Raw genomic sequence first — 57399 nt, 5'->3', positions numbered from 1 at the left:
GCGGCGGGGCTGCCGGAGCCGGCGACCAGGACCGCGTCCGGCCGGGCCGACACCAGCTTCAGGATCTGACCACTCACCGAGGTATCCGCACGCGCATAGCGCTCGGTCGCAACCAGCTTGATCCCGGCCGCTTCGGCCTTGGTGGTCACCGAAGTGAGCCAGTCCTCGCCATATGCATCCGAGAAGCCGATGAAGCCCAGCGTCTTCACCCCGTTCTGCTTCATGTGCCCGACCACCGCGGCGGCCATCACGCTGTTCTGCTGCGGGGTGCGGAACACCCACTTGTTGCGCTCGGCCGGCAGCGACACCGGGCTGATCGTGACCTGCGGCGTGGCGCTCTCGGTGGCCACCTCGGCGATCGCGGCGGTCGCCGGCGTCGTCGAGGAACCGACCAGCACGTCGACCTTGTCCTCGCTCACCAGCTTGCGCGCGTTCTTCGTCGCCATCGTGGGATCGGTCGCATCGTCGAGCACGATGAAATTGACCTTCTCGTTGCCGATCTGGGTCGGCAGCAGTGCGAACACGTTCTTCTCGGGAATCCCGAGCGAGGCGCCCGGCCCCGTGGCCGACAGCGAGATGCCGATCGTGATGTCGGCCAGCGCCGGCGAAACGTACGAGGCGGCGGCCAGCGAGCACAGCACTGCGAGTTTCTTGACCTGCATTTTCACTCACTCCTTTGGTGTCTTGATGCCCGACCGTGTCGGGTCGATTGGGTGGCGGCTAGGACCGCTCTGTCGCCAGACCTCGAAACGGGTCGGCATGGTGTGAAAGTTAGCAGCGCTATTATCACTTGTCAAACACTTGTTCAAGTAGTTTGTCAGCTGCCTTGTGCGCCCCTTGCGAGGTACTCCGGCACATGGGGATCCGCGGCCGGAACACCCGAGCAAGGATCAGAAACTGTGCCGCATGCCGACGCCGAACAAGGTCGTCGCACCGCCGAGCTCGGCCAGGCCGCCGTTGTACACGCTGCGCGCCACCGCGTCGTCGTTGTCGGCGCGGATCACGCGCCCGTACAGCGCCGTGCGCTTCGACAGGTCATGGCTGTAGCCGAGGGCCCAGGAACGCGAATCCGACTGGCTCGCATCCGACCTGTAGCCCGCGTAGGCGAGCTGCACGTTTCCCGCCGCGCCGACGGGAACGCGCGCACCGATGTTCCACAGCCGCGCCTCGGCCACAACGTCGCCGTCCAGCGTCTGGTAGCTGCCAATGACTTTCACGAGCTTGAAATCGTACGACGCGCCGAGCATGTGTTCGCGCTGCCGGCGGTCGACGACGGGCGCGGCGACGGTGCTCGTGTCGAGGCGATGGAACACGTAGCCGACCGACAGCGGGCCGTTCGCGTAGTTGAGGCTCACGCCCGCGAACTCGCCCGCATTGCGGTTCACCGTGCTCTCCTGCCCGAAGCCATACATCGCGCTGACCGTCAGCCCGCCCCAGTTCGGCGAGTTCCAGTTGATCGAGTTGTTCATCCGCCCCGGACCGGTCGACACGATGCTCATGCTCCCCTGCGCCGCGAGCGCGGTCACGGGCGAGAACGGCCCGCCCATCAGCGCGTCGTAGCGCAACAGCGACATCCAGTAACCCGGCGAATGCTGGCGCCCGGCCGTGACGGTCCCGAAACCGCCCTGCAGGCCGACCAGCGACTGTCGGCTGAACAGCACGCCCGGCGGCACGGTGCCGCCCGTATCGGCCGCGATGCCGCTTTCCAGACGGAACAGCGCCTTCAGGCCGTTGCCGAGATCCTCGGTGCCGTGGAAACCGATGCGGCTCGGCTCGAGGCCGCCGCTGTCGAGCACCGTGAGGCTCTTGTGCTCCCCGCGCGCATGGCCGACGAACATGTCCATCGCGCCGTAGATCGTGACGTTCGACTGCGCCTGCGCCGGGCCGGCGAATGCGCCCAGCGCAGCAAACCCTGCAGCGATCCGAATCCCTTTCATGCCTCCTCCTTTTCCCGTATCGATGTTTTCGCGTGCGGACGACGGGCACAACAAAGCCCCGCCCGCGTCGTCCGGCGCAGGCGGGCGTAAGCCAAGAAGGGATCAGGCCGCGAGCCTGTCCTGGTGCTTCCCGCCCAGCCCCAAATAGGACTCGATCACGCGCGGATCGTCAGCGAGCTGCCTGGCCGGGCCTTCCATCGAGATCTCGCCCGTCTCCAGCACGTAGGCGTAGTCCGCCACCTGCAGCGCGGCGCGCGCGTTCTGCTCGACGAGCAGGATCGACACCCCGCGCCGGCGCAGCTCGCCGATGATGCGGAAGATCTCGCGCACGATCAGCGGGGCGAGGCCCAGGCTCGGCTCGTCGAGCATCAGCAGCTTCGGCTTGGCCATCAGCGCGCGGCCCACCGCCAGCATCTGGCGCTCGCCGCCCGACAAGGTGCCCGCGAGCTGCGCCTTGCGCTCCTCGAGGCGCGGGAAGAGGTGGTACACCTCCTTCATCGTCTCGGCGTGGTCGCGCTTGCCCATGCGGTAGCGCTGGAAGGCGCCCAGCAGCAGGTTGTCCTCGACGCTCATCTCGGCGAAGAGTTCGCGCTTTTCCGGCACGAGGTTCATGCCGCGCGCGACCATGCGCTCGACCCGCGGCACGTATTCGGCCTCGCCGTCGAAGATGACCTGCCCGCGCGACTCCAGCAGGCCCATGATCGCCGACAGCATCGTCGTCTTGCCCGCGCCGTTGGGGCCGATCACGGTGACGATCTGGCCTTCGCCGACGCGGATGTTGGCGTTCGACAGGGCTTCCACCTTGCCGTAGGCGACGCACAGGTCGCGCACCTCGAGCACCGCGCGCGGGGTGCCGGGGGCGCTTTTGCCAGCCTCGTCGATCGTCTGCTCGATCACATTCATCTCCACGCTCATGCCGTTCATTCCACACCTCCGAGATAGGCTTCGAGCACCGCGGGGTTCTGCTGCACTTCCTCGGGCAGGCCTTCGGCGATCTTCTGGCCGAACTCCATCACCACCACGCGATCCACGAGCCCCATGACGAAGTCCATGTCGTGCTCGACGAGGAGAATCCCCATGCCTTCGCCCCTGAGCTTCCTGAGGAGCTCGGCGAGCGCCTGCTTCTCCTTGAAGCGCAGGCCCGCGGCCGGCTCGTCGAGCAGCAGCAGGCAGGGGTCGGCGGCGAGCGCGCGGGCGATCTCGAGGATGCGCTGCTGGCCCAGCGCGAGGCTGCCGGCAGCGTCGAACATGTGCTCGGCGAGGCCCACGCGCTCGATCTGGCGCGCCGCTTCGTTCAGGAGGCGCGCCTCTTCGGCGCGGTCGAGGCGCCAGGCGGCGGGGAACACGCCCTTGTCGCCGCGCATGTGGGCGCCGATGGCGACGTTCTCCAGCACGCTCATGGTCGGCAGCAGCTTCACGTGCTGGAAGGTGCGGCTCATGCCCATCCTGGCGATCTCGCGCGAGCCGCGCCCGGCGACCGGCTTGCCGAGGAACAGCACCTCGCCCGAGGTCGGGGTGTCGACGCCCGAGATCTGGTTGAACATGGTGCTCTTGCCCGCGCCGTTGGGGCCGATCAGAGCGAGGATCTCGCCCGCCTTCACGCTGAGGCTCATGGCGTTGTTGGCCACCAGGCCGCCGAACTTCCTCGTGACCTCCTTCGCTTCGAGGATCACCTCCCCGCGCGCGGGCAGCGGTTTCTTCGGCAGCGGCTCGGCCGCGGCGTCGAGCGTGCGCCGGGTCACCTTCACCGGCACGAGGCGGGCGAAGATCGGCCACAGGCCTTCGCGCGCACGCTGCAGGATCACAATCATCATCAGGCCGAAGACGATCACCTCGAAGTTGCCGCTCTGGCCGAAGAGCTGCGGCAGGATGTCCTGCAGCCACTGCTTGACGATGGTGATGACGCCCGCCCCCAGCAGCGCGCCCCATACCTGGCCGGCGCCGCCCACCACGGCCATAAAGAGGTACTCGATGCCGATGTGCAGACCGAAGGGGGTGGGGTTCACGAAGCGCTGCAGGTGCGCGTAGAGCCAGCCCGAGGCACAGGCGTGCAGCGCGGCGATGACGAAGATGACCATGCGCGAACGCGCGGTATCCACGCCCATCGCCTCGGCCATCACCATGCCGCCCTTCAAGGCGCGGATGGCGCGGCCTTCGCGCGAGTCGAGCAGGTTCTGGGTGGTGAACACCGCCGCGAGCAGGAAGACCCAGATGAGGTAGAAGATGTGGCGGCCTTCGGTGAGCTCGAAGCCGAAGAGCGCGATGGGCGGGATGCCGGTCAGCCCCGTGTGGCCGCCCAGGGTCTCGAGGGTGCCGAAGAGGAAGTACAGGCTGATGCCCCAGGCGATGGTGCCCAGCGGCAGGTAGTGGCCGGAGAGCTTCAGCGTGAGCGAGCCGAGGACGAAGGCGACGGTGGCAGTGAACACCAGGCCCACGCCGAGCGCGAGCCAGGGCGAGCCGCCCGCCCAGGCGAGCCAGGCGGGCAGTTCGGTCGCGGTGGTGAGCACCGCGGTGGTGTAGGCGCCCAGGCCCACGAAGGCAGCCTGGCCGAAGCTGGTGAGGCCACCCACGCCGGTGAGCAGCACGAGGCCGAGGGCCACCAGCGCGTACAGGCCGATGTAGTTCAGGAGCGTGACGTAGAAGGGCGGCATCACGAGCGGCGCCACCAGCAGCACGAGCATGAAGGCGCCGAGCACGACGCGCGGGGAGAGTGCGGGCTTCATTCCTCTTCCTCCACGTGGTGGCTGGTGAGCGAGCGCCACAGCAGCACCGGGATGATGAGCGTGAACACGATGACTTCCTTGTAGGCGCTGGCCCAGAAGGAGCTGAAGGCTTCGAGCAGGCCGACCAGCACGGCGCCGGCGGCGGCGATCGGGTAGCTCGCGAGCCCGCCGACGATGGCGGCGACAAACCCCTTCAGGCCGATGAGGAAGCCGGTGTCGTAGTAGATGGTGGTGATGGGGGCGATCAGCACGCCCGAGAGCGCGCCGATGAGGGCCGCGAGCAGGAAGGTGAGCCGCCCGGCGAGCGCGGGCGAGATGCCCATCAGGCGCGCGCCGTTGCGGTTCATCGCGGTCGCGCGCAGCGCCTTGCCGTAGATGGTGCGGCCGAAGAACTGGTACAGGGCGACGATGAGCACGATGGAGGCGGCGACGACCCAGATGGTCTGGCCGGTGACCATCATCGGGCCGAGCTCGAAGCGCGCTTCCGAGAAGGCCGGGGTGCGCGAGCCTTCGGCGCCGAAGAAGAGTAAGCCGAGGCCCACCATGCCCACGTGCACGGCGACCGAGACGATCAGCAGGATCAGCACCGGGGCGGCGGCGATCGGCTGGTAGATGAGGCGGTACATCAGCGGCCCCATCGGCACGATCACGAGCAGCGCGAGCAGCACCTGCACGGCGAGCGGGAGTGTGGCGAGCGGCAGCAGGTAGAGCAGCGCCGCGAGCACCAGCGGGTAGCCGGCGTTCCACGCCAGCACGCCCGCGAGCCGCCCCTTCTGGCCGCTGGCGAGTGCGCCGCGGGCATCGACCACGGCCGCGAGCACCCCGGCGCCGACGAGCAGCCACAGCGTCGCCGGCACGTGGCCGGCCTGGATCATGACCAGGGTCAGCGCGCCATAGGCGACGAACTCCCCCTGCGGAATGAAGATCACCCGCGTCACGGCAAACACCAGCACCAGCGCGAGCGCGAGCAGCGCATAGATCGCACCGTTGGTGATGCCGTCCTGTGCGAGCAACAGCGCTATCTGAATATCCATGGGCAAACCCCGGCCGTCCGCGTCGAGGCGCGGAAACGCATGAGATGAAAGGAAGGAAGCGCGCCGGCGGCGGCTAGGCGGACGTCGGCGACGTCCGGGCAAGCGGATCGCGCGCGGGATGGGGATGAGGCAAGGGCGAGGGTTCGCCGGCACGGGGCGCGGCGGCAGGGGTGGTGGTCATTGCGTGTTGTCTCCGTCTTTTGGCCGCCCCCAAGCGGGTGCGGCGGATGGCGGTCTCTGTGGCCGCTCTCGAGTCTTGCTCCCGCAGGCGCAGATCCTGACGGTGCCCGATCAAGCTACAGACATCGCACAGACTTGTCAAACACTTGTTCAAGTAGTCTAATTACCGCCGAGGAATACGCGGAGCCGCCGCTCGCGCCCCGCACTCCACCCCGGGACATGCAGCCCGGCGCCCTGCGCGCTATGATTTCCGCCCGACAACCGCTTCCAGCCCGCCCCTGATGACATCCGCTTCAGCCGCCGCCCACGACGATTCGCCTCCTTCCTCGACCGAGGCCGAGATCCTGCGGCTGTCGCGCGAGGAACCCGAACTCGGGCAGGCCGCCGTCGCGGAACGCCTGCGCCGCACCGGGCTGACGATCTCCGCGTCCGGCGTACGCTACATCTGGCAGAAGCACGGCCTGGAGACCACCGCCAAGCGCCTGCAGGCACTCGTGGATGCCACCCCGGAAGGCCTCGCGACGCTCACCGACAACCAGCGCGAACTCCTCGAACGCGGCACGCTCAGCGCGCAACTCGCCAGCTCCGCCGGCGACGGCGCGGGCGACAAGGACGAACCGCTCGACCGCCGCCAGATCATCCTCAACGCCGCCGCCGAACTCTTCTCCGAGCAGGGCTACGACCGCAGCTCGATCCGCGACATCGCGCGCAAGGTCGGCCTGCTGCCCGGCTCCGTCTACCACCACTTCGCCTCCAAGGACGAGCTCTACCTCGCGGTGCACCGCGAAGGCTTCCAGCGCGTGATGAGCACGATCACAAGGGAGATCGCAGCGCTTTCCGATCCCTGGGAGCGCCTGCGCCGCGCCTGCGAGGTGCACGTCGCGCAGATGATCGAAGGCCCGGCGGTCGAACGCATCACCGGGCACAACCTCGCGCTCGTCGGCAACCAGGAGCTCCTCGCCAAGATCCAGCCCGCGCGCGAAGCCTACGAGCAACTGTTCCGCGATCTGGTCAACGCCCTGCCCGTCGCCGCCGGCACCGACCGCTCGCTGCTGCGCCTGTTCCTGCTCGGCGGCATGAACTGGGTGTACCTGTGGTACCGCGAAGGCCGCCGCACCCCGCAGCAGATCGCCGATGAGATGGTCGAGATGGTCCGCCGCGGCGTCGAGCCGTCCTGAACGCCAACTCGCGGGGTAGAAACCCCGTTTCCTTGCCTTTCCGCCGCGATCCTCCATAACTGAAATGGATGATCGGAGACGGCCATGTTCAAGGACAGGGAAGACGCCGCGCGCCAGCTCGCGGCGAAGCTCAAGGGACGCCCGCTGAAGGATCCGCTCGTGCTGGCGATTCCGCGCGGTGGCGTCGTCACAGGCGCCGTGCTCGCGCGCGAACTCGGCGCAGAACTGGACGTGGTGCTCGCCCGCAAGCTGCGCGCCCGCTACGACCCTGAACTCGCGGTCGGCGCGATCGGCGAGGACGGCGAGGAGTACCTCGCCGACTATGCGCGCTCGGTCGTCGGAATCGATGACGATTACCTCGAGCGCGAACGCGCACACCAGATCGCCGAGATCGACCGGCGCAAGGAACGCTTCCGCGCCGTGCGCCCCGCAGCGGAAATCGCGGGCCGCTCGGTCATCGTCACCGACGACGGCGTGGCGACCGGCGCGACCATGCTCGCGGCCCTGCACGTGATCCGCGCGAAGCAACCGCACGAGCTGATCGTCGCCGTCCCGGTGGCCCCGCCCGACACGCTGGACACCCTCGCCCGCCACTGCGACAGCGTCGAATGCGTGCTCAAGCCGACTTGGCTGGGTGGCATCAGCGGCTTCTACGGCGATTTCACGCAGGTCGAGGACGAGGAGGCCTTGCGCCTGCTGCGCGACTACCGCCGGCCTGCGCCCCGCCCGTAACCGCAAGCGCACCGATCCCCGCGACGCGATTACAAACCGGCAATCCGATACCACCGTTCGCCCTGAGCCTGTCGAAGGGCGCTGCCAGGGCTTCGACAGGCTCAGCCCGGACGGTACTCAGTTTTCGGGTTGACCACGCTGCGCCCCACGCCGCAGCCACGCCTTGCGCCCCTCCTCGAGCGCCACCATCGCGAGCGCCAGCGGCAGCATCCATATCCAGGTCGTGGCATCCAGCGGCGCGGTGCCGAAGATGGCGTTGCCGACGGGGAGGTACACGATCGCAGCGATCAGCACGAGCTCGAACCCCAGTCCCCACAGCAGCAGCCGATTCGCCCCCAGCCCCAGGGGCCAGGCAGCCTGCCGCGCATTGCGGCACAGGAACAGGTTCGCGACCTGCATCACGACGATCGTCGCCAGGCAGGCCGTGGTCGCCTCGAGGTACAGCGGGTCCAGCCTGCCCAGCCCCTCGCCGCGCACCCAGCCGCCCGCCGCGAGCACGCCGAAGAACACGGCGAGCGACGCCGCCGACTCCAGTACACCGAGGAACAGGTAGGCCCGCGCGACCAGCGCCCCGTCCACCAGGCGCGCGCTGCGCGGGCGCGGCGGCCGCTGCATCAGCCCCGGCGACGGCGGTTCGGCGCCGAGCGCGAGCGCCGGCAGCATGTCGGTGCCGAGGTCGACCGCCAGGATCTGGATCACCGTCAGCGGCAGGGGCACGCGCAGCAACACGAACACCAGGCACGGGACCAGTTCGGGAATGTTGGACGTCAGGATGTAAGTAAGGAACTTGCGCAGGTTATCAAACACCGCACGCCCTTCCTCGATCGCGCTGACGATGGTCGCGAAGTGGTCGTCCAGCAGCACCATGTCCGCCGCCTCCTTCGCCACATCGGTGCCGCCGCGCCCCATTGCGATGCCGATGTCCGCCGCCCGCAGCGCCGGCGCATCATTCACGCCGTCGCCCGTCACCGCGACCACGTCTCCGCGCCGTTGCAGGGCCTGCACGACGCGCAGCTTGTGCTCCGCCGTGACACGCGCGCAGATCACCTCGGGACTGTCGAGCGCCAGCGCGAGCTGCGCCGCATTCATGCGCGCGACGTCCTCGCCGCGCAAAACCCGTGGCGCCTCTCCGGTGAGACCGATCTCGCGCCCGATCGCGACGGCCGTTGCGGGGTAATCCCCGGTCACCATGATCACGCGGATGCCCGCCTCGCGGCAGCGGGCCACCGCCTCGCGCACGTCCGGCCGCGGCGGATCCTCGATGCCGGCGAGGCCTTCAAGGATCAGGTCCCGCTCGGCCTCGTCTTTGGCCCTATCGTCGGCGACCGTCTCACCGATATCGAGCCGGCGCCGCGCCAGCGCGATCACCCGCAGGCCGCGTCGCGCCATCGCATCGAGCGCGCTGCGCACGGCGTCCGCGTCCACCGCAACGGTCCCGCCATCGGATGCGCGCTGCAGCACGCAGCGCGGCACGACGACCTCCGGCGCCCCCTTGCACAGCAACCAGACCTCGCCATCACCCTCCACGGCCACCGACATGCGGTTGCGCCCCGTCTCGAACGGCAGTTCGCCCACCCGCCTGCCCGACTCCCGCACACCCCATGCCGTGGCGCACTCGACCAGCGCAACCTCCATCGGATCGCCCGCGTAGCCGCCCTCCACGTCTGCATCGGGCCGCAGGCTGTGGCACCCCGCCGCAACCGCCAGCCATCCCGCCAGCTCCGCCGTCACGCCCGCCCCGTTTGCCCCCTCCGCCCCCGCCGGGCGCGGCGTCCGCTCCCGCCCCCCGGCCAGCAGACTCACGACGCGCATGCGGTTCTCGGTCAGCGTCCCGGTCTTGTCCGTGCAGATCACCGTCGTCGCGCCGAGCGCCTCGACCGCCGGCAGGTGGCGCACCAGCGCATTGCGCCGCGCCATGCGCTGCGTCGCCATCGCGAGGGACAGCGTCACGGTCGGCATCAGCCCCTCGGGCACGTTGGCGACGATGATCGCGATCGCGAACAGCGCGCTGTCCCAGAAAGGCACGCCGATCGCGCGCCCGACGAAGAAGAACACCGCACCCAGCGCCGTCGCCGCCAGAGCGACCAGCCGCGACAGGCGCGCGATCTCCAGCGCCAGCGGTGACGGCCGTTCCTCCGTGTGCTGGCTGAGGTGCGCAATGCGGCCGAACTCCGTGTGCATGCCGGTCGCGAATACCACCGCCCGCGCGTGTCCGGCCACGACGGAGGTCCCCGCGAGCAAGAGGTTGCGCGCGTCCTCGGCGCGCGCGGCCTCCACCGGTTCGGCCCCCCGTCCCACCGGCCGCGACTCGCCCGTCACCGTCGCGGCATTCACGCGCAGGCCCTGTGCTTCGATCACGCGGCAGTCGGCCGGCACGTTGTCGCCCGCTTCCAGCACGATCACGTCGCCCGGCACGAGATCCTGCGCCAGCACCGTCTCCAGCGCCCCGTCGCGGCAGACCAGCGCGCGCTGCGGCAGCAGCGCCGCCAGCGCCTCGATCGCCCGCTCGGCGCGGTACTCCTGCCAGAACGAAAAACATCCGTTCACGAAGATCACACCGACGATCGCGGCGGCCAGCGCACCCATGCCCTGCCCCGGATCGAACCGGTGGGCGATCAGGGCAAGCGCCGCGGCAAGCCACAGGATGATCGCGAAGAAATGGGTGAATTCGCGCGCGAAGCGCAGCGCAAGCAGCTGCCGCGGACGGGCCTCGACGCGATTGCGGCCGAAGGTTGCAAGACGACGCGCGGCCTCGGCGACGCCCAGGCCATCGCGCCCCGTTCCGAGCCCCGCCAGCACGTCCTCGACCTGTCCGCGCCAGATGTCCATCCTTGTCCCCGGTCCGTCTCCTGCCGCAGGCGCCGCCTGCCCGCGACCGCCCCTTTCGGCCCTGCGACCTGTTTCCAGCATGGATCGCGATCGCCGTTGCGCAATGCCAGAGGGGGCCGAATCCGCGTGAAAATTGCACACTTCAACAAAACAAGCGCCATCAGGCCCGGTTCACGCCCGCGCAGACGCCGCCTCTTCCGTTACTATCACTTACAGGCTACTGTCGACATGTCGTAACAATGCGGCCTCGGCCCCGGCGAAGCGGGTAGTCGGCAGCCCCCATAACGGACAGTGGTCATCGACGATCGGATAATCCGGCCAATGCGCGATCTTCAACTTCCGCAAACCGTCACGGCTGCAATCGAAGGCGCGAACGTTCCTCCGTTGCCGCAGGTCTTGTTGCGCCTGATACAGCTGCTGGACGACGAATCGTCGACCATCGATTCACTCGCCGCCGTCGTAAGCCAGGATCCCGCCCTGAGCGCCCGCATCCTGACCGCCGCCAATTCGGCAGCGCACTACCGCAGCACGCCGGCGAGCGACATCAAGTCCTGCGTCTCGCTGCTCGGAATCCGCATGGTGCGCGCGATGGCCACCTGCCTCGTGGTCAAGCGCCTGTTCGACACCGACCCCGGCACAGTCGCTGCCGATCTCACCGATTTCTGGCATCACTCGCTGCTGGTGGCCGAAACCAGCCGCGCCCTGGCGGCCGCAACCGGTTATCCGCATCCCGGAGAGGCCTATCTCGCCGGACTCCTGCACGACGTGGGACAGCTCGTGCTCATCTCCGCGCTGGGGGAACAGTACGCCTGGCTGCTGTCGCAGACGGGAGATGAAGACAAGCTGACCGAGCTCGAACGCACCAGCCTGTCCACGGAACACTGCGAGGTGGGCGCCTGGCTCGCCGACCAATGGCAGCTGGACAGCGGACTCGCCGACGCAATCCTGTTCCATCACGCGAGCGCCGAGGAAATCGCCACCGCATCGAACCTGCCCCGCCTCGTGTGGTTCGCCGACGTGCTCGCGCGCGGCGTGCGCGGCCTTGAGCCCTTCGAGGAACTCGCCACGACGCTCTTCGGCACCGATTCGAGTTTCGACCCCGGGCGCATCCTGACCCGTGCCCTCGACCACGTGCAGGTTATCGCCACCGCCATGGGGATCACGGCGCGGCCCGAACCCGACGACGCCCCGGCGCAGCGCACGCTCCCAAAAGTGACGGTCCTCGCACCTGCGCATGCGCCGCATGAAGCGGACCGCGCCCTGGCCGAGCGCGTCCGCGACATGGCAGTAATGCACCCACTGCAGCAGGACCTGCACGAACTGACGAGTGAAACCGAACTACTGAACGCCCTGCGCGAATCCGCGCGCATCCTGTTCGAACTGCCGCGCATGGGCTTCCTGCTCATCGACCGGGAATCGGGCGACCTCAGCGGCAGGGAAATCACGGGCCAGGCCGCCATCTTCCGCCAGACGCACGTCCCGCGGGGGACCGATGCGGGGCTCGCCACGCGCGCGATCGCCGAGCGTGAAGTGCGCAGCAGCTTCGACGATGCGCGGCCGGCACGCGAGTCCCTGCTCGACCGCCAGCTCGCGCGCGCCTTCGACAGCGAAGGCGTACTCGCCGTGCCGATGGTCGGCAAGCGCCGCACCGTCGGCGTGATGCTGTTCGCCCTCGGCCACGCGGCCGACGCGCGACTCAGGCGCCGCACCCCCTGGCTGCTCAACTTCGGCCGTATTGGCGGCGTGTGTGTCGAGGCATGGCAGGACGCCACCGCCTCGCGCAGGCAAGCCGAGGACGAAGCGGCAGCCGCCTTCCGCCGCCAGGCGCGGCGCATCGTGCACGAGGCCGGCAATCCGCTCGGGATCATCAAGAGCTACCTGCGCATCCTCGACCAGAAACTGCCGGAAAACAGCGAGGTGCGGCACGAGCTCGATGTGCTGCGCGAAGAGATCGACCGCGTCGCCGGCATCGTGCGGCGCATGAACGAGGTGCCGACGGCGACTGGCGCCGCGACCTCCGTGGCGGTCAATGCGCTCATCCGCGAACTCCTCGCCCTGTATGGCGCGCCCCTTTTCGGCGACAGGGGGATCACCGTCACCAGCCGGCTCGGCGAAGACACCGAGAATGCCGCCTGCGACCCCGACAGCCTGAAACAAATCCTCGTTAACCTGTGGAAGAACGCCGCCGAGGCGACGCCCCGAGGTGGGCGCTTTGACATCTCGGTGCTCGACGGAGTCGTTCAGAATGGACGGCGACACGTCGAGATCCGCATTGAGGACAGCGGCGCGGGGATGCCCGAGGAGGCAATCCTCAACCTGTCTTTCCCGGATCAGGCGCACAGCAATGCCGATCGCGGCCATGGCCTGTCCATCGTGGGCAGCATCGCCGCCAGGATCGGCTGCAGAATTTCATGCCGCAGCAAGGCGGGCGTGGGCACGACGCTCTCGCTCCTGCTGCCGTGCATCCCGGTTTCATGATGCTTGCGAGCCAGCGCGATGCGTGACGCTCGCTCCGGAGAACTTCGATGGAGATTGGCAAGAGCCTGTTCCTGGCAGGCAAGCCCGGCCCTGCGGCGCAAACCGTTGCGCGGGTGCTGATCGTCGACGACGAGCCGCGCATACGTGAAGCCTACGGTGCGCTCCTCGCTGCGGAAGGACGCGAGATCCTCACCTGCGCCAACGGCGCCGACGCAATCGCCCAGCTCGGCAGCACCGAGATCGACGTCATGGTGCTGGACCTGCACCTGCCCGACATGCACGGCACCGAGATCATGGCGTGGATGGGCGAGGCCGGCATCGACACCGCCGTGGTGGTGTTCAGCGGCGACGACGCGATCGATTCGGCCATCCTCGCCCTGCGGCGCGGCGCCTGCGAATTCATCCGCAAGCACGCCGACCCGGAAGACCTGATCCGGACGGTCGACAAGGCCATCAGCCGGCGCCGCCTCGAGCGCGAGAACGCGCGCATGACCGCGCGCCTCGAAGAGTCCGAGCGGCTGCATCGCTTCCTCGTCGAATACTCGCCCGACATCATCTACACGCTCGACCCGGAAGGCCGCTTCGTCTTCCTCAACCGCCGCATCGAATCCCTGCTCGGCTACAACCGCGGCGAGCTCGTGGGCAAGCACTACTCGGTGATTGTCCACCCCATGGACCTGGAGCAGGCTCGCAGCGCCTTTGCCGAGCGCCGGGTCGGCCTGCGCGCGACGACCAACCAGGAAATCCGCCTGCGCTGCCGCAACCTCGACGTCCGCAGCTTCGAAAACCGCACCATCGTCGCGATGCTGAGCTCGCAAGGCATCTACCAGCAGGAAGTCGAGGACGGCGACGCGAAGCGCTTCATCGGCACTGCCGGCGTGCTGCGCGACATCACCGAACGCAAGCACGCCGAGGAGACGATCAGCTACCAGACCTACCACGACCTCCTCACCGGCCTGCCCAACCGCGTGCTGTTCCGCGACCGCCTCAACCTCGCGATCAGCCAGGCGCGCCGCCGCGGCGAAGTGGTCGGGCTGATGTACATCGACCTCGACCGCTTCAAGCTCGTGAACGACACCCACGGCCAGCTCGAAGGCGACGAGCTGCTGAAGGGCTTTGCGCGTCGCGTGCGCGAATGCCTGCGCGCCGGCGACACGATGTCGCGCCAGAGCGGCGACGAATTCACCATCCTGCTGCCCGACATCGCCGACGCCGAGGCCGTGCGCACGATCGCGGAGAAGATCACCACGGCGCTGAAAACGCCCTTCACCGTTGGCGGGCGCGACTTTCGCTGCACGGCGAGCATCGGCATCGCGGTGTTCCCCGACGACGCCGAAACGCCGGACCACCTGTTGCGCGACGCCGACATCGCGATGTGCCAGGTCAAGGCCCAGGGCAAGAACGGCTTCCTGCGCTACACGCCGGAAATGAGCCGCAACCACAGCGAGCGCGTAGACCTCGACAACGAGCTGCGCATCGCGATCGAAAGCGGCCAGCTCACGCTGCACTACCAGCCGCAGATCGACATCCGCCGCGGCCGCGTCACCGGCGTCGAGGCGCTGGTACGCTGGGAACACCCCGAACGCGGCATGCTGGGCCCCAACACCTTCATCCCGCTCGCCGAGGAAGGCGGCCTGATCTTCGCCATCAGCGACTGGGTGCTCAACGAAGCCTGCCGCCAACAGGCGAGCTGGATCAAGCAGGGCATCACCGACCTGAAGGTCGCCGTGAACATTTCGCCGCTCGAATTCACCCGCGCCGACATCGTCGAGCGCATCCTGCAGCCGATCCGCACGCACCAGCTGGCGCCCGAATGCATCGAGATCGAAATCACCGAAAACATGCTGATGGATGACGCCGAAACCGTCATCGCCAAGGTGCAGGAGCTGCGCACGCACGGCCTGCGTATCTCGATCGACGACTTCGGCACGCGCTTCTCGTCGCTGAATTACCTGCGCCGCTTCCCCGTCAATACCATCAAGATCGACCAGTCCTTCGTCCGCGACCTCGAGACCTCGGGTTGCCAGTCGCCGGTGATCAGCGCGATCGTCGGCATTGCGCGCGGCTTCGGGCTCAGCGTGCTGGCCGAAGGCGTGGAGACTGAAAGCCAGATCGACGCATTGCGGCTGCACGGCTGCGACGTGATGCAGGGCTTCCGCTTCAGCCGGCCGGTGCCGCCCGAGGACATCGTGCGCTACATCGCGGCGCACCAGGCGATGGAAACGACCTGAAGGGTCGCCCCCGCCCCTTCAAGGGGGTGAGGCAGGGGTTTCGGCGAGCACTGCTCGCCGCCTGCCGAACGACGGAGCGAAGCGCAGGCTCCCGGGCTGGGGTGGGGATGGGTCAGGCAGACGCCGCCGAAACCCATCCCCTCCTAACCTCCCCCTTGAAGGGGGAGGAAGACGATGCCCCATCAACGCGCGGACACTCCGTCGACCTGCACGACGCCACCTTCCACACGCACCGCGAAGCACGCGACCGGCTCGCACGCAGGCGGCGTGAGTGCCGCGCCCGTCACCAGCGAAAAACGCGCGCCGTGGCGCGGGCAGATCACCTCGTCGCCCTCGACGACGCCCCAGGACAAGGCCTCCTCCTCGTGGCTGCAGCGATCCGCTATCGCGTAGAAACGGCCTCCGACGTTGAACACCGCCACCTCGCGGCCATCGTCGAGCGCGACGACACGCACCGTTCCGTCGCCGAATTCGTCGCGCTTCGCGACATCGACCCAGTCCGCCATCACAGCAACCCCAGTTCCAGGCGCGCGGCCTCGCTCATCTGATCTGCCGACCATGGCGGATCCCACACCAGCTCGACGCTCGCCTCGCTGACGCCCGACACCTCCTCGACCACGCACTGCACGGTACCCGGAAAAGTCTCTGCGACGGGACAGCCCGGCGCCGTGAGGGTCATGCGCACGGAAACCTTGCCCGACTCCTCGTCGACGTCGAGTCCGTAGATCAGGCCCAGATCGTAGATATTGACCGGGATTTCCGGGTCGTACACGGTGCGCAGCGCCGCGATCACCTCGGCCCGCAGGCCGGTTACCGGCGGTGCCTGTTGCACTTCGGCCTTCAGCTTCTCGGCGCGATGCAGCCAATCGAAGATGCCCATTACCCTTCCCTCACTCTCCCCTTGCGCCCCGAGATTCCCGTGGGAGCGGCTTCAGCCGCGAATGGGTCGCGCCACACGCGATACCGCCGATTCGCGGCTGAAGCCGCTCCCACCGAATCATCTCGATTCCTCACCCTCCGTCGTCACCGGTACGGACTGGTCCCGCAGCGCCGCGAGCAGCGTGTGCCATGCGAGCGTCGCGCACTTCACGCGTGCCGGGAATTCCGCCACGCCGGCGAGCACTTCCAGCTTCCCGAGCGGCGGCGGCTCCGCGCCCCCCTGGCCGGTGACCAGCGCATGGAAGCCGTCGAACAGCGCCAGCGCCTCGGCCTCGGTCCTGCCCTTCAGCGCCTCGCTCATCAGCGACGCAGACGCCGTCGAGATCGCGCAGCCCGTGCCCTCGAAGCGCACGTCCTCGATCACGCCCTCGCGCGTTTTCACGAACAGCGTGATGCGGTCGCCGCACAGCGGATTGAAGCCCTCGGCCCTGTGGTTGGCATCGGCGAGCGCACCGAAATTGCGCGGCCGACGGCCGTGATCGATGATGAGTTCCTGGTACAGGTCGCGCAGCTCAGGCATCGCCGAACACCTCCCGCACCTTCTCCAGCGCCGCGAACAGGGCCGCGACATCCTCGTGCGTGTTGTACAGCGCGAACGACGCCCGCACCGTCGCCGCGACGCCGAAGCGCTCCATCAGCGGCATCGCGCAGTGGTGCCCGGTGCGCACGGCCACGCCCTCGTGGTCGAGGATGGAGCCGACGTCGTGCGCATGCACGTCCTGCAGCACGAAGGACAGGATCGCCGCCTTCTCCCGCGCCGTGCCGATCAGCCGCAACCCCGGAAACGCCCGCGCGCGTTCGGTCGCATCGCGCAGCAATGCACTTTCATGGGCCGCGATCGCATCGAGGCCGAGGTCGCGCACGTAGCGCATCGCCTCGCCCAACGCGATCGCCCCGGCGATGTTCGGGGTTCCGGCCTCGAACCTGTACGGCAAGTCGTTGTAGGTCGTGCGCGCGAAGCTCACCTGGCGGATCATGTCGCCGCCGCCCTGCCACGGCGGCATCGCCTCCAGCAGCGCGCGCCGTCCGTACAGCACGCCGGTGCCGGTCGGCCCGTACAGCTTGTGGCCCGAGAAGGCGTAGAAGTCGCAATCCAGCGCCTGCACGTCGATCGCCAGATGCGGCACCGCCTGCGCGCCGTCGAGCAGCACCGGCACGCCGCGCGCATGCGCCAGCGCGATCAGTTCGCGTACCGGATTGATCGTGCCCAGCGCGTTCGACACATGCGTCAGCCCGACGATGCGCGTGCGCGGCGACAGCAGCGACTCGAAGGCTGCCGCATCGAGTTCGCCGCTGTCGTCCACGGGCACCACCTTCAGCACCGCCCCGCTGCGCTCGCACGCGAGCTGCCACGGCACGATGTTGGAGTGGTGCTCCATGCCGGTGATCAGGATCTCGTCGCCGGCGCGGAAACGCGCCCCGAAGCTGTTGGCGACGAGATTGATCGCCTCCGTGGTGCCGCGCACGAACACGATCTCCTCGCGCTGCGCGGCGTTGATGAAGTCCCGTGCAATGTCGCGGGCGGCCTCGTACGCATCGGTCGCCTCCTGGCTCAGACGATGCACGCCGCGGTGCACGTTGGCGTTGAGATGCGCGTAGTAATGCGCCTCGGCGTCGATCACGCACTGCGGCTTCTGGCTCGTCGCCCCGTTGTCGAGATACACCAGCGGGCGGTCGTTCACCGTGCGCGCAAGGATGGGAAAATCGGCCCGCCGGCGCGCGATGCCGTCCGCCGGAGCGATCGCATTCGCCGCCCTGCCCAGCGCCGCACGTTCCTTCGGGTCGTCACGCATCATCGTCCTCCTCACGCCGCCTCGGGCAGCGCACCCGGCAACAGCGATTCGAGCCGCACCCGCAGCGGCCCGTGCTCGATGCCCGCGAGCGCGTCCGCCGCAAAGGCCCGGATCAGCAGCGCCCGCGCGTCGCCTTCGCCGATGCCGCGCGCGCGCAGGTAATGCAACTGATCCGCGTCGAGTTGGCCGACGGTCGCGCCGTGCGCACATTTCACGTCGTCCGCCCAGATCTCGAGCTGCGGCTTGGTGTCGACTTCGGCGTCCTCCGACAATAGCAGGTTGCGGTTCGACTGCAGCGCGTCGCTGCGCTGCGCATCCGGCCGTACGATCACGCGGCCGTTGAACACCGCCCGCGCCGCCTCGTCGAGCACGCCCTTGTACAGCTCGCGGCTGGTGCCGCGCGGGCTGGCGTGGTCGATGCAGGTGTGGTGGTCGATGTGCTGCCGCCCGCTTCCCACGTACAGGCCGGAAAGCCGCGCATCGCAGCCTTCCGCACCCAATCGCGTCGCGATCGCGGCGCGCGCGAGCTGTCCGCCGAAGGCGAACGCGTGCGATACGAAGCTGCTGTCCTGCCCCTGCTCGGCGGCGACCGCCGCAACGTGGAACCCCTTCCTGCCCTCCTGCTGCAGCTTCGTGTGCGCGACGCGCGCGCCACGCCCGAGCACGATGCGCGTCACCGTGTCGCCGAGGTAGGCGACGCCCTCCGGGCCGACGTGGTGTTCGATCACCGTCGCGCTGGCGCCTGCTCCGACCCGGATCAGGTTGCGCGGGAAGACCGCGAGATCGCTTCGCGTCGTGACGAACAGCAGGTGCACCGGCACTTCGAGCGCGACGCCCGCGGCCAGATCCATCCACGCGCCGTCGCTCCAGAACGCGGCGTTCAAAGCCGCGAAACCGTCCGTCGCCTTGTCGGCAGCAGCGAAGAAGGCTTCCGCATCCACCGCCCGCGTATCGAGCGCCTGCGCCAGACTGCCTACCCACGCGCCAGCCGGCAAGGGCATCGCTTGCGACAATCCCGGCACGAAATGACCATCGACGAACACCATTCGGTGCGTCCCCACCATCGCATGGCGCGACACCATCGCGTGCAGTTCGTCCGACAAGTCGACCGCCGCCGCCACCCTGAACGCCCGCCGCGCGATCGCCGCGACGCTGGTGTATTTCCAGTCCTCGTCGCGAGACGTCGGCAAGCCGAGCGCGGCGAAGCGTTCCATCGCCTCGTCACGGCACCGGCGCAGCCACGGCACGGCCGCCCCGGGAAGCCGCGGCGCGAGGGCCGGATACGCCGACAGGAATCCCGGCACGCAGGGTTCTGCGGGTGCGACTCTCATCGCTGCCCTCCCGCCGCACCGGCCTGCTGACCGCGCGCCTCCGCCTCGACCCAGGCATAACCGCGCCGCTCCAGCTCCTGCGCGAGGTCCGGCCCGCCCGACAGCGCGATCCGCCCCTGCGCGAGCACATGCACGCGATCGGGCCGGATGTAGTCGAGCAGGCGCTGGTAGTGCGTCACGAGGATCATCGCGCGCTCGCGGCCGCGCATCGCATTCACGCCATTCGCGACGACCTTCAGCGCATCGATGTCGAGGCCCGAATCGGTCTCGTCGAGGATCGCCAGGCGCGGCTCCAGCACGGCCATCTGCAGAATCTCGTTGCGCTTCTTCTCGCCACCCGAGAAGCCCTCGTTCACCGCCCGGTACAGCAGGGTCTCGTCCATGTCCATGAGCCTGAGCTTGCCCTTCACCAGCGCGAGGAAGTCCACCGCATCGAGCTCGGCCTCGCCGCGGTGCCGCCGCATCGCGTTGAGCGCCGCCTTCAGCAGATAGATGTTCGCGACCCCCGGGATCTCCACCGGATACTGGAATGCGAGGAAGATGCCTTCGCGCGCGCGTTCCTCCGGCGCCAGCGCGAGGAGGTCGCGCCCCATGTAGCGGACCTCCCCCTGCGTCACGACATAGCCTTCGCGCCCCGCCAGCACGTGCGCGAGCGTGCTCTTGCCCGAACCGTTCGGCCCCATGATCGCGTGCACCTCGCCCGCATGCACCTCGAGCTCCAGTCCTCGCAGGATGGGCTTGTCGTCGACCGTGACGTGCAGGTTGCGGATCTCCAGCATGGCGGTCTCCCTCATCCGATACTCCCCTCCAGACTCACGCCGAGCAGCTTCTGCGCCTCGACCGCGAACTCCATCGGCAACTGCTTGAACACCTCCTTGCAGAAGCCGGACACGATCAGCGACACCGCGTCCTCGGCCGAAATCCCGCGGCTCTGGCAGTAGAAGAGCTGGTCCTCACCGATGCGCGAGGTCGAGGCCTCGTGCTCGACGCGCGCCGTCGGGTTCTTCACCTCGATGTAGGGGAAGGTGTGCGCCGCGCAACGGTCGCCGAGCAGCAGCGAGTCGCACTGGGTGTAGTTGCGCGCCCCCGCCGCACTCTTCGCGACCTTCACGAGACCGCGGTAGGCGTTGCTGCCATGCCCCGCCGAGATGCCCTTGGAGAGGATCGTGCTCCGCGTGTTGCGCCCCAGGTGGATCATCTTCGTACCGGTGTCCGCCTGCTGCCAGTGATTCGTCAGCGCCACCGAATGGAACTCGCCCACCGAGTTGTCGCCGCGCAGGATTACGCTCGGATACTTCCACGTGATCGCCGAACCGGTCTCCACCTGGGTCCACGAAATCTTCGAGTTCGCCTCGCGGCAGTCGCCGCGCTTGGTGACGAAGTTGTAGATGCCGCCCTTGCCCTCCTTGTCGCCCGGATACCAGTTCTGCACCGTCGAATACTTGATCTCTGCGCCTTCGCGCGCGATCAGCTCGACGACCGCGGCATGCAGCTGGTTCTCGTCGCGCATCGGCGCCGTGCAGCCTTCGAGGTAACTCACGTAGGCGCCGCGGTCGGCGATGATCAAGGTGCGCTCGAACTGCCCGGTGTTCTTTGCGTTGATGCGGAAGTAGGTCGACAGCTCCATCGGACAACGCACCCCCGGCGGGATGTAGCAGAACGACCCGTCGGAAAACACCGCCGAATTGAGCGTTGCAAAGAAGTTGTCCGTGTAGGGCACGACCGAGCCGAGATATTCCTGCACGAGGTCCGGATGATCGCGCACGGCCTCGGAAAACGAGCAGAACACGATGCCTAGCGAGGCGAGCTTGTCCTTGAAGGTCGTCGCCACCGACACGCTGTCGAACACCGCATCCACTGCGACGCCGGCCAGCAGCTCGCGCTCCTGCAACGGCACGCCGAGCTTCTCGTAGGTACGCAGCAGTTCCGGATCGACCTCGGCGAGGCTCTTCGGTCCGTCCCCCTTTCCGCGCGGCGCCGAATAATAGACGATGTCCTGGTAGTCGATCGGCGGATGATGCACTGTCGCCCAGTGCGGCTCGCTCATCGTGAGCCAGTGGCGGAACGCCTTCAGCCGCCACTCGAGCATGAAGGCCGGCTCCTGCTTCTTTGCCGAGATCAGGCGGATCACGTCCTCGGACAGGCCGCGCGGCACGGCGTCGGCGTCCAGCGGCGTGTAGAAGCCGTGGCGGTATTCCTGGCTGATCAGCTCGTCGAGCTGCACGGAGCCCTTGCCCATTCCGCGATCCTCCATGTCCGAAACACATGGCCATCCTCGGTTGGTGGACCCGGTCACCGGCGTTTCGTTCCGGGCCATTCCCACGCGATTGGCATGGTCTCTGCAACCCATGAACAAATAGCTCGCAATCTATCGCCCCATCCAGTCTAATTACGAGCGCAGCACCGGGAATCCGGAACGAATATCTGGATGCAGGAGAACCATTGCGATGCCCGCCATTCCTCCGCTCGAGCCGCAACAGCTGAGCACCCGCTGTCCCCCCGAGCTCCTGGACTTCGAAACCACCGAGAACCTGCCCGAACCCGACGAGATCTTCGGCCAGGAGCGCGCCGTTGACGCCGTGCGTCTCGCGCTGGAGATCGACGCTCCCGGCTACAACCTCTTCGTTCTCGGCGAACCCGGCGGCGGGCGCCACGCCGCGGTGCGCCGCCTGCTGGAAGCCCATGCCGCCACCCGGCCCTCGCCCGGCGACTGGATCTACATCAACAACTTCGCCGAACCGAACTATCCCCACGCGCTGCAGCTGCCGCCCGGACGCGGCGCCCAGTTCCGCGACGACATGCAGCAATTCGTCTCCGAACTCGGCCAGGCCATCGCTGCCGGCTTCGACAGCGACGAATACCGCGCGCGCATCGAATCGATCCAGGACGAATTCAAGCAGCGCGAGGAAAGCGCCCTGCGCGCGCTCGGCGACGAGGCAAGCGACAAAGGCGTCGCCTTCCTGCGCACCCCGCAGGGTTTCGCCTTCGTGCCGATGAAGGGTGAAGAGAGCCTGGACCCGGAAGCCTTCAACGCGCTGCCCGAGGAAGAGCGCGAACGCATCGGCAAGCTCATCGAAGGCCTGCGCGAAAAGCTGCACAAGTTGCTGCAGCAGTTCCCGCGCCAGCGCCGCGAAATGCAGGCGCGGATCCGCGACGCCAGCCGCGAGACGCTGGAGCTCGCGGTCGGCCACCTCATCGAGGAACTGAAGGAGCGCCACGCGGACCTGCCCGCGATCCAGACCTTCCTCGACAAGGTGCTGCGCGACGTCGTCGAAGTCGGCCAGGAATTGCGCGAACAGGCGGCGAAGAGCGATTCGTCCGGCCCGTCCGAGGGCGGCATCTCGGCACAGCGCTACCAGGTCAACCTGGTCGTCGATCAGGATGGACGGAAGACTGCACCGATCGTGTTCGAGGACCACCCGACCTTCCCCAACCTCGTCGGCCGCGTCGACCAGATCGCCCACATGGGCACCCTGGTTACCAATTTCACGCTGATCCGCGCCGGCGCCCTGCATCGCGCCAACGGCGGCTACCTGATCCTCGACGCCGAAAAAGTGCTGACCCAGGCCTACGCGTGGGAAGGCCTCAAGCGCTCGCTGAAGTCCGGCCAGGTGCGCATCGAGTCGCTCGCCCAGGTGTTCGGCTGGGTCGGCTCGCTGCCGCTCGAACCCGACCCCATCACGCTCTCCGTCAAGGTCGTCCTCGTCGGGCTGCGCCGCCACTACTACCTGCTGAAGGCCCTCGACCCGGAGTTCGACGAGCTCTTCAAGATCGGCGCCGACTTCGAGGACGTCGTCGAACGCACGCCCGACAACACCCGCCACTACCTGCGCAAGGCGGCTGCGCTCGCTCGCCAGCAGGGTCTGCTGCCGCTCGACCGCGACGCCGCCGGCCGCCTCGTCGAATACGCCTCGCGCCTCGCCGAAGACGCCGGCAAGCTGAGCACGCGCACACGCGAACTCGCCGACCTGCTGCGCGAATCCGACCACGTTGCACGCGCCGCCGGCCGACCTGCCATGCAGCGCCGCGACATCGAAGCCGCCCTGGCGGCCCGCATCGAACGCGCCGACCGCCTGCGCGACGCGGTGCACGACGCGGTCCTGCGCGACACTTTGCTGATCTCCACGACCGGCGCCGAAGTGGGCCAGATCAACGGCCTCGCGGTCATCGACCTCGGCGACTTCATGTTCGGCCGCCCCACGCGCATCACCGCGACGGCCCGCCTCGGAGATGGCGATGTCGTCGACATCGAGCGCAAGGCCGAGCTCGGCCGGGCCATCCACACCAAGGGCGTGATGATCCTGTCGGCCTGTCTCGCGTCGCGCTACGCGCAGAACCGGCCCCTGTCGCTGTCGGCCAGCCTCGTGTTCGAACAGTCCTACGGCCCGGTCGAAGGCGACAGCGCCTCGCTCGCCGAACTATGTGCGCTGCTCTCCGCATTGTCGGGCGTACCCATCCGCCAATCGCTCGCGATCACTGGCTCCATCAACCAGCACGGCAAAGTGCAGGCGATCGGCGGCGTGAACGAAAAGATCGAGGGCTTCTTCGATATCTGCAAGGCACGCGGACTCACCGGCGATCAGGGCGTCATCATCCCCGCATCCAACGTCAAGCACCTGATGCTGCGCGATGACGTCGTGCAGGCCGCCACCGAAGGACGCTTCCACGTCCATCCCGTCTCCACCGTCGACGAGGCGATCACCCTCCTCACCGGCATCACGGCCGGCGAAGCCGACGTCAAGGGCGCGTACCCCGAAGGCAGCGTGAACCAGCGCATCGAGGCCCGCATCACCGAACTCATCGCCCTGCGCAAGGAATTCGGCTCCGGCAAGCGCAGCGCGAAGGGCAACGGCAAGAGCACACGGATGCAGGAGCCCGATGGAGGTCTAAAGTAATAAGGCAAGAAGGAATCGGCCCGACAATGAACGACCGTTGGGGCGGAGCCCGTCGAAGCCCCGCGACTGCCCTGCGACGAGCTCCGGGCAAACGGGGGTGAATTGGACGCCGGCTTGATGATCGAAAGACCGGAGACGCACGATGGCACGCCCCGCCTCACCGATCACCCTGCAGCCCGGCGATGCGCTGATCATCGTCGACGTGCAGAACGATTTCCTCCCGGGCGGCAGCCTCGCCGTGCCTCGGGGAGATGAAGTGGTCGCGCCGCTCAACACCCTGATCGCACGCTGCACGCGGCTCCGACTGCCCGTCATCGCCACACGCGACTGGCACCCGCAGGACCACTGCTCATTCCATGCCCGCAGCGGTCCGTGGCCGCCACACTGCATCGCCGGCACCCCCGGCGCGGCCTTCGCGCCCGCGCTGGCCCTTCCGGAATCAGCCACCATCGTATCCAAGGCCGTCACGGCCGATGTCGACGCCTACTCGGGCTTCGGCGGCACCGACCTTCATGACAGGCTGCAGGCCGCAGGCGTGCGCCGCCTGTTCGTCGGCGGTCTCGCCACCGACTACTGCGTCCTCAACACCGTGCGCGACGGCCTCGCCAACGGCTACGCAGTGATCCTGCTCACCGACGCGATCCGCGCCGTCGACGTCACGCCCGGTGATGGCCAGCGCGCGATCGACGAAATGGCGCGGCTCGGCGCGCACCCGATCGCGTCCGTCGACATCAGGAATCCCGCATGACCCCGTCCGCCTCCGCGCTGCTCACCGACCTCTACCAGCTCACCATGCTGCAGGCCTATTTCGACGGCGGCATGACCCGGACCGCCTCGTTCGAGTTCTTTGTGCGGCGGCTTCCCGAACACCGCAACTTCCTCGTCGCGGCCGGCCTCGAGCAGGTACTCGACTACCTAGAGACCCTGCGCTTCACCGACGAGGAACTCGCCTGGCTGGCCGACTGCGGGCGCTTCCACCGCCGCTTCATCGACTGGCTCGGAAGCCTGCGCTTCACCGGCGATGTCGAAGCGATGCCCGAAGGCACGGTGTTCTTCGCCGACGAGCCCATCCTGCGCGTCACCGCACCGCTGCCGCAGGCCCAGCTCGTCGAGACGCGCATCATCAACCTGCTGCAGTTCCAGACCATGGTCGCCTCCAAGGCCGCGCGCTGCACCCTCGCCGCGCAAGGCCGGCTGCTGGTCGACTTCGGCCTGCGCCGCGCCCACGGCGCCGAAGCCGGCCTCCTCTCCGCGCGCGCCAGCCACCTCGCCGGCTTCGACGGCACCGCGACGGTCGCAGCCGGCATGAGATGGGGCATCCCGCTGTACGGCACGATGGCCCACTCCTTCATCCAGGCCCACGACGACGAAGCCGCCGCCTTCGAGCATTTCGCCCGCTCGCAACCCGCGGCGAACACGATGCTCATCGACACCTACGACACCGAATCGGCCGCACGCAAGCTCGCGGATCTCGCCACCCGCCTCGCCCCCGACGGCATCGCGATCCAGGCCGTGCGCATCGACAGCGGCGACCTCGCCGAGCATGCGCGCCGCGTGCGCGCGATCCTCGACGGCGAAGGCCTACCCGGCGTGCGCATCTTCGTCAGCGGCAACCTCGACGAGTTCGCCGTTCGCGACCTGCTCGCCAGCGGCGCGCCGATCGACGGCTTCGGTGTCGGCACGCGAATGAACACGTCAGCGGACCAGCCCTGGCTCGATTGCGCCTACAAACTGCAGGAATATGACGGCCAGCCGCGCCGCAAGCGCTCCGAAGGCAAGGCGACGTGGCCCGGCCGCAAGCAGGTTTACCGCCATCGCGACGCCGACGGCCGTATCTCCGACGACCTGCTCACGACAACGGACGATGGCGCGGACGGCGAACCCCTGCTCGTCCCCGTGATGCGCGGCGGCCGGCGCCTCTCGCCTTCCCCGCCGCTTGCCGCGGTGCGTGCCCACGCCGCCGCCAATCTTGCGGCGCTCCCGCCGCGCCTGCGCCAGATCGGCCCCGCCGAGGCACCGCGGGTCACCGTCTCCCCTGCACTGCACGAGCTTGCAGAAACCGTAGACCGCCGAGTGGACGCCGGCGCCCCCGCGCCGCGCTGACACCGGCATGCGACAGGAGAACGCCGACATGAGCCTGAAACTCGGATCCAGCGCATTCGCGCACGGCAACGCGATGCCCGCGACCTACACCTGCGAGGGCCGCAACGTGTCGCCCCCGCTCGCGTGGAGCGGAGTCCCTCCCGGCACGCAAAGCCTCGTGCTGATCGTCGACGACCCCGACGCCCCCGATCCCGCCGCGCCCAGGATGACCTGGGTGCATTGGGTGCTGTACAACATCCCCGCGACCGCCGAAGGCCTGCCCGAAGCCGTTACCGCGACGGCCCTGCCGCCCGGCACCCTCGAAGGCCTCAACGACTGGAAGCGCACCGGCTACGGCGGCCCCTGCCCGCCGATCGGGCGCCACCGCTACCTCCACAAGCTGTATGCGCTGGATACCGTCCTTCCCGACCTGGGACAACCGACCAAGGCACAACTGGAAACACAAATGCGCGGCCACGTGATCGCGCAGGCCGAACTCATTGGCACCTTCGCGCGTCACTAATGCATGAAGCCGTCCGCCCGCGCGGCCGGTCCCTGCAAACGAAGGAGGTGATTAGCATGAACCGAGGAAAGATCATCGCCATACTCCTGGCCCTTGCCGCCACCGTGCCGGCGACGACTGCGCTCGCGCAGGACTCCGCCCTGCACCAGGGCGAATTCGAGGGCGTGCCCTACCTCTCCGGCGGCGTGAGCCTTGAGGAACGCGAACAGCTGTTCTTCACGGCGGCCGACTACAACCTCAAGCTCGTCTTCGCGGAAAAAGGCGGTTCCTACCTGTCCGACACCGAAGTCGTCGTGACCCGGCGCGACGGGCGCAAGGTGCTCGAACTCATCGCGCAGGGGCCGTTCGTGTTCGCCCGCCTGCCCGCAGGCGATTACCGCGTCGCGGTCACCAACGCCGGGAAGCAGCAACTGCGCGACGCGAAACTTCCCGCCAAGGGGCAGCGGGAAGTCGCCTTCTACTGGTGAGGACGAACGCCCCCCGGCCGCCGGAAGTGCTCAGGAGGCGCGGCAGACCTCTTCGAGGACGCGGCGCACCCGCACCATCGCCTCCTGCAGCACCACCTCGATGCTGCTGAACTGGATCCCGGTCTCGCTCGCACCGCGGCCTGCAGCGAAGTTGGCGACCACGTTGATCGCCGCGTAAGGCAGGTTCAGCTCGCGCGCCAGCGCCGCCTCGGGCATGCCGGTCATGCCAACGAGATCGGCCCCGTCGCGCTCCATGCGATTGATCTCCGCCGCCGTCTCGAGGCGCGGCCCCTGGGTCGCGGCATACACGCCGCCGTCGTACATCGCCTCGCCCACCGCCGCGGCGGCCGCGAGGATGCGCTGGCGCAGCGGCTCGTCGTAGGGATGCGTGAAGTCGATGTGATGCACCGCCGACTCGCCGCCCTCGAAGAACGTGCTCTTGCGTCCCCATGTGTAGTCGATGATCTGGTTCGGCACCACCATCGCAGCCGGCCCGAACTCGGCGCGGATGCCGCCCACCGACGCGACCGACACGATCGCCGACACCTTCGCCTGCTTCAGCGCCCAGATATTCGCACGGTAGTTCACCTGGTGCGGCGGGATCGTGTGGCCGTATCCGTGACGCGCCAGGAACACCACCGGCTTTTCCGCCAGCTTGCCGAAGGTCAGCGCACCGGACGGCTCGCCGTAGGGCGTGCGCGCGACCTCGCGCCGGGTGATTTCGAGAGTGGAAAGCTGGGTGAGTCCGGTCCCGCCGATGATCGCGAGCATGAAGCCTGTCTCCTTGAAAAACGGCGCCGATTCTAGCATGCGGCCACGGCGCGCCCCGGCCCGCACGGCGACGACGGCACAGCCGCTACCCGCACGACATCGGCCCGGCCGCGGGCACGCCTCCGATCGCTCGACGACCCATGCTGCGATGCCACACCGCGTGCTAAAATTAAAAACTTTTCAAAGACTTCCGGTCCCACATGTCCCGCGCCATCCGCAACATCGCCATCATCGCCCACGTCGACCACGGCAAGACGACCCTCGTCGACCAGCTCCTGCGCCAATCCGGCACCTTCCGCGAGAACCAGCAGGTTTCCGAGCGGGTGATGGACTCCAACGATCTCGAGAAGGAGCGCGGGATCACCATTCTCGCCAAGAACTGCGCGATCCAGTACGGTGACACCCACATCAACATCGTCGACACCCCGGGACACGCCGACTTCGGCGGCGAAGTCGAGCGCGTCCTGTCGATGGTCGACGGCGTGCTGCTGCTCGTTGACGCCGTCGAAGGCCCGATGCCGCAGACCCGCTTCGTCACGCGCAAGGCACTCGCCCTGGGCCTCAAGCCCATCGTCGTGATCAACAAGATCGACCGTCCGGGCAGCCGTCCGGACTGGGTCATCAACCACACCTTCGATCTCTTCGACAAGCTCGGCGCCACCGAAGAGCAGCTCGACTTCCCGGTCGTGTACGCCTCGGCGCTGAACGGCTTCGCGATGCTCGACCCCGCCACGCCGGGCACGGACATGAAGCCGCTGTACGAAGCGATCCTGGAACATGTTCCGCAGCCCGAAGTCGACGCCGACGGCCCCCTGCAGCTGCAGATCTGCTCGCTCGACTACTCGACCTACATCGGCCAGCTCGGCATCGGCCGTATCAAGCGCGGCCGCATCCGTCCGAACCAGGAAGTCGTCGTCATGTACGGCGACGAGAACCGCGGCAAGGCCAAGATCGGCCAGGTGCTGACCTTCAAGGGCCTCGAGCGCAGCCAGGCCGAATCGGCCGAAGCCGGCGACATCGTGCTGGTCTCCGGCATCGATCAGGTCAACATCGGCGTCACGATCTGTGACCCGGACAGCCTCGACGGCCTGAAGCCGATCGCCGTCGACGAACCGACGCTGACGATGAACTTCATGGTCAACTCCTCGCCCCTCGCCGGGCGCGAAGGCAAGTTCGTCACCAGCCGCCAGATCCGCGAGCGCCTGGAGAAGGAACTGCTCAAGAACGTCGCGCTGCGCGTGAACTACACCAACGACTCCGACGTCTTCGAAGTCTCCGGCCGCGGCGAACTGCACCTCACCATCCTGCTGGAGAACATGCGCCGCGAAGGCTTCGAGATGGCCGTCGGTCGTCCGCGCGTCGTGTTCCGCGAGATCGACGGCGTGAAGTGCGAGCCGTACGAAATGCTGACCGTCGACGTCGAGGAAGAGCATCAGGGCGGCGTCATGGAAGAGCTCGGCCGCCGCCGCGGCGAACTGCAGGACATGCAGTCCGACGGCAAGGGCCGCACCCGTCTCGAATACCGTATCCCCGCCCGCGGCCTGATCGGTTTCCAGGGCGAGTTCCTGACGCTGACGCGCGGCACCGGCCTCGCCAGCCACGTGTTCGACGACTACGGCCCGATGGCCGGTGCGATGGGCGAGCGCCGCAACGGCGTGCTGATCTCGCAGGACGATGGCCAGGCCGTCGCCTACGCGCTGTGGAAGCTGCAGGACCGCGGCCGCATGTTCGTCACGCACAATGACCCGGTGTACGAAGGCATGATCATCGGTATCCACTCGCGCGACAACGACCTCGTCGTGAACCCGATCAAGGGCAAGCAGCTCACCAACGTGCGCGCCTCCGGCACCGACGAAGCCGTTCGCCTCGTCCCCGCGATCCAGCTCACGCTGGAATCCGCGATCGAGTTCATCGCCGACGACGAACTGGTCGAGATCACGCCGAAGTCGATCCGCCTGCGCAAGCGCTACCTCACCGAGAACGAGCGCAAGCGCGCCGCGAAGGCGGAAGCGATGTAACACGCGATCTCCCGGTCCTGGCCGGGAGGCAAAAAAAGGGCGCTGCGATGCAGCGCCTTTTTTGTTTCCGGGAGCCGGGGAAGCTCAGCCCCCCGCGCTCCCTCATTCGCGCTTACTTGCGCTCAGCCAGGTAGGCCGCGAAATCCGCACCGATCTCCGGATGGCGCAGGCCGAGCTCAACGGTCGCTTTCAGGTAGCCCAGCTTCGAGCCGCAGTCGTAGCGCACGCCCTGGAACTGGTAGGACAGCACCGCCTCTTCCTTCAACAGCGAGGCAATCGCGTCCGTGAGCTGCAGCTCGCCGCCCGCACCCGGCTTGATCGAGCGCAGGTGGTCGAAGATGTGCGGGGTGAGGATGTAACGGCCAACCACCGCCTGGGTCGTCGGCGCGTCCTCAGGCTTCGGCTTCTCGACGATGCCGGTCACGCGCTGCACGTTGCCCTGCTGGCTGTCGGTGCTGACGATACCGTACTGGCGCGTGTCCTCGCGCGGCACGTTCATCGTGCCCAGCACCGAGCAGCGGTGGTAGTTATACACCCCCACCATCTGCTGCATGATCGGCTCGGCCCCGTGATTGTCCAGCAGATCGTCCGCAAGGATCACGGCGAAAGCCTCGTCGCCGACCACCGGCGCCGCGCACAGCACCGCATGGCCGAGGCCGAGCGCCTCGGACTGGCGGATGTACACGCAGTTCACCCCCTTCGGCACCGTCTTCTTGACGATCTCCAGCAGCTCCTTCTTGCCGCGCGCCTCGAGTTCGGTTTCGAGCTCGTAGGCCTTGTCGAAGTGGTCCTCGATGGAGCGCTTGGTACGGCCGGTGATGAAGATCATGTCGGTGATGCCCGCCGCAACCGCTTCCTCGACCGCGTACTGGATCAGCGGTTTGTCCACGATCGGCAGCATTTCCTTCGGACTGGCCTTGGTAGCCGGCAGGAAGCGCGTGCCCATGCCGGCGACCGGGAATACCGCCTTGGTGACCTTTTTCATTGGATGACTCTCCCTCGTTTCGTCTTTTGCATCAGCCCGGCGTCTGGTCCGTGCCATATCTTCAACCTTGTTCCAGCAGGTGCCGCAATCCGTCCTCGTCGAGGATCGCCACGCCCAGCTCTTCCGCCTTCGCGAGCTTGGATCCGGCTTCCGCACCCGCGACCACGTAATCCGTCTTCTTCGATACCGAGCCGCTGACCTTGCCGCCGTGCGCCTCGATCAGGGCCTTGGCCTCGTCGCGGCTCATCGTCGGCAGCGTGCCGGTCAGCACGAACACCTTGCCGCTCGCGCTGCCCGCGACCGGAGCCGCCGGCTCGCCCTCTTCCCACTTCACGCCCGCCGCACGCAACTGCTCGATCACCTCGCGGTTGTGCGCCTCGGCAAAGAAACCCGCGATGCTCTGCGCGACCACCGGCCCCACATCGGGCACCGCCAGCAGGCTCTCCGGCGTCGCATCCATCAGCGCGTCGAGCGAGCCGAAATGTCGCGCCAGATCCTTCGCCGTCGCCTCGCCGACATTGCGGATGCCGAGCGCGAAGATGAACCGCGCGAGCGTCGTGTGCCGGCTCTTCTCGATCGCCGCAAGCAGGTTGGCCGCCGACTTCTCGGCCATGCGCTGCAGGTTCGCCAAGGCCAGCACGCCCAGCTTGTACAGGTCGGCCGGCGTCTTGACGATGCCCGCCTCGACGAGCTGGTCGACCAGCTTGTCGCCCAGCCCCTCGATGTCCATCGCGCGCCGCCCGGCGAAATGCAGCAGGGCCTGCTTGCGCTGCGCGGGACAGAACAGCCCGCCCGTGCAGCGCGCCACCACCTCGTCCTCGGCCTTCTCGACATGCGACGCGCACACCGGGCAGCGCGTCGGCATCACGAAAGGCCGCTCGCTGCCGGTACGCCGCTCGACCACCGGCCCGACGACCTCCGGTATAACGTCGCCGGCCCGCCGCACGATGACGTGATCGCCGATCAGCACGCCCTTGCGCAGGATTTCCTCTTCGTTGTGCAGGGTCGCGTTGGTCACCGTGACCCCGCCGACGAACACCGGCTTGAGCCGCGCGACCGGCGTCAGCGCGCCGGTACGGCCGACCTGCACCTCGATGCCGAGGAGCTCGGTGATCTCTTCCTGCGCCGGGTACTTGTGCGCCACCGCCCAGCGCGGCTCGCGCGTGACGAAGCCCAGTTCGCGCTGCAGCTCGAAGCGGTTGACCTTGTACACGACCCCGTCGATGTCGTAAGGCAGGCTGTCGCGCAGCGCCGCGATGCGGTCGTGGAATTCGCACAGCCCCTCGACGCCTGCGGCGACGACGCGGTGCTCGCACACCGGCAGGCCGAATCCCGCGAAGGCGTCGAGCAGTTCCGCCTGCGTGGCCGGCAGCGTCCAGTCGCCGGTCTCGCCCAGCCCATAGGCGTAGAAGGACAAGGGGCGCTTCGCGGCGATGCGCGGGTCGAGCTGACGCACGGCGCCGGCCGCGGTATTGCGCGGATTGATGAACAGCTTGTCGCCGGCCTGTTCCTGACGCGCATTCAACCGTTCGAAATCGTCGCGGCGCATGTAGATCTCGCCGCGCACCTCCAGCAGCGCGGGCGGCTTGCCCGACAGGCGCAGGGGAATCTGGCGGATCGTGCGCACATTGTGCGTCACGTCCTCGCCCGTCTCGCCGTCGCCGCGCGTCGCCGCACGCACCAGAACGCCCTGTTCATAGCGCAGGCTGATCGCCAGCCCGTCGAACTTCAGTTCGCCGAGGTACTCCACCGGCCCGTCGGCAGGACCGAGTCCCAGCGCGTTGCGCACACGGGAGTCGAAGGCGATCACGCCGCCGTTCGTGGTATCGGTTTCGGTGCGGATCGACAGCATCGGCACCGCATGCCGCACCGGCGCAAGCTCCGGCATCGGTGCGCCCCCGACCCGCTGCGTCGGTGAATCGGGCGTGGCCAGTTCGGGAAACTCGCGCTCGAGCGCTTCTAGTTCGCGGAACAGGCGATCGTATTCCGCGTCCGGAACGGTCGGCGCGTCGAGGACGTAGTACGCGTAATTGTGGGCTTCGAGTTCGCGCCGCAACTGCGCGGCGCGCTCGAACTCCTGGGCCGAAGCGATCATCAGGCCGAGAACAGGCGCTGCGCCAGCGGGCCGCCCGCCGGCACGTCCCCGCTCGCCATCTGTGCCTGGAAATGCTGGATCTGGCCGCGGATCAGCGTCGCCGCCTCGGCACCGAACGGGGCACGATTGTCGTCCACGACGGTCCCCTGCAGGGCGTCGGCCATCTGCATGGCCTGGCGCATCATGCGCTCGAACGCGAACACGCCATTCGGCACGCGCGGGACGTCGATCACCAGCGTGAGGCCGTTGGTGGCAAGGTCGCGCATCTCTTCGGCTGCAAACAGCGCCGGCTCCATGTTGCTCAGCGTGTACAGGGTATTGCCCTCCTCGTCACGCGCATGGAAGGAGCCGTCCGGACCCAGCGTCATGCCGTGCGACTCCGCCAGCGCCCGGATCTTGGTGCCGACAAAGGGCTGCCCGTTGCTCACCACGTTGATGCCGATCTGCACATCCACGTTGGCACAGAACTTGTCCAGCTCGGCTGCATTGCGCAGCGCCTCGCCACGCGCCGGCAAGTCGGCCGGCACCGCCAGGAACTGTTCGGCCACGCGCTGCATGCCGCCGGAGAAATGCAGGAAATCGTTTTCGCTGATCGGCCCGCTGCGGTCGACCGTCTGCATTGCCGCGCAGAACCAATGGAAGGCTCCTGCCGTATGCGCGTCGAGCGATCGCCACAGATTCGCCGCATCATCGAAGGCGAACCAGCGCACGGGCTTGGAGATGCCCATCAGCTGCTCGCTCTGTGCGGCCCACAGGCGCGGCGCGTCCAAGGGCTCGATCGCCTCGATGCGGATCACGCAGTCGATGCGCTGATCGACCGCATCCGGAACGCCCGGCGTCACCTTGCGCACAGCGGGGTCGCGCACGGCCGCAGCCGCACGGCGGGTCTCCGGTTCCGCCTCGCCCATTGAGGGCTCCAGGCGCTCGGCGGGAACCTCGTCCGCGGCGCCGTCGCCGGGCTCCAGCAGCACGTCGCGATGATCCGACCGGAAGGCCTGCTCGGCCTCGCGTCGATGCTTGCGTTCCTGCCACTTGTTGTACGCGACGATCCCGACGACCGAAGCCACCCCCAGCGCCGCCAACCCGATCTGCAATTCGTTATCCATCTTCCTTCCCGTTGTCGGTCCCGCCGCTGCGCGCGCCGGACCTCGCAATTCCCTGGGCTTCGCAATGAAACCTTGCCGCCGCGTCCCCGTTGCGGGCCCCGGCGCTACTCATCTTCAGGCTGCTGCCGGCTCCGCCAGGCGCAGCGCCTCTTCCATATCCACTTCCACCACGCGCGAGACACCTTGTTCCTGCATCGTCACGCCCACGAGCTGCTGCGCGATCTCCATCGTGATCTTGCTGTGGCTGATGAAGACGAACTGCGTCTGCGATGACATGCGCTTCACCATCTGGCAATAGCGCTCGGTATTCGTATCGTCCAGCGGCGCATCGACCTCGTCAAGCATGCAGAAGGGCGCGGGATTCAACTGGAACATCGAGAACACCAGCGCGATCGCCGTCAGCGCCTTCTCGCCACCCGACAACAGGTGAATGGAACTGTTCTTCTTCCCGGGCGGCTGGGCGACGATCTGGATGCCCGCATCGAGGATCTCGTCGCCCGTCAGCACCAGCCGCGCCTGTCCGCCGCCAAAGAGCTGCGGGAACAGCGTGCCGAAATGCTGCGTCACGGTATTGTAGGTGTCCTGCAGCTGTTCGCGCGTCTCGCGGTCGATGCGCCGGATCGCGTCCTCCAGCGTTCCGATCGCCTGCATCAGGTCATCGAACTGCGCGTCGAGATACCCCTTGCGCTCCTGCGCGCTGCGCAGCTCGTCCAGCGCCGCGAGGTTCACCTGGCCCAGCTCCGCGATCTCGCGCGCAAGCCGTCCGACTTCCCGCACCAGCGAGCCCTCGCGCAGATCCGGTACGAGCAGCGGCTGCAGCGCCGCCTCGTCGGCCTGGGCCTCCACGAGCCGCTCGTCGAACTGCGCCGCCGCGAGCTCCGCCGCCTGCACGGCGAGGCGCAGTTCGGCCACCCGTCCGCGCGCCGGCGCTGCCTCCTGCTCGGTGCGCAGGCGCAGCTCCTCGGTCTGCTTCAGCCGCATCGCCGCCATCTCCAGCGCATCGCGGCGCGCCGCCAGCGCCGCCTCGCGCCGCGCCCGCAGTTCGAGCGCCTCCTGCAGCGCATCTCGGCTGCGGCCGCTGTCGGTCGCCTCGAGCTCGTGTCGGCGTGCCTCGACCTCCACGGCGATCCGTCCGAGCTGCTCGCCGGCCAGTTGCAGGTTGCGCGCGATATCCTCGAGCTTGCCCGCGCACTCGCGCTCGGAGAAGCGCGCCTCCTGCAGTTCGCGTGCAAGCGCCTGCTCGAGTGAGCGTGTTTCGCGCAATACGTTGTCGCGCTCGGTCAGCACCTCCAGCGCGCCGTCAAGGCGCTCGCGCTGCAGCTCGGCCAACTCCTCTGCGCGTGCCTGCTCCATCTCCGCTCGGGCGAGGTGCTCGCGTTCGGTGGACTCGAGATGGACGATGTCCTCGAGGTCGCGCGCGAGCTGCGCCCGCCGCTCCTCGGCACGCTGCCGTGCCTGCGTGAGCTTCAGGAGCTCGACCTGCTCGGCATGCACCTGCTGCTGCGCCGCCTGCAGCTCGCGCCGCAAGGCGTTGCCGCGTTCCTGCAGCTCGGCCGCGACGCCCTCCGCCGCGGTCAACGCGTCGTGGGCGACATGGGCCTCCGTCTCCAACGCCAGCTGCTGCTCCGCAAGACCGTCGATCTCGCGCTGGCGCTCCATCACGCCATGCGTGCGACTGTCGGGCGCGTAATGCACTAGCGCATGCCGCGTGAGGATCTGGCCGCGCGGCCCGACGAGGCACTGGTCGGCGGCGAGCTCGCCGCGCCGCTCGACCCAGGGCTCCAGCACGTCGGTCGCCAGGCAGCTGCGCAGCCAGTCGGCGACGATCGGCCGCAGCCCCGCGTCGACGAAGGATATCCTGTCCATCAGCGCGAACGTTCCGGGCAACGGCGTCCCCTCGGCAGCCTGCTCCACCCCGTCGCCGAAGGCCAGCGCGAAGGATCCCGGCGGCGCATCGTCGAACATCGCGCGCGCCGCGTCGCTCACGTCGCCGGTCAGCGCCGCCAGGCGCTCGCGCAGCACGGCCTCGACGGCCATCTCCCAGCCCGGCTCGACCCGCAGGTCACGCCACAGCGGCGGCAGCTCGCTCAGCTTGTGGCGCTTCAACCAGTCGCCGAGCTGCCCCTGCGACTGCACCTTGGCCTGCAGCTGCACCAGCGCATCGCGCCGCGCCCGCAGTTCGGTAAGACGCCGCTGCACCTGCCGCTCATGCTCGAGCGCGGCCTTCAGCGCGGCCTGCGCCTCCGGAAGCCGCATCTGCACCGCGCCGAGCTCTTCCTGCTGGCGTTCCAGTTCCTCACGCAGACCTTCGAGACGCGCCTCCTGTCGCTCGACCACGGCCTCGTCCGGCCCCTCGATGCCGCCCGATTCGCCCGCGAGACGCCCGCGGCGCAGGTTAAGCGCGTCGAGCGCACGCACGGCGCTCGCGCGCTTGGCCTCCTCGACGCGCAGCTGCTGCTCAGTCTGCGCGAGCTCGCGCCGCGCCGCCGCGACGGTCGTATCGGCAGCCTGGCGCGCGGCCTCCGCCTCGGGCAGGCGCTCGGCGAGCTCGGCATGTCGCGCCTCGGCCTGCTCGGCGCGCATCGCCGCGTTGTCGATCAGCCCGGTCCAGCGCTCGCGCTCGGCCGTCAGCGCCGCCTGGCGTTCGTGCCAGTGCATCTCGTCGGTGGAGAGCTGGGCGAGGCGCGCCTCGAGCCGCTTGCGCGCATCGTCGAGATGGCGCAGTTCAGCCTCCAGCCGCGTCACCTCCGCCGACACGGCAAAGAGGTCCGTCTGAGCGGCATGGGTGGCTTCCGACGCCTCGAAGTGCCCCGCACGCGCCTCCTCGACGGCGTTCTCGAGTTCCTGCAGACGGGCGCTATCCGCCTCCATCTTGGACGACAGCTGGTTGAGCTCGCCCTCCAGCCGCGCCTGCTCGGCGCGCGCCTCGTTGCGCTTGAGCAGCCACAGCAGTTGCTGGCGCTGCGTGTGCGCCGCGCTCAGGTCGCGGTAGCGTGCGGCGATCTCCGCCTGCACTTCCAGGTGGCCGATACGCTCGCCCAGCTCCATGCGGATGTCTTCGAGACGGGCGAGGTTGTCGCGCGCGTCGGACAGACGTCCTTCGGTCTCGCGACGACGCTCACGGTACTTCGTGACCCCCGCGGCCTCCTCGAGGAAGCCGCGCACCTCCTCGGGGCGTGCCTCGATGATGCGCGAGATCATGCCCTGTTCGATGATCGCGTAGGCGCGCGGACCGAGCCCGGTGCCGAGGAAGAGGTCGATGACGTCCTTGCGCCGGACCTGGACGTTGTTGAGGAAGTAGGTCGACTCGCCGCTACGGTCGAGCACGCGCTTGACCGAGATTTCCGCATAGCGCGACCACTGCCCCGCCGCGCGCCCTTCTGCATTGTCGAACACCAGCTCGACGCTCGCGCGCGAGACCGGCTTGCGCGTCGTCGAGCCGTTGAAGATCACGTCCTGCATCGACTCGCCGCGCAGCGCGCTGGCGCGCGTCTCGCCCAGCACCCAGCGCACCGCATCGATGATGTTCGACTTGCCGCAACCATTCGGCCCCACCACGCCGACGAGATTGCCGGGGGTAAGCACGGTGGTCGGATCGACAAAGGTCTTGAAACCGGCGAGTTTGAGCTTGGAGAGACGCACTTCGGGACGGAGCCGGATCGAATCGGGACTGGAGTTGTGGCGCTAGCGGGCCGGCCGGGGCCGGCGAAAGCGCGTCATGATACCATCGCGCGCTCGATGCCCTTGCGTTCAAGCACAGGCGCATGCCCCTCGAAACAAGCCGAAACAGTCCGCCGTGAATCCGAATCTCGACCGTCTCCAGCCCTATCCCTTCGAAAAACTGCGCGCGCTGATGGACGGCGTCGTTCCCCCGGCCGACCTGAAGCTGATCCGCCTGTCGATCGGCGAACCGCAGCACCCGACTCCGCCCTTCATCATGCAGGCCCTCACGGACAACCTGCAGGGGCTCGCGAACTACCCCGCGACGATAGGCGGCGACCCGCTGCGCGTAGCGATCGCCGGCTGGCTGGAGCGCCGCTTCGGCCTGCCGAAAGTCGATCCGGCGACCCAGGTGCTGCCGGTCAACGGCTCACGCGAGGCGCTGTTCGCCTTCGCCCAGGCGGTGATCGACGGCAGGCGCCCCGGCGCCAAGGTGCTGAGCCCGAACCCCTTCTACCAGATCTACGAAGGCGCGGCCCTGCTCGCGGGTGCCGAACCGGTGTTCCTCAACAACCTGCCCGAGAACGGCTTCGGCTCGGATTTCGACAGCGTTCCCGAATCGGTCTGGCGCGACATCCAGCTCGTATTCGTCTGCTCGCCAGGTAATCCGACCGGGCGCATGCTCTCGCAGGCCGAATGGGCGCGCCTGTTCGAGCTGTCGGACCGCTACGGTTTCGTGATTGCGGCCGACGAGTGTTATTCGGAAATCTACTTCGACGACGATGCGCCGCCGGTCGGTGCGCTGCAGGCCGCGCATGCGCTCGGACGCACGGACTTCCGCAACCTCGTGATGTTCTCCAGCCTGTCGAAACGCTCCAACGTGCCGGGCATGCGCTCGGGCTTCGTCGCGGGCGATGCGAAGGTGCTGAAAGGCTTCCTGCGCTACCGCACCTACCACGGCTGCGCGATGAGCCTGCCCATCCAGGCCGCGTCGGTCGCCGCGTGGAACGACGAGGCACACGTGGTCGAGAACCGCCGCCTGTACCGCGAGAAGTTCGACCGCGCGATGCCGATCATCGCGAAACACCTCAAGGTGCAGAAGCCCGATGCCGGCTTCTACCTGTGGGCGCAGACGCCCATCCCCGACACCGAGTTCGCCCGCCGCCTGCAGGCTGCATATAATGTGACGGTTCTGCCGGGCAGCTTCCTTGCCCGGGAATCGAACGGCGTCAATCCGGGCGCCGGGTTCGTGCGCATCGCCCTCGTGGCCGAAACGGCCGAATGTGTCGAGGCTGCGGAGCGCATCGCCGCCTTCTGCCAAACTCTTTGAAATACAAACGGAAACCCCCCATGCAAGACCTGCAAAAAGTCATCGACGAAGCCTTCGAGAACCGCGCCAGCCTCTCGCCCTCCTCGGCCCCCGCCACCGTCCGCGACGCCGTTGCCACCGTCATCGACGGGCTGGACAGCGGCAAGCTGCGCGTCGCCGAGAAGATCGACGGCAACTGGACCGTCAACCAGTGGATCAAGAAGGCCGTACTGATCTCCTTCCGCCTGCGCGACAACGAGCTGCAGTCGGCCGGCGCGCTGAATTTCTTCGACAAGGTCCCGACCAAGTTCGGCGACTACACCCCCGAGCAGTTCCGCGAAGGCGGCTTCCGCGTCGTGCCGCCCGCCGTCGCGCGCAAGGGCAGCTACATCGGCAAGAACGTGGTGCTGATGCCTTCCTACGTGAACATCGGCGCCTACGTGGATGAAGGCACGATGGTCGATACCTGGGCCACCGTCGGCTCCTGCGCCCAGATCGGCAAGAACGTGCACCTGTCGGGCGGCGTAGGCATCGGCGGCGTGCTCGAGCCCGTGCAGGCCGGCCCCGTCATCATCGAGGACAACGTCTTCGTCGGCGCCCGCTCGGAAGTGGTCGAAGGCGTGATCATCGAGGAAAACGCCGTGCTGTCGATGGGCGTGTACATCGGCCAGAGCACCAAGATCTACGACCGCCAGACCGGCGAGGTCACCTACGGCCGCGTGCCGTCCGGCGCCGTCGTCGTGCCGGGCAGCCTGCCCTCGGCCGACGGCAAGTACAGCCTGTACTGCGCCGTGATCGTCAAGCGCGTCGACGCCCAGACCCGCGCCAAGACCGGCATCAACGAACTGCTGCGCGGCGCCTGATCGCGCTTTCCGGGGCGGCCGTGCGAGGCCGCCCCGACACCGAAGTCCGCCCAACCTTGCCCAGGAGAATCTCCGGATGATTTTCGACAAGCTGTTCCAACTGATGGCGGAAAAGCTCGCTTCGGACATCTTCATCTCGGCCGGAGCCCCGATCCACATCAAGATCCAGGGCATCACGATGCCGATCAACCAGCAGGTCATGGACCCCTCCATGATCAAGCGGATGATCTACGAGATGATGACCCCGGAGCAGATCGAGACCTTCGAGCGCGAGAAGGAGCTCAACCTCTCCTTTGGGCGGCGCGACTTCGGCAACTTCCGGGTCAACGTATTCTGGCAGCGCCACAGCATCGGCATCGTGGTGCGCTACATCCAGGGCGAGATCCCCTCGCTGGAGTCACTGGGCCTTCCGCCCGTGCTGTCCGAGGTCGTCACCGAGAAGCGCGGCCTGATCCTCGTCGTCGGCGCGACCGGCTCCGGCAAATCGACCACGCTCGCGTCGATGATCGACCACCGCAACCGCAACCGCTCGGGCCACATCCTCACGGTCGAGGATCCGATCGAGTACCTCTTCAAGCACCGAAAGTCGATCGTCAACCAGCGCGAAGTCGGCATCGACACCCTCGGCTGGCACGAGGCGCTACGCAACGCCATGCGCCAGGCGCCCGACTGCATCCTGATCGGCGAGATCCGCGACCGCGAAACCATGCAGGCGGCGCTCGCGTACTCGCAGACCGGCCACCTGTGCCTGGCGACACTGCACGCGAACAACGCCTACCATGCGCTAAACCGCATCGTTAACTTCTTCCCGCTCGAAAACCGCTCGCTGCTGTACCTCGACCTCGCGGTCGCGCTGAAGTGCATCATCTCCCAGCGTCTCGTGCGCAAGCCCGACGGCATGCGCATTCCGGCGGTCGAAATCCTCATGAACACGCGCCACGTCGCAGAACTGGTGGAGCGTGGCGAGCTCAACGAAGTCAAGGAAGCGATGCAGCAGAGCCTCGCGCCGGGGTCGCAGACCTTCGAACAGGACCTGCACCGGCTCTACCGCGACGGCATCATCAGCTTCGAGGAGGCGCTCGCGAACGCCGACTCCCCGACCAACCTCGCATGGCTGATCAACAACGCACAGATCAATGCCGCGCCGGCTGCGGACGGCGCCGAAGCGCCGCCTTCGGTCGACTTCGAACCGCAGAACAAGAATGCCGACGGCGCCTCGTTCAGCGAATTCGCGCTGCACCTGGACGACGGTCCGGCACACTGAGCGCCCCTGGCGCCCCCAACCCCGAACCCGGGGCGGCCCCGCCGCCCGATGGCTATGACGAACTCTTCCCCGAACGCCACGTTCGCGCTCACCTGCGAACTCATTTCCCGTCCATCGGTGACGCCCGAAGACAGCGGCTGCCTGGACCTCATCGCCACACGGCTCGCCCCGCTCGGCTTCCGCTGCGAGCGCATCGACACCGGTGGCGTGTCCAACCTGTGGGCGCGCCGCGGCGACACCGGCCCGGTGCTGTGCCTCGCCGGCCACACCGACGTCGTTCCTACCGGTCCGCTCGAGTCCTGGACTTCGCATCCCTTCCAGCCGACCGTGCGTGACGGCCACCTCTACGGCCGCGGCGCCGCCGACATGAAGACCTCGCTGGCCGCCTTCGTGACCGCCATCGAACGCTTCGTCGCCGCCCACCCCGACCACCAGGGCTCGATCGCGCTGCTGCTGACCTCGGACGAGGAAGGCATCGCCACTCACGGCACCGTCAAGGTCGTCGAGGCCCTCGCGGCCCGCGGCGAGACTCTCGACTACTGCATCGTCGGCGAGCCCACCTCGGTGAAGACACTCGGCGACATGATCAAGAACGGCCGCCGCGGCTCACTCTCCGGCACGCTGCGCGTCAAGGGCGTGCAAGGCCACGTCGCCTACCCGCAGCTCGCGCGCAACCCGATCCACGAGTTCGCGCCGGCGCTCGCCGAGCTCGCTGCGACACGCTGGGACGAGGGCAACGAATTCTTCCCGCCGACGACTTGGCAGGTGTCCAACATCCATGCCGGCACGGGCGCGAACAACGTGATTCCGGGCGAGTGCGAAGTGCTGTTCAACTTCCGCTTCGCCTCCGTCAGCACCGCCGACGAGCTCAAGCAGCGCACCCACGCCGTGCTCGACCGCCACGGCCTCGACTACACGCTGGACTGGCACCTCTCCGGCAAGCCCTTCCTGACCGGCCGCGGCAAACTCGTCGAGGCCATCGGCGGCGCGATCCGCGAAACCGTGGGCGTAGACACCGAACTATCCACCAGCGGCGGCACCTCCGACGGGCGTTTCATCGCCGACATCTGCAAGGAAGTCGTCGAGTTCGGCCCTGTCAACGCCACCATCCACAAGCTCGACGAGCGCGTCGCCGTCGACGCGATCGAACCGCTTTCCCTGATCTACGAACGTACCCTGCGCGCCCTCCTCGCGCGCTGACGAGACCGAGCATGAGCGAACACTGCGAACACTGTGACAATGGCGAAGAACACGTGCACGAACACGAGAGCGGCCCGCTCGCCGAACTCGTGACCCTGCGCGACTGGCTGCGCTACGCCGTCACCCGCTTCAACCGGGCCGGCCTGTTCTTCGGCCACGGCTGCAACGACGCCTACGACGAGGCCGTGTGGCTGCTGCTGCACACCCTGTCGCTGCCGCTCGACCGGCTGGAACCCTTCCTCGACGCCTGCATCACCGCCGAGGAACGCGAAGCCCTGTTCGCGGTCATCGAACGCCGCGCCGAGGAGCGCGTCCCCGCGGCCTACCTCACCGGCGAGGCATGGCTGGGCGATTTCCGCTTCCATGTCGACGAGCGCGTGATCGTGCCTCGTTCCTTCTTCGCCGAGATGCTTGAAAACGGCTTCGCGCCCTGGGTGGAGGATGCCGAGCAGGTCACCAGCGCGCTCGACCTATGCACCGGCTCGGGCTGCCTGGCGATCCTGATGGCACACGCCTTCCCGAATGCCGAGGTGGTCGGCGCCGACCTGTCCGACGACGCCCTCGAGGTCGCCCACCTCAACGTCGCCGAATACGGCCTCGAAGAGCAGGTCGAGCTCGTGAAGAGCGACGTCTTCGACGGGCTTGCGGGACGCCGTTTCGATCTAATCATCAGCAATCCGCCGTATGTGACCGCCGATTCGATGGAGACGCTGCCGGCCGAATACCTGCACGAGCCGCGCATGGCACTGGCGGCGGGCGAGGACGGGCTCGACGTGGTACGCCGCATCCTCGCCGAAGGCCGCACTCACCTCAATCCGGGTGGCGTGCTCGCCGTCGAAGTGGGGCATAATCGTCATATCGTGGAAGCGGCATTCCCCGACCTGCCCTTCGTGTGGCTGTCGTCCAGCGGCGGTGACGACATGGTCTTCCTGCTGCGCGCGGAGGAACTGCCGGAAACCCCGGCGTAACACCTGCGGGCGGCGGCCCGCTGTGCCGCTGCCACGACTCGTCCGGACTGCGGAGGTGGCGGCATGGCTGGCAGCAGTTACGTCCTGCTGGTTGAAGGAGACCCGGCGCACGAAGCCCGGATCCTCGCTGCGCTGCGCGAAGGTGGATTCGGCAACCGCGTCGTCGTCGCGCGCGACGGCATCGAGGCCCTCGCCTTCCTCTCCGCCGCAGACGACTACCCGGCACCCAGGCCGGCGAGCCAGCCGGCGGTCGTGCTGCTCGATCCCGACCTTCCCCGGATCGACGGCCTGGAGGTGCTGCGCCGCATCCGCGCCGAGGTCAGGACCTCGCTCCTGCCCGTCGTGATGTTCGCAAGCGCCTGCACGCCGGAAGACATCCGCGAAGCCTACCGCCTCGGCGCCAACAGCTACGTGAGGAAGCCCCGCGACGAACGGGAATTCGAGCGCGCCAGCGCGCTCATCGCCCGTTACTGGCTGGGCCTGAACGAGCAGCCGGACGAGGCGATCCGCTTCTGAGGCAGCCCAGCGGCGCGCGGCAGAATCCTTGCGCCCGTCAGGCGACCTCGTCGATCCAGGCCTGCTGGATGGCTTCCAGCACGCGCTCGCCGCAGTGCTTGGGATCGTCGTCGAATTCGGGAAGGGCCATCACCCAGTTCATCAGGTCGACAAAATTGACGCGCGTAGGATCCGTCTCGGGAAACTTGTCCGCGAGCTGGATCGCGATCTCCTGAACCTCGGTCCACTTCATCAGTGCTTGCCCTCCCGGGCCATGTTGATGGTGTAGCGGGGAATCTCGACCACCAGCGGCGTCTCGGCGACAACCGCCTGGCAGGAAAGGCGCGACTGCGGCTCCAGGCCCCAGGCCTTGTCGAGGAGATCCTCCTCCTCCTCCTCAGCCTCGTTGAGCGAGGCGAAGCCTTCGCGCACGATCACGTGGCAGGTCGTGCACGCACAGGACTGCTCGCACGCGTGCTCGATCTCCACGCCGTTGCGCAGCAGCGCGTCGCAGATCGAGGTGCCAGGCTCCGCCTCGATCACCGTCCCGTCCGGACAGAGCTCCACGTGCGGCAATACGATGATCTGCGTCATACCTGAATCTCATCCACCTTGTGACCCGCCAGCGCCGAACGGATGCTCTTGTCCATGCGACGGGCGGCAAATTCGTTGGTAGCACGGGAGAGCGCTTCCGTACTGCGCTTGATGGCACGCGGGTCGTGCCCGGCGGCCGTTTCGCGGGTTGCGGCAACGGCCGCGTCGATCGCCGCGCGCTCCTCGTCGCTGAGCAGTTCGCCGTCCTGTTCCAGCGCCACGAGCGTCGCCTCGATCACTCGATCGGCCTCGACCTGCTGCTCGCGCAAGGCCCGGGCGTCGATATCCTCGGACGCCCGCTCGACGCCGTCGCGCAGCATGCCGGCGATCTCGTCGTCGGTCAGGCCGTAGGACGGTTTCACCAACACGCTGGCCTCGACGCCGGACGACATTTCGCGCGCCGACACCGACAACAAGCCGTCTGCATCGACCTGGAAGGTCACGCGGATGCGCGCCGCGCCGGCGGCCATCGGCGGGATGCCGCGCAGCTCGAAGCGCGCTAGCGAGCGACAGTCGGCGACGAGTTCACGCTCGCCCTGGACGACGTGGAAGGCCATGGCGGTCTGACCGTCCTTGTAGGTCGTGAACTCCTGCGCCCGCGCGATCGGCAGCGTCGAGTTGCGCGGCACGACCTTCTCGGTGAGCCCCCCCATCATCTCGAGACCGAGCGACAGCGGGATCACGTCGAGCAGCAGCCAGTCATCCTCATCCTTGCGGTTGCCCGCCAGCACGTTGGCCTGGATCGCCGCGCCGAGCGCGACGACCTTGTCCGGATCAAGGTTGGTCAGCGGCTCCTGGCCGAAGAATTCGGCCACGGCGCGCTGGATGTGCGGCATGCGCGTCGCACCGCCGACCATCACGACACCCTTGATGTCCTCGGGAGCCAGCCCCGCATCGCGCAGCACCTTGCGCATCGGCGCAACGGTCTTCTGCACGAGATGCTTCGTCATGTCGGCGAACTGGTCGCGCGTGACCACGAGGTCGACCTTTTCGCCGCTGCCGAGCGTCGCCTTGATCGGCACTTCCTCGCACGCGGTCAGCAATTCCTTCGCCTCGCGCGCCTTCAGCAGCAGACGGCGCGCGTCCTCGCTCGAAGGCGGGTCGATCTCGCTCTGGTCCAGTGCCCAGCAGAACAGGCGATGATCGAAGTCGTCACCGCCCAGCGCCGCGTCGCCGTTGGTCGCCAGCACCTCGAAGATGCCGCGCGAGAGCTTGAGGATGGACAGGTCGAAGGTGCCGCCACCGAGGTCGTAGACCGCATAGACGCCCTCGGCCGCGTTGTCGAGGCCGTACGCGACCGCCGCTGCCGTCGGTTCGTTGAGCAGCCGCAGCACGTTGATGCCGGCGAGCTTTGCCGCATCCTTCGTCGCCTGGCGCTGCGCGTCGTCGAAATAGGCGGGCACGGTGATCACCGCCCCGGTGAGTTCGCCGCCGAGGCTTGCCTGCGCACGCGCCGCCAGCACCTTGAGGATCTCCGCCGACACCTCGACCGGCGACTTGACGCCCTGCACGGTACGCAGGCGCAGCATTCCATCCGCATCGACGAAGTCGTAGGGCATCGACTCGATGTAGGCGACGTCCTTGACGCCGCGCCCCATGAAGCGCTTCACCGAGATGATCGTGTTCTTCGGATCGGTCGCATGCGCCACGCCGGCGCTGCGGCCGACCTCCACCTTGCCGTCTGCGTGGTAGCGCACGATCGACGGCACCATCGCACGGCCGTCCTCATCGACCAGGCACACCGCGATCCCGTTGCGAACGGTCGCGACGAGCGAGTTGGTGGTGCCGAGGTCGATGCCCACGGCGAGGCGGTGCTTGTGCGGTTCGGTCGACAGACCGGGTTCGGCGATTTGCAGAAGTGCCATCAGCTCTCCAGCGCCTCGAGGGCGTCGTCGATCTCGTGTTGTAGTTTTTCCATGAACATCAGCCGGCGGACGGTTTCAGCGGCACCGGCATAGTCCTGCTCGTCGTCGCACTGCCGCGCGAGATCGTCGAACACCTCGCGGGAATGCTGGCGCAGGCGCGTGTGCAGCTGCGCGAGTTCATCGGCTTCACCCGCCGCCCGCGCCTCCTCGACCGCCTCGCGCCACTCCATCTGCTCCATCAGGAAGGTCGGCGACATCGCGGTGTTCGTATGCAGTCCGGCGTCGACGCCCATCAGCTCGAGGAGGTAGGTCGCGCGCGACAGCGGCTTGCGCAAAGTGCGAAAACCTTCGTTCACCTGCGTTGCCCACTGCATCGACAGACGCTTGTCGCTGTCGGGCAAATGCGCGAAACGGTCAGGATGCACGCGCCCCTGCAGGTCATGGTAGGCGAGTTCCAGCGCCGCCTCGTCGATGCGAAACCGGCGGGGCAGCCCGAACAGCCTGAAGAAGTCCTGCTGGAGGTCGATGCTCATCGGATCCGGATCGCCGGGCTCAGACGTTGAAGCTCTCGCCGCAGCCGCACGAGTCCTTGACGTTCGGGTTGTTGAACTTGAACCCCTCGTTCAGGCCCTCGCGAACGAAATCGAGTTCGGTGCCATCGAGATAGGCCAGGCTCTTCTGGTCGACGATCACCTTCACGCCGTTGCTCTCGAACACCACGTCGTCCTCATGCGTCTCGTCGACGAATTCGAGGCGGTAAGCCATGCCCGAACAACCCGACGTGCGAACCCCGAGACGGATCCCCAGCCCCTTGCCGCGCTTGGCGATGAAGTTCGAAACGTGCCTGGCTGCGCTCGTGCTAACAGTGACGCTCATGATTCCGCCTCCCGGTTTCAGCCTTCGTGCTTCTTCTTGTAATCCGCCACGGCCGCCTTGATGGCGTCCTCGGCGAGAATCGAACAGTGGATCTTGACCGGCGGCAGCGCAAGCTCCTCGGCAATCTGCGTGTTCTTGATCTCGAGCGCCTGCTCGACCGTCTTGCCCTTGACCCACTCGGTCACCAGCGAGCTCGATGCAATCGCCGAGCCACAGCCGTAGGTCTTGAACTTGGCATCCTCGATGACGCCATCCTTGCCCACCTTGATCTGCAGCTTCATCACGTCGCCACAGGCCGGGGCACCGACCATGCCCGTACCCACGCCATCATCATCCTTCGAGAAGGCGCCGACGTTGCGGGGGTTCTCGTAGTGGTCGAGCACTTTTTCACTATATGCCATTGTCGTTTCTCCTGTCTCGAATGCTCAGTGGGCTGCCCACTGCACGGTATTCAAATCGACGCCTTCCTGCACCATTTCCCACAGCGGCGACAGCTCGCGCAGCTTGCCGATCTTCTTGTGCATGAGGTCGATCGTGTAGTCGATTTCCTCTTCCGTCGTGAAGCGGCCGATCGAGAAACGGATCGAACTGTGCGCCAGTTCGTCGTTGCGCCCGAGCGCACGCAGGACATACGAAGGCTCCAGGCTCGCCGACGTACAGGCCGAACCGCTCGACACGGCGATGTCCTTCACCGCCATGATCATCGACTCGCCTTCGACATACGCGAAGGAAATATTCAGGTTGTGCGGCACGCGCTGCTCGAGGTCGCCATTCACATAGGTCGCCTCGATGTCCTGCAAGCCCTTCAGCAGGCGGTCGCGCAGCATGCGGACGCGCTCGTTCTCGACCGCCATCTCCTCGCGGGCGATGCGGAAGGCTTCACCCATGCCGACGATCTGGTGCGTCGCGAGCGTACCCGAGCGCAGGCCGCGCTCATGGCCGCCACCGTGCATTTGCGCCTCGAGGCGCGCACGCGGCTTGCGCCGCACGTACAGAGCGCCGATACCCTTGGGGCCATAGGTCTTGTGCGCGGAGAAGGACATCAGGTCGACCTTCAGCTTCTGCAGGTCGATCTCGACCTTGCCCGTCGCCTGGGCCGCATCGACGTGGAAGGTGATCCCCTTTTCACGGCAGATCTCGCCGATCTCGGCGATCGGCTGGATCACGCCGATCTCGTTATTCACGAACATCACCGAAACGAGGATCGTGTCCGGGCGCAGCGCGTCCTTGAACGCCGCCAGATCGATCAGGCCGTTCTCCTGCACGTCGAGATAGGTCGCCTCGAAGCCCTGGCGCTCGAGTTCGCGGAAGGTGTCGAGCACGGCCTTGTGCTCGGTCTTCACCGTGATGATGTGCTTGCCCTTGCCCTTGTAGAACTGCGCGGCCCCCTTGATCGCGAGGTTGTTCGATTCGGTCGCGCCTGAAGTCCACACGATTTCCTTCGGATCGGCATTCACCAGGGCCGCAACCTGCTCGCGCGCATCCTCGACGGCCTTTTCGGCTTCCCAGCCGTAGGCGTGCGAACGGCTCGCGGGGTTGCCGAAATGCTCGGTGAGCCAAGGGATCATCGCCTGCGCGACGCGCGGATCGACCGGCGTGGTAGCGGAATAGTCCAGGTAAATCGGAAACTTCAGCATTGGTACTCCTCCGTCGATCATTGAACCGCCACGGCGGTCAGATTATTCAGTTCGCTCATCTGCTGCCCCAGGCAGGCCAGAAAATCGACTACATGCCTTTCCTGCGTATCGCGCCCCAGGCTGACGCGCACCGCGCCGCGCGCCACCTCGCGCTCGACGCCCATCGCCAGCAGGGTGTGCGACGGTTCGGGATTCGCGCTCGAACACGCAGACCCGCTCGCACACGCAAAGCCAGCCCGATCCAGCCGCGCCACCAGGGTCTCGCCATCGACGCCTTCCGTGGCGAAGAACACCGTATTCGGCAATCGCGCCGCGCCGGCCGAAAAGATCCGCATGCCGTGCGCTGCCAGCCCGGCTTCCAGCGCGTCCCGAAGTCCGCACAAACGGACATTCTCTCCGGACACACGGGCCGCTGCCAACTCGCACGCGACGCCGAAGCCGACAAGCGCGGCAATGTTCTCGGTGCCGGAGCGCAGGCCTCGCTCCTGCCCGCCTCCGGCAAGCAGCGGCGCCAGCTCCAGTCGCTTGTCGACAACCAGGGCGCCCGCCCCCAGGGGACCGCCGATCTTGTGCGCCGACAGCGTCATCGCATTGACGCCCAGCGCACGAAAATCCACACCAATCTTGCCCAGCGCCTGCACGGCGTCCGTGTGGAACCAGGCACCCGCATCCTTCGCCTCGCGGGCGAGCGCCGCAACATCCTGCAGGACGCCCGTCTCGTTGTTCGCGAGCATCACCGACACCAGCCCCGGCTTGGTCGCCAGCACCGCCAGCCAGTCCGTGCGCTTGACCAAGCCCGCGCGATCCACGGCGATCTCACGCAGCGTCCAGTCTGCACGCCGCAACTGCTTCGCCGGCTCGCGCACACACGGATGCTCGATCGCGCTGATCGCGATCAGCCCCGGCTTCATCAGGCCCGCCGCACCCTTCACGAACAGGTTGTTCGCCTCGGTGCCGCCACTGGTGAAGATCACCTCCGTCGCATGGGCGCCGACCGCCGCAGCCACCTTCGCCCGCGCCTCGTCGATCGCCGCACGCGCCTGCCGCCCGTATTCGTGCCGGCTCGACGCATTGCCGAAGCGGCTGCCCAGCCACGGCAGCATCGCCTCGCGCACAACCGGCTCCAGCGGCGCCGTGGCGTTCCAGTCGAGATAGACAGGAGCGAACACGCTGGGGACCGTCCCGTCAGGCCGCTGCAGCCTCGCGCATCGCGACCAGCGCGCGCCGCCGCACGTCCTTGAGGACGCTCATGTCCGGATCGGCCTTGACCTCGCGATGCACCAACGCATTCAGCGTCACCGAGTCGAGATACTCGTACATGCGCTTGTTGAGATTGGCCCACAGGTCGTGCGTCAGGCAGCGATGCTCGTCCTGGCAGTTCTGCTTGCCGCCGCACTGGGTCGCATCGAGCGGCTCATCCACTGCAACGATGATGTCGGCAACGGTGATGCGCGCCATGTCGCGCGCCAGCCGATAACCTCCACCCGGACCGCGCACGCTCGTCACCAGCTTGTGGCGACGCAGCTTGCCGAACAACTGTTCCAGATACGACAGGGAAATCTTCTGTCGATCGGCGATGCCGGCCAGCGTCACCGGCCCTTCGGCCTGGCGCGATGCCAGATCGATCATGGCGGTGACGGCAAAACGTCCTTTGGTGGTCAGTCTCATGTCGGAGCTCCTTCTTTCGCGGAGATTCTCGCCCGGGGGAATACCCGAACGTTTCGCTCAACTATACGGAGCCCGACAAAATCAGTCAACTAATCAAATGTCACTCAGTCGACCATCTTCGACAGCCGCTCTGCATCGAACTCGTCGCTCTTCTCGATGGCTTCGTCAAGAGTGAGTCCGGCCTTTTCCAGGCGTTCCACCAGCATCTGGATACGGCGATCCGTCTCCACTGCATGATCGAGCAAGCCGTGCAGGGCCTTCATCAGGGGGTCGTCCATCTGCTTCGTCACGCCATAGGCGGAGAAGCCGATCTGCTCGGCCTTCTGTTCACGTGCGCGGTCACGTGCGTTATCCCGATCGGGTTCGATCACGCGAGCCGGATTGCCGACCGCCGTGGCCCCGGCCGGCACCGGCTTGACCACGACCGCATTGGAGCCGACCCGCGCGCCGTCACCGACCGTGAAACCACCCAGCACTTTCGCGCCGGCGCCGATCACGACGCCCTTGCCCAGCGTCGGATGGCGCTTCGTCCCGCGGTACAGTGAAGTGCCGCCGAGCGTCACGCCCTGATAGATCGTGCAGTCGTCCCCGACCTCGGCCGTCTCGCCGATCACCACCCCCATGCCGTGGTCGATGAACACGCGCCGACCTATCGTCGCGCCCGGATGGATCTCGATGCCGGTGAGCAAGCGGCTGACGTGACTGGTGAACCGTCCCACCCAGTAAAAGCCGCGCTTCCACGCACCGTGCGCGAAGCGGTGCAGGAACAACGCATGCACGCCGGGATAGCAGGTCAGCACTTCCAAGGTAGAGCGGGCGGCGGGATCGCGTTCGCGAACGCTGGCCAAGTCTTCGCGCAGACGTCTGAACATGAGTGACTTGCTCCGGTATCCGGTTTCTTAATTCCGAGTATTTTACTCAGCTTTGCGCTCCAGCGCACTAATGATGCCGCGGAGGATATTCACCTCCTCCTTTTCGAGCCGGATGCGGCCGAACAGGCGACGCACGCGCTGCAGCAGGCGCTTCGGATTTGCCGGGTCATAGAATCCGCTGACGGTCATCGCCCGTTCCAGATGACGATGAAAACCCTCCACCTCCTCGAAGGCGGCCAGATCCGGAAGAGGCTCCGCCGGCGCAACCGGATCCAGCGCCGCCATGCGCAGCTCGTAACACAGCAGCTGCACCGCGGCGCCGAGATTGAGCGACGAGAATGCGGGATTCGCCGGAATCGTCACCGGCATCGAACACAGCCCGACCTCCTCGTTCGTGAGTCCGCTCGTTTCGTTGCCGAACACCAGCGCAACCTCGCCCTGTGCGGCGAACGACACCAGTTCGGGGGCCGCCTCGCGCGCATTGCGCACCGGCACCGAGCGCTCGCGCCGCCGTGCCGTGACGGCGGCGGACAGGTTCGTGCCTTCGAGCGCCTCCGCGAGCGAATCGACCACCCGCGCGGACGCAAGGAGGTCGCCGGCCCCGGAGGCGCGCGCCTCCGCCACCGGATCGGGAAAGGAGGCTGGCCGGACCAGCCAGAGACAGCCGAGTCCCATCGTCTTCATCGCGCGCGCGGCGGCGCCGATGTTGCCAGGGTGACTCGTACGGGAAAGTACGATGCGGATGCGGTCGAGCGCGATGGCTCCGTTCATATTAAAATACTTCGTTTTATTGGAATTCTTTCGAGCGGGACGCTCTCCGGGCCCCCGACTCCAGCGAGACCGACGCGCATGCACCCCACCCTGAACATCGCAGTGAAAGCCGCCCGCCGTGCGGGCTCCATCATCAATCGCGCCTCGCTGCAACTGGACCAGGTGTCGGTCCAGGCCAAGTCCCCGAACGATTTCGTCACCGAGGTCGACCAGGCTGCCGAAGCCGCCATCATCGAGGTCCTGCGCGAAGCATACCCGGAGCACGGCATTCTAGCAGAGGAGTCGGGCGCATCCGGGGAGTCCGTTAACAGCGAATACCAGTGGATCATCGACCCGATCGACGGCACCACGAATTTCATCCACGGCTTTCCCCAGTATGCGATCTCGATCGCGCTGACGAAGAACGGCGCACTCGAACAGGGCGTCGTCTACGACGTCACGCGCAACGAGCTGTTTACCGCCACCAAGGGCCGCGGCGCCTTCCTCAACGACCGCCGCATCCGCGTGTCGAAGCGCGTCCGCCTGAACGAATCACTGATCGGCACGGGTTTTCCGTTCCGCGAGTTCGACCATGTCGACGCCTACCTCGCCATGTTCAAGGATCTGACGCAGAAGACCGCCGGCATCCGCCGCCCCGGCGCAGCCTCGCTCGACCTCGCCTACGTCGCTTGCGGGCGCCTCGACGGCTTCTGGGAAATGGGACTGCAGCCGTGGGACATCGCCGCCGGCGCGCTGCTGATCCAGGAGGCGGGCGGCCTGGTGAGCGACCTTGCCGGCGAAGGCACCTACATGGAAACCGGCAATGTCGTTGCCGGCAGCCCCAAGATCTTCGGGCAGATCCTGCCCATCATCCAGGCCCACCGCGGCACGGCGCTGCAGGCCTGAGCATCGACGGGCGGACCGGCCATGCCCGTCCGCCCTGCTGCAGTCATCGACTCAGAAGGCGAGTCCGATCTTCGCCTGCACGAGCCAGTTCTCCGCTCCGTTCGTGCCTGGCGCAACGGTCTTGTCCAGCGTGTCCTGCCAGCGCGCACCGACCCCGAGACTCATCCGGCCCATCCGGTAATCCAGATCCGCACCGACCTGCCAGGCGAACATGTGGGTATCACGGCTGCCCACTTCGGTGCGCACGTAGCCGATACCGGGCCCCACCCCGAAGGACAGGTTCTGGGCGACCGGCACGGTCCAGCGCGGATTCACCTCGAAGGTGCGATACTCCAGCCCGTCATGGTCGTAGCCGCCGTACGAGATCTTCGTGCGCACGACGCCGGTCGGCGTCTGGAACAGGCCGCAGTTCATCGCAAGCTCGAGCCCGGCATAGGTGTGACGGTCCGCGCCTTTCGGATCCAGCGCACCACCCACCGCGGACAGAACAAAATCCGGCTTGTAGCCGTCCTTCAGGATCGGCAGGAACTGCCACTCGCCGGCCGAGGCCGATCCAGCACATACGCACAGGGCGGCGGCCAGCACACCGCGAATACGTCCGACTTCCAGCATATCCACTCCTTGATGATGAACGAAAGGCCGTGACGATGGCACAACGGCCCTTCGCCCGTCGGTAACCCCGGTCACACAGCAGGCGGTATCGGCACCAAGCGACCACCCCGCGATTTCGGTACGATGCAGGCAACATCGGGCACACGACACAATCCCACCTCACGAATCCAAATGAACACGACTATCGAATCCTTTGCCCAGCTCGAGCTGAGCCCCCCGATCCTCGAAGCCCTCGCCGGCATCGGATACGAAACCCCATCGCCGATCCAGGCGGCCTGCATCCCGCACCTGCGCGCCGGACATGACCTGCTGGGCGAAGCCCAGACGGGCACCGGCAAGACGGCAGCCTTCGCGCTGCCGCTGCTCGACCGCCTGGACCTCTCCGCCCGCAAGCCGCAGGTGCTCGTGCTGACGCCCACGCGCGAACTCGCGATCCAGGTCGCGGAAGCCTTCCAGCGCTATGCGAAGAACCTTCCCGGCTTCCACGTGCTGCCCATCTACGGCGGCCAGAGCATGGTCGTGCAGTTGCGCCAGCTGAGCCGCGGCGCGCACGTCGTCGTCGGCACCCCGGGGCGTGTGATGGATCACATCGAGCGCGAAAGCCTCGATCTCGACAGTCTCAAGACGCTGGTGCTAGACGAAGCCGACGAGATGCTGCGCATGGGCTTCATCGACGACGTCGAATGGATCCTCGAACACGTCCCGATCGAACGACAGACGGCGCTGTTCTCGGCGACGATGCCGGACGCCATCCGCCGCGTGGCGCACCGTTACCTGCGCGATCCGCGCGAGGTGAAGATCAAGGCCGCCACGACGACCGTGACCACGATCCGCCAGCGCTTCTGCCAGATCGCGGTCGCGCACAAGCTCGACGCCCTCACCCGCATCCTCGAGGTCGAGGAGGAATTCGATGCGGCTATTGTCTTCGTGCGCACCAAGACCGCCACAGTGGAACTCGCCGAAAAGCTCGAGGCCAGGGGCTATGCCGCCGCCGCACTGAACGGCGACATGACCCAGCAGCTGCGCGAGCGGGTCATCGAACAGCTCAAGGGCGGGAGCCTCGACATCGTGGTCGCCACCGACGTCGCCGCGCGCGGCCTGGACGTGCCGCGCATCAGCCACGTCATCAACTACGACATCCCCTACGATACCGAGGCCTACGTTCACCGCATCGGCCGCACCGGTCGCGCAGGCCGCACCGGCACTGCCATCCTCTTCGTCGCGCCGCGCGAGATGCGCATGCTCAAGGTGATCGAGCGGGCGACACGGCAACCGATCGAACCGCTGCAACTCCCGTCGCGCGAGGCCGTCGCTGACAAGCGCGTGGCGGCCTTCCGGCATCAGGTCGCAACGGTGCTCGAATCCGAGGATCTCGACTTCTTCCACGACGTCGTTGCCGGCATGGAGGACAGCCACAACGCCGACATCCACGACATCGCCGCCGCCCTCGCCTTCCTGGCGCAGCGTGAGCGCCCCCTCCAGTTGCCGCAGAGCGCCGGCCCGGACATCGCCACTCAGACCGCAGCACGCGCGGAGCGCCCCCCGCGCGAGAACCGCGAAGCAATCCTGGAACGCCGCCGCGATTTCTCCGACGGACGCCTGCAACGCTACCGTATCGAGGTCGGACGCAACCAGCAGGCGACACCGAAGGACATCGTGGGCGCGATCGCGAACGAAGCGGGCATCGAGAGCCGCTTCATCGGCCAGATCAACCTGTACGAGGACTACAGCACGGTCGAACTTCCGGCCGACCTCCCCCACGACGTCATCGACATCCTGCGTCGTGTGCGCGTGCGCCAGCACCAATTGAACATTCGCCCGCTGGACCGCGACGAAGCCCAGCGGGACGCCGCACGTCCTCGCCCTGGAGCCGGCCCGCGCTTCGGCGCAAAACCCGCTCCACGCGGCGAGGATGCGCCCCGCAAACCCTACGCGAAACCTTGGGACAAGCCCGCCGGCAAGCCGGCGAGCGATCGCCCGCACGGCAAACCCTTCCACACCGACCGCCGCGACACACAGGGAACCGGCTTCAAACCGGGCAAGAAGAAGCCCCAGCGCGATCGCTGAGAAGGAGGTTCAAGAGGGTAGTTGACACCGCCAGATTACGACCTATAATGGCGGTCTTTCGCGGGAATAGCTCAGTTGGTAGAGCGCAACCTTGCCAAGGTTGAGGTCGCGAGTTCGAGACTCGTTTCCCGCTCCAAATTCTCGGAAAGGCTCCGTAAAGCCTTTCCCCCGATCGAGGCGTATCGGGAGTCAGGGCAGAAACTGGCGCGATAGCAAAGCGGTTATGCACCGGATTGCAAATCCGTGTAGGTCGGTTCGACTCCGGCTCGCGCCTCCAGAAGTATACGCGGGAATAGCTCAGTTGGTAGAGCGCAACCTTGCCAAGGTTGAGGTCGCGAGTTCGAGACTCGTTTCCCGCTCCATTATTTGACAAAGGGAAGGTGCTGATGCACCTTCCCTTTTTGTTTTTCCTCCTCCCCACCATGCCCCCATCCCGGCAACCCGATTCCTCCGATGCGCCTGCCATCGCATTGCCGCAGGATGCCGTGCTGCCGGACTATCGCGACGGCGGCCTGTTCGGGCTGATCCGCAGGGTGGGAGCCTATCTCGACGGCCACCCCTGGCAGCCCCCCGGGCCGTCTGCCTCCCCACCCCCCGACGCCGCCCCGCGCAAGCTGGTCTTCATCCTCGTCGACGGCATGGGCGATATGTTTCTGCAGCGTACCGGCGCCGGCGGGGGTCTCCTGACGCACCGGACGGATCGCCTCACCTCGGTGTTCCCCAGCACGACTGCGAGTGCCGTCACCTGCACGATGACGGGCCTCGCACCCGCACGCCACGGCCTGACGGGCTGGTTCATCCGCGACCGGCGCTTCGGCGGCGTCATTGCGCCGCTGCCCGCCATCCAGCGCGGCGGCGCCCCGCTGCGGGGTCCGCTGGCAGTCCCCCGGCTATTCGCCTATCGCACGCTTTTCCAGCGCCGCAAACGTCCTGCAATCTTCGTCTCGCCCCAGGATCTGGCATTTTCGCCCTACTCGCGGCGCCATAGCCGCGGAGCAAGCACGCTGGGCTACAAGGGCCTGCAGGGGATGATAGACACGATCGTGGAGGCGATCCGGGGGAACGCGAACCACCCCGTTCTCGTCCATGCCTACTACCCGACCTTCGACGGACTCAGCCACGCCTACGGCTGCAACTCGGCGGAGGTCGTCACGCACTTCGGGCGCATCGACGCGGCCTTCGGGCAACTTCTTGAACGGCTGCAGGGGAGCGGTACCGACGTCGTCCTCACGGCCGATCACGGCTTCATCGACTCGCCACCGGAACGCGTGATCGAACTGACGACCCTGCCCGAACTGCAGACCATGCTGAGCACACCCCTGTTCGGCGAACGGCGTACCGCCTTTTGCGCCGTGCGCCATGGAGCGGAGCGCGATTTCGAGCTCCTGGCAAGCGAATGCCTGACGGGCAAGGCGACCGTCGCGCGCTCGGACGACCTGATCGGCCTCGGCCTCTTCGGTCCGGGC

49 protein-coding genes and 3 tRNA genes (2 of these 52 cut by a window edge) are annotated in these 57399 nt (G+C 67.3%); 22 read left to right on the top strand and 30 right to left on the bottom strand.

Annotation, left to right across the window (positions count from 1 at the left end; genetic code table 11):
* From U5817_RS07575 to U5817_RS07555, 5 genes are all read right to left on the bottom strand, one after another.
* A protein-coding gene (locus U5817_RS07575) for an ABC transporter substrate-binding protein (protein WP_169125616.1) crosses the window boundary here: on the bottom strand, window positions 1–662 show its 5' portion. 478 nt of this gene lie to the left of the window's left edge; 662 of the gene's 1140 nt are visible here — the first part of the coding sequence; it begins with the start codon at window positions 660–662; its stop codon lies beyond the left edge, outside the window.
* A 228-nt stretch (window positions 663–890) separates the two neighbouring features.
* Window positions 891–1937 carry a porin gene (locus U5817_RS07570; protein WP_407280241.1) on the bottom strand — a complete coding sequence of 349 codons (1047 nt, stop codon included), beginning with the start codon at window positions 1935–1937 and terminating at the stop codon, window positions 891–893.
* Between the two features lie 102 nt (window positions 1938–2039).
* Window positions 2040–2840 carry an ABC transporter ATP-binding protein gene (locus U5817_RS07565; RefSeq protein WP_407281036.1) on the bottom strand — a complete coding sequence of 267 codons (801 nt, stop codon included), beginning with the start codon at window positions 2838–2840 and terminating at the stop codon, window positions 2040–2042.
* 17 nt (window positions 2841–2857) lie between these two features.
* On the bottom strand, window positions 2858–4660 hold the full coding sequence (locus U5817_RS07560) for an ABC transporter permease subunit (RefSeq protein WP_407279531.1): 1803 nt from the start codon (window positions 4658–4660) through the stop codon (window positions 2858–2860).
* Complete coding sequence (locus tag U5817_RS07555; protein WP_407280240.1) at window positions 4657–5694, bottom strand: branched-chain amino acid ABC transporter permease; 1038 nt, start codon at window positions 5692–5694, stop codon at window positions 4657–4659. The genes U5817_RS07560 and U5817_RS07555 overlap by 4 nt, the downstream gene beginning before the upstream one ends.
* A 461-nt stretch (window positions 5695–6155) precedes the next feature.
* On the opposite strand from U5817_RS07555, the gene U5817_RS07550 reads away from it, so the two are divergent.
* Entirely contained in the window at window positions 6156–7052 is an 897-nt protein-coding gene (locus U5817_RS07550) for a TetR/AcrR family transcriptional regulator (protein ID WP_407280238.1), read from the top strand.
* A gap of 84 nt (window positions 7053–7136) precedes the next feature.
* On the top strand, window positions 7137–7784 hold the full coding sequence (locus U5817_RS07545; RefSeq protein ID WP_407280237.1) for a phosphoribosyltransferase: 648 nt from the start codon (window positions 7137–7139) through the stop codon (window positions 7782–7784).
* Window positions 7785–7901: 117 nt separating this feature from the next.
* On the opposite strand, the gene U5817_RS07540 is transcribed toward U5817_RS07545, so the two are convergent.
* On the bottom strand, window positions 7902–10613 hold the full coding sequence (locus tag U5817_RS07540; RefSeq protein WP_407280235.1) for a cation-translocating P-type ATPase: 2712 nt from the start codon (window positions 10611–10613) through the stop codon (window positions 7902–7904).
* A 321-nt stretch (window positions 10614–10934) separates the two neighbouring features.
* On the opposite strand from U5817_RS07540, the gene U5817_RS07535 reads away from it, so the two are divergent.
* Together U5817_RS07535 and U5817_RS07530 are read left to right on the top strand one after the other, a co-directional pair.
* Window positions 10935–13091, top strand: a complete 2157-nt coding sequence (locus U5817_RS07535; protein ID WP_407280233.1) for an HDOD domain-containing protein — start codon at window positions 10935–10937, stop codon at window positions 13089–13091.
* A gap of 47 nt (window positions 13092–13138) precedes the next feature.
* The gene (locus U5817_RS07530; protein ID WP_407280231.1) at window positions 13139–15322 is read left to right on the top strand and encodes a putative bifunctional diguanylate cyclase/phosphodiesterase; all 2184 of its coding nucleotides are present in this window, start codon (window positions 13139–13141) and stop codon (window positions 15320–15322) included.
* Between the two features lie 182 nt (window positions 15323–15504).
* On the opposite strand, the gene U5817_RS07525 is transcribed toward U5817_RS07530, so the two are convergent.
* The 7 genes from U5817_RS07525 to sufB all read right to left on the bottom strand — a co-directional run bounded on the left by U5817_RS07525 (window position 15505) and on the right by sufB (window position 21624).
* Complete coding sequence (locus tag U5817_RS07525) at window positions 15505–15828, bottom strand: non-heme iron oxygenase ferredoxin subunit (protein ID WP_169132193.1); 324 nt, start codon at window positions 15826–15828, stop codon at window positions 15505–15507.
* Window positions 15828–16202, bottom strand: coding sequence for an SUF system Fe-S cluster assembly protein (locus U5817_RS07520; protein WP_169132192.1), 375 nt, complete (start codon window positions 16200–16202; stop codon window positions 15828–15830). The genes U5817_RS07525 and U5817_RS07520 overlap by 1 nt, the downstream gene beginning before the upstream one ends.
* A 117-nt stretch (window positions 16203–16319) precedes the next feature.
* On the bottom strand, window positions 16320–16781 hold the full coding sequence (gene sufU / locus U5817_RS07515; RefSeq protein ID WP_407280229.1) for a Fe-S cluster assembly sulfur transfer protein SufU: 462 nt from the start codon (window positions 16779–16781) through the stop codon (window positions 16320–16322).
* Window positions 16774–18054: a cysteine desulfurase gene (locus tag U5817_RS07510; RefSeq protein ID WP_407281035.1), complete on the bottom strand. Its 1281-nt coding sequence runs from the start codon at window positions 18052–18054 to the stop codon at window positions 16774–16776. Before U5817_RS07510 ends, sufU begins: the two co-directional genes overlap by 8 nt.
* Window positions 18055–18065: 11 nt before the next feature.
* Complete coding sequence (sufD, locus tag U5817_RS07505; protein WP_407280228.1) at window positions 18066–19385, bottom strand: Fe-S cluster assembly protein SufD; 1320 nt, start codon at window positions 19383–19385, stop codon at window positions 18066–18068.
* Window positions 19382–20164, bottom strand: a complete 783-nt coding sequence (gene sufC, locus U5817_RS07500; protein WP_169132198.1) for a Fe-S cluster assembly ATPase SufC — start codon at window positions 20162–20164, stop codon at window positions 19382–19384. The genes sufD and sufC overlap by 4 nt, the downstream gene beginning before the upstream one ends.
* Before the next feature lie 11 nt (window positions 20165–20175).
* Window positions 20176–21624: a Fe-S cluster assembly protein SufB gene (gene sufB, locus U5817_RS07495; protein WP_169132189.1), complete on the bottom strand. Its 1449-nt coding sequence runs from the start codon at window positions 21622–21624 to the stop codon at window positions 20176–20178.
* 208 nt (window positions 21625–21832) lie between these two features.
* Here sufB and U5817_RS07490 point away from each other — a divergent pair, with 208 nt between their 5' ends.
* From U5817_RS07490 to U5817_RS07470, 5 genes are all read left to right on the top strand, one after another.
* Entirely contained in the window at window positions 21833–24280 is a 2448-nt protein-coding gene (locus U5817_RS07490; protein ID WP_407280226.1) for a Lon protease family protein, read from the top strand.
* 142 nt (window positions 24281–24422) lie between these two features.
* Window positions 24423–25028, top strand: coding sequence for an isochorismatase family protein (locus U5817_RS07485; protein WP_407280225.1), 606 nt, complete (start codon window positions 24423–24425; stop codon window positions 25026–25028).
* Window positions 25025–26383: a nicotinate phosphoribosyltransferase gene (locus U5817_RS07480; RefSeq protein ID WP_407280224.1), complete on the top strand. Its 1359-nt coding sequence runs from the start codon at window positions 25025–25027 to the stop codon at window positions 26381–26383. Before U5817_RS07485 ends, U5817_RS07480 begins: the two co-directional genes overlap by 4 nt.
* Before the next feature lie 28 nt (window positions 26384–26411).
* Window positions 26412–26885 (top strand): YbhB/YbcL family Raf kinase inhibitor-like protein, encoded by a 474-nt coding sequence (locus U5817_RS07475; protein WP_407280223.1) that lies wholly within the window; start codon window positions 26412–26414, stop codon window positions 26883–26885.
* A 56-nt stretch (window positions 26886–26941) separates the two neighbouring features.
* Complete coding sequence (locus tag U5817_RS07470; protein WP_169132184.1) at window positions 26942–27352, top strand: carboxypeptidase regulatory-like domain-containing protein; 411 nt, start codon at window positions 26942–26944, stop codon at window positions 27350–27352.
* A 30-nt stretch (window positions 27353–27382) separates the two neighbouring features.
* On the opposite strand, the gene U5817_RS07465 is transcribed toward U5817_RS07470, so the two are convergent.
* Complete coding sequence (locus U5817_RS07465) at window positions 27383–28123, bottom strand: S-methyl-5'-thioinosine phosphorylase (protein ID WP_169132183.1); 741 nt, start codon at window positions 28121–28123, stop codon at window positions 27383–27385.
* Between the two features lie 200 nt (window positions 28124–28323).
* Between U5817_RS07465 and typA the strand changes: the two genes are divergently transcribed.
* Window positions 28324–30141, top strand: coding sequence for a translational GTPase TypA (gene typA, locus U5817_RS07460; RefSeq protein ID WP_169132182.1), 1818 nt, complete (start codon window positions 28324–28326; stop codon window positions 30139–30141).
* Window positions 30142–30253: 112 nt separating this feature from the next.
* Here typA and galU read toward each other — a convergent pair whose 3' ends face one another.
* The 4 genes from galU to smc form a co-directional block, all read right to left on the bottom strand.
* Complete coding sequence (galU, locus tag U5817_RS07455) at window positions 30254–31126, bottom strand: UTP--glucose-1-phosphate uridylyltransferase GalU (RefSeq protein WP_169132181.1); 873 nt, start codon at window positions 31124–31126, stop codon at window positions 30254–30256.
* Between the two features lie 61 nt (window positions 31127–31187).
* Complete coding sequence (gene ligA / locus U5817_RS07450; RefSeq protein ID WP_407280221.1) at window positions 31188–33221, bottom strand: NAD-dependent DNA ligase LigA; 2034 nt, start codon at window positions 33219–33221, stop codon at window positions 31188–31190.
* A complete protein-coding gene (locus U5817_RS07445; RefSeq protein WP_407280219.1) occupies window positions 33221–34327 on the bottom strand; it encodes a cell division protein ZipA C-terminal FtsZ-binding domain-containing protein in 1107 nt (368 codons plus the stop codon). The genes ligA and U5817_RS07445 overlap by 1 nt, the downstream gene beginning before the upstream one ends.
* 114 nt (window positions 34328–34441) lie before the next feature.
* Window positions 34442–37969, bottom strand: a complete 3528-nt coding sequence (gene smc, locus U5817_RS07440; RefSeq protein ID WP_407280218.1) for a chromosome segregation protein SMC — start codon at window positions 37967–37969, stop codon at window positions 34442–34444.
* Between the two features lie 154 nt (window positions 37970–38123).
* Between smc and dapC the strand changes: the two genes are divergently transcribed.
* The 6 genes from dapC to U5817_RS07410 all read left to right on the top strand — a co-directional run bounded on the left by dapC (window position 38124) and on the right by U5817_RS07410 (window position 44107).
* Window positions 38124–39317 carry a succinyldiaminopimelate transaminase gene (gene dapC, locus U5817_RS07435; RefSeq protein WP_407280217.1) on the top strand — a complete coding sequence of 398 codons (1194 nt, stop codon included), beginning with the start codon at window positions 38124–38126 and terminating at the stop codon, window positions 39315–39317.
* 20 nt (window positions 39318–39337) lie between these two features.
* Window positions 39338–40159, top strand: coding sequence for a 2,3,4,5-tetrahydropyridine-2,6-dicarboxylate N-succinyltransferase (gene dapD / locus U5817_RS07430; protein WP_169132177.1), 822 nt, complete (start codon window positions 39338–39340; stop codon window positions 40157–40159).
* A gap of 76 nt (window positions 40160–40235) precedes the next feature.
* Window positions 40236–41423, top strand: a complete 1188-nt coding sequence (locus U5817_RS07425) for a PilT/PilU family type 4a pilus ATPase (protein ID WP_169132176.1) — start codon at window positions 40236–40238, stop codon at window positions 41421–41423.
* Between the two features lie 54 nt (window positions 41424–41477).
* Window positions 41478–42623, top strand: coding sequence for a succinyl-diaminopimelate desuccinylase (gene dapE / locus U5817_RS07420; RefSeq protein WP_407280216.1), 1146 nt, complete (start codon window positions 41478–41480; stop codon window positions 42621–42623).
* Between the two features lie 11 nt (window positions 42624–42634).
* Window positions 42635–43591 carry a 50S ribosomal protein L3 N(5)-glutamine methyltransferase gene (gene prmB, locus U5817_RS07415; protein WP_169132647.1) on the top strand — a complete coding sequence of 319 codons (957 nt, stop codon included), beginning with the start codon at window positions 42635–42637 and terminating at the stop codon, window positions 43589–43591.
* 63 nt (window positions 43592–43654) lie between these two features.
* The gene (locus U5817_RS07410; RefSeq protein WP_407280215.1) at window positions 43655–44107 is read left to right on the top strand and encodes a response regulator; all 453 of its coding nucleotides are present in this window, start codon (window positions 43655–43657) and stop codon (window positions 44105–44107) included.
* 37 nt (window positions 44108–44144) lie between these two features.
* Here the strand turns inward: U5817_RS07410 and iscX are convergent, their stop codons facing one another.
* From iscX to U5817_RS07355, 11 genes are all read right to left on the bottom strand, one after another.
* On the bottom strand, window positions 44145–44339 hold the full coding sequence (gene iscX / locus U5817_RS07405) for a Fe-S cluster assembly protein IscX (RefSeq protein ID WP_169132645.1): 195 nt from the start codon (window positions 44337–44339) through the stop codon (window positions 44145–44147).
* On the bottom strand, window positions 44339–44680 hold the full coding sequence (gene fdx / locus U5817_RS07400; RefSeq protein WP_169132644.1) for an ISC system 2Fe-2S type ferredoxin: 342 nt from the start codon (window positions 44678–44680) through the stop codon (window positions 44339–44341). The genes iscX and fdx overlap by 1 nt, the downstream gene beginning before the upstream one ends.
* A complete protein-coding gene (gene hscA, locus U5817_RS07395) occupies window positions 44677–46545 on the bottom strand; it encodes a Fe-S protein assembly chaperone HscA (protein WP_407280214.1) in 1869 nt (622 codons plus the stop codon). The genes fdx and hscA overlap by 4 nt, the downstream gene beginning before the upstream one ends.
* Window positions 46545–47078, bottom strand: coding sequence for a Fe-S protein assembly co-chaperone HscB (gene hscB / locus U5817_RS07390; RefSeq protein ID WP_169132642.1), 534 nt, complete (start codon window positions 47076–47078; stop codon window positions 46545–46547). Before hscB ends, hscA begins: the two co-directional genes overlap by 1 nt.
* Window positions 47079–47097: 19 nt before the next feature.
* Complete coding sequence (gene iscA / locus U5817_RS07385; RefSeq protein ID WP_169132641.1) at window positions 47098–47421, bottom strand: iron-sulfur cluster assembly protein IscA; 324 nt, start codon at window positions 47419–47421, stop codon at window positions 47098–47100.
* A 17-nt stretch (window positions 47422–47438) separates the two neighbouring features.
* Complete coding sequence (iscU, locus tag U5817_RS07380) at window positions 47439–47822, bottom strand: Fe-S cluster assembly scaffold IscU (protein WP_169132640.1); 384 nt, start codon at window positions 47820–47822, stop codon at window positions 47439–47441.
* Window positions 47823–47846: 24 nt separating this feature from the next.
* Complete coding sequence (locus U5817_RS07375) at window positions 47847–49055, bottom strand: IscS subfamily cysteine desulfurase (RefSeq protein ID WP_211167358.1); 1209 nt, start codon at window positions 49053–49055, stop codon at window positions 47847–47849.
* 20 nt (window positions 49056–49075) lie between these two features.
* Window positions 49076–50227, bottom strand: a complete 1152-nt coding sequence (locus tag U5817_RS07370) for a cysteine desulfurase family protein (protein ID WP_407280213.1) — start codon at window positions 50225–50227, stop codon at window positions 49076–49078.
* A gap of 16 nt (window positions 50228–50243) precedes the next feature.
* Entirely contained in the window at window positions 50244–50726 is a 483-nt protein-coding gene (iscR, locus tag U5817_RS07365; RefSeq protein ID WP_407280212.1) for a Fe-S cluster assembly transcriptional regulator IscR, read from the bottom strand.
* Window positions 50727–50830: 104 nt separating this feature from the next.
* On the bottom strand, window positions 50831–51598 hold the full coding sequence (gene cysE / locus U5817_RS07360) for a serine O-acetyltransferase (protein ID WP_169132636.1): 768 nt from the start codon (window positions 51596–51598) through the stop codon (window positions 50831–50833).
* 42 nt (window positions 51599–51640) lie between these two features.
* On the bottom strand, window positions 51641–52369 hold the full coding sequence (locus tag U5817_RS07355; protein WP_407280211.1) for an RNA methyltransferase: 729 nt from the start codon (window positions 52367–52369) through the stop codon (window positions 51641–51643).
* 78 nt (window positions 52370–52447) lie between these two features.
* Here U5817_RS07355 and U5817_RS07350 point away from each other — a divergent pair, with 78 nt between their 5' ends.
* On the top strand, window positions 52448–53254 hold the full coding sequence (locus U5817_RS07350) for an inositol monophosphatase family protein (RefSeq protein WP_169132634.1): 807 nt from the start codon (window positions 52448–52450) through the stop codon (window positions 53252–53254).
* A gap of 51 nt (window positions 53255–53305) precedes the next feature.
* Here the strand turns inward: U5817_RS07350 and U5817_RS07345 are convergent, their stop codons facing one another.
* On the bottom strand, window positions 53306–53866 hold the full coding sequence (locus tag U5817_RS07345; RefSeq protein ID WP_169132633.1) for a hypothetical protein: 561 nt from the start codon (window positions 53864–53866) through the stop codon (window positions 53306–53308).
* 171 nt (window positions 53867–54037) lie between these two features.
* Between U5817_RS07345 and U5817_RS07340 the strand changes: the two genes are divergently transcribed.
* The 5 genes from U5817_RS07340 to U5817_RS07320 all read left to right on the top strand — a co-directional run.
* Entirely contained in the window at window positions 54038–55933 is a 1896-nt protein-coding gene (locus tag U5817_RS07340; RefSeq protein ID WP_407280210.1) for a DEAD/DEAH box helicase, read from the top strand.
* Window positions 55934–55993: 60 nt separating this feature from the next.
* Window positions 55994–56069 (top strand) — tRNA-Gly (locus U5817_RS07335).
* 67 nt (window positions 56070–56136) lie between these two features.
* Window positions 56137–56210: transfer RNA gene (locus U5817_RS07330), tRNA-Cys, on the top strand.
* Between the two features lie 9 nt (window positions 56211–56219).
* Window positions 56220–56295: transfer RNA gene (locus U5817_RS07325), tRNA-Gly, on the top strand.
* 24 nt (window positions 56296–56319) lie between these two features.
* Window positions 56320–57399 carry the 5' portion of an alkaline phosphatase family protein gene (locus U5817_RS07320; protein WP_407280209.1) on the top strand. The gene runs 171 nt beyond the window's last position, so the window shows 1080 of its 1251 coding nt (coding positions 1–1080); its start codon is at window positions 56320–56322; its stop codon lies beyond the right edge, outside the window.

The organism is Aromatoleum evansii (genome assembly GCF_045689615.1).
Taxonomy (GTDB): domain Bacteria; phylum Pseudomonadota; class Gammaproteobacteria; order Burkholderiales; family Rhodocyclaceae; genus Aromatoleum; species Aromatoleum evansii.
This window is presented reverse-complemented; position numbering and strand designations above follow the sequence as displayed.

Bases quoted from the DNA above. Each gene is read 5' to 3' on its own strand.
- U5817_RS07465 (WP_169132183.1), bottom strand. From the start codon at position 28,123: ATGCTCGCGATCATCGGCGGGACCGGACTCACCCAGCTTTCCACTCTC.
- U5817_RS07545 (WP_407280237.1), top strand. From the start codon at position 7,137: ATGTTCAAGGACAGGGAAGACGCCGCGCGCCAGCTCGCGGCGAAGCTC.
- typA (WP_169132182.1), top strand. From the start codon at position 28,324: ATGTCCCGCGCCATCCGCAACATCGCCATCATCGCCCACGTCGACCAC.
- dapD (WP_169132177.1), top strand. From the start codon at position 39,338: ATGCAAGACCTGCAAAAAGTCATCGACGAAGCCTTCGAGAACCGCGCC.
- dapE (WP_407280216.1), top strand. From the start codon at position 41,478: ATGACGAACTCTTCCCCGAACGCCACGTTCGCGCTCACCTGCGAACTC.
- U5817_RS07485 (WP_407280225.1), top strand. From the start codon at position 24,423: ATGGCACGCCCCGCCTCACCGATCACCCTGCAGCCCGGCGATGCGCTG.
- hscA (WP_407280214.1), bottom strand. From the start codon at position 46,545: ATGGCACTTCTGCAAATCGCCGAACCCGGTCTGTCGACCGAACCGCAC.
- U5817_RS07490 (WP_407280226.1), top strand. From the start codon at position 21,833: ATGCCCGCCATTCCTCCGCTCGAGCCGCAACAGCTGAGCACCCGCTGT.
- U5817_RS07480 (WP_407280224.1), top strand. From the start codon at position 25,025: ATGACCCCGTCCGCCTCCGCGCTGCTCACCGACCTCTACCAGCTCACC.
- U5817_RS07425 (WP_169132176.1), top strand. From the start codon at position 40,236: ATGATTTTCGACAAGCTGTTCCAACTGATGGCGGAAAAGCTCGCTTCG.
- galU (WP_169132181.1), bottom strand. From the start codon at position 31,126: ATGAAAAAGGTCACCAAGGCGGTATTCCCGGTCGCCGGCATGGGCACG.
- sufB (WP_169132189.1), bottom strand. From the start codon at position 21,624: ATGGGCAAGGGCTCCGTGCAGCTCGACGAGCTGATCAGCCAGGAATAC.
- sufU (WP_407280229.1), bottom strand. From the start codon at position 16,781: ATGCCTGAGCTGCGCGACCTGTACCAGGAACTCATCATCGATCACGGC.
- U5817_RS07540 (WP_407280235.1), bottom strand. From the start codon at position 10,613: ATGGACATCTGGCGCGGACAGGTCGAGGACGTGCTGGCGGGGCTCGGA.
- U5817_RS07510 (WP_407281035.1), bottom strand. From the start codon at position 18,054: ATGCGTGACGACCCGAAGGAACGTGCGGCGCTGGGCAGGGCGGCGAAT.
- iscA (WP_169132641.1), bottom strand. From the start codon at position 47,421: ATGAGCGTCACTGTTAGCACGAGCGCAGCCAGGCACGTTTCGAACTTC.
- U5817_RS07570 (WP_407280241.1), bottom strand. From the start codon at position 1,937: ATGAAAGGGATTCGGATCGCTGCAGGGTTTGCTGCGCTGGGCGCATTC.
- iscU (WP_169132640.1), bottom strand. From the start codon at position 47,822: ATGGCATATAGTGAAAAAGTGCTCGACCACTACGAGAACCCCCGCAAC.
- U5817_RS07350 (WP_169132634.1), top strand. From the start codon at position 52,448: ATGCACCCCACCCTGAACATCGCAGTGAAAGCCGCCCGCCGTGCGGGC.
- U5817_RS07340 (WP_407280210.1), top strand. From the start codon at position 54,038: ATGAACACGACTATCGAATCCTTTGCCCAGCTCGAGCTGAGCCCCCCG.
- U5817_RS07520 (WP_169132192.1), bottom strand. From the start codon at position 16,202: ATGGGCATCTTCGATTGGCTGCATCGCGCCGAGAAGCTGAAGGCCGAA.
- U5817_RS07525 (WP_169132193.1), bottom strand. From the start codon at position 15,828: ATGGCGGACTGGGTCGATGTCGCGAAGCGCGACGAATTCGGCGACGGA.
- fdx (WP_169132644.1), bottom strand. From the start codon at position 44,680: ATGACGCAGATCATCGTATTGCCGCACGTGGAGCTCTGTCCGGACGGG.
- iscR (WP_407280212.1), bottom strand. From the start codon at position 50,726: ATGAGACTGACCACCAAAGGACGTTTTGCCGTCACCGCCATGATCGAT.
- U5817_RS07470 (WP_169132184.1), top strand. From the start codon at position 26,942: ATGAACCGAGGAAAGATCATCGCCATACTCCTGGCCCTTGCCGCCACC.
- U5817_RS07550 (WP_407280238.1), top strand. From the start codon at position 6,156: ATGACATCCGCTTCAGCCGCCGCCCACGACGATTCGCCTCCTTCCTCG.
- U5817_RS07445 (WP_407280219.1), bottom strand. From the start codon at position 34,327: ATGGATAACGAATTGCAGATCGGGTTGGCGGCGCTGGGGGTGGCTTCG.
- ligA (WP_407280221.1), bottom strand. From the start codon at position 33,221: ATGATCGCTTCGGCCCAGGAGTTCGAGCGCGCCGCGCAGTTGCGGCGC.
- U5817_RS07345 (WP_169132633.1), bottom strand. From the start codon at position 53,866: ATGCTGGAAGTCGGACGTATTCGCGGTGTGCTGGCCGCCGCCCTGTGC.
- sufC (WP_169132198.1), bottom strand. From the start codon at position 20,164: ATGCTGGAGATCCGCAACCTGCACGTCACGGTCGACGACAAGCCCATC.
- iscX (WP_169132645.1), bottom strand. From the start codon at position 44,339: ATGAAGTGGACCGAGGTTCAGGAGATCGCGATCCAGCTCGCGGACAAG.
- U5817_RS07555 (WP_407280240.1), bottom strand. From the start codon at position 5,694: ATGGATATTCAGATAGCGCTGTTGCTCGCACAGGACGGCATCACCAAC.
- U5817_RS07560 (WP_407279531.1), bottom strand. From the start codon at position 4,660: ATGAAGCCCGCACTCTCCCCGCGCGTCGTGCTCGGCGCCTTCATGCTC.
- prmB (WP_169132647.1), top strand. From the start codon at position 42,635: ATGAGCGAACACTGCGAACACTGTGACAATGGCGAAGAACACGTGCAC.
- sufD (WP_407280228.1), bottom strand. From the start codon at position 19,385: ATGAGAGTCGCACCCGCAGAACCCTGCGTGCCGGGATTCCTGTCGGCG.
- U5817_RS07565 (WP_407281036.1), bottom strand. From the start codon at position 2,840: ATGAATGTGATCGAGCAGACGATCGACGAGGCTGGCAAAAGCGCCCCC.
- U5817_RS07355 (WP_407280211.1), bottom strand. From the start codon at position 52,369: ATGAACGGAGCCATCGCGCTCGACCGCATCCGCATCGTACTTTCCCGT.
- U5817_RS07530 (WP_407280231.1), top strand. From the start codon at position 13,139: ATGGAGATTGGCAAGAGCCTGTTCCTGGCAGGCAAGCCCGGCCCTGCG.
- U5817_RS07475 (WP_407280223.1), top strand. From the start codon at position 26,412: ATGAGCCTGAAACTCGGATCCAGCGCATTCGCGCACGGCAACGCGATG.
- U5817_RS07535 (WP_407280233.1), top strand. From the start codon at position 10,935: ATGCGCGATCTTCAACTTCCGCAAACCGTCACGGCTGCAATCGAAGGC.
- hscB (WP_169132642.1), bottom strand. From the start codon at position 47,078: ATGAGCATCGACCTCCAGCAGGACTTCTTCAGGCTGTTCGGGCTGCCC.
- U5817_RS07410 (WP_407280215.1), top strand. From the start codon at position 43,655: ATGGCTGGCAGCAGTTACGTCCTGCTGGTTGAAGGAGACCCGGCGCAC.
- cysE (WP_169132636.1), bottom strand. From the start codon at position 51,598: ATGTTCAGACGTCTGCGCGAAGACTTGGCCAGCGTTCGCGAACGCGAT.